Source organism: Mesorhizobium sp. Root552 (genome assembly GCF_001427285.1).
GTDB lineage: Bacteria > Pseudomonadota > Alphaproteobacteria > Rhizobiales > Rhizobiaceae > Mesorhizobium.
Window position 1 is genome coordinate 213073 of sequence record NZ_LMFV01000056.1, and the last position, 57408, is coordinate 270480.

Here is a 57408-nt window from a genome sequence, read left to right on the forward strand (position 1 = left end):
GTCAGTTCTATAGCCAGGTGGACACGGAAGCGGGATTTGGGCTTGTTGATCGAAAGGTGACGGATTCCAGTATTATCCTGTCCTATGAAAACCCCGCCTCCGACAATCCCTGGCTCGATCTCAAAGCTCAGTTCTCATACAGCGACACTATAAGCGATCAATACAATGCGGGGATTGGTTCACTGAACCGGTCGTTCAGCTACTCGACCTATCAATACAACATCCAGAACACATTTGAGCATGTCGGCGAGAATTTCACGAACTACCTGACTATCGGCTCGCAGACCGCAGATCAGACCCGCCTGACCGAACGCACATTTTCGGGAACCCACCCAAGGGGCCGTGACATCCAGACTGGTCTGTTTGCGCAGAACGAATTCGTCTGGGATGAGCGTCTCACCCTCATCGCCGGTGCGCGCGTCGACTGGCAGTGGCTCACATCCATTGGCCTTACGCCCGAGCGCACGCAGAATGATACGGCGTTCTCGCCGAAGCTGGCGGCACATTACAAGTTCAACGACAACTTCGCGGTGTTCGGTTCCTACGCCCATACCGAGCGCACGCCATCGATCGATGAAGTGTTCGACAGCGGAGCGCTTACCTCACGACTGAACAAGGAAAAATCCGACAACTACGAACTCGGCTTTTCCGTATCGGCCTACGATCTTGCCACAGCCGGAGACGCGCTCAGCTTCAAGACGACGGGCTTCTACAACGATGTCAGCGACATGATTGTCGACAACGGCACGGGCGTCAGCCCGCGTTACACGAACACCGGCCTCTCCGAGATCTATGGCACCGAACTCGAAGTGGCATATGACTCGGACTTCGTGTTTGCCAACGCCGGCTACTCGATGGTCCGTGGCACCAGCAAGATTACCGGACGGCCGCTGAACACGGTTGCTCCAGATGAACTTTCCCTGACTGTCGGCAGCCGCGTGCCGGACCGTGACGTATCCTTCGGTTGGACCGGAAGGTTCGTTGCCGCCCAGAACCGGGTCACCGGAACGCCCAATACGCGCGTTGCCACGCCGGGCTTTGCAACGCACGACATCTTCGTAACCTGGAAGCCGCAGGAAGGGATGTTCAAAAATCTCGAAGCAGATTTCCGCATCGAGAACATCTTCAACAAGCAATACAGGGAATTCCTGGAAGGCACGCCCGCACAGGGGCGCACTTTCAAGATCTCGCTCGCACGCAAGTTCGACTACTGAGGCAATGGAAATGAGACGCTATCAAATAGCTTTGTCCATGATGGCGTCCTTGCTTCTACCGTGCACAGTTCTTGCCCAAGAAGCTGCGCCCGGACCTGCCCTGTCGCTTGAACTCAACGGCGCGCAGCCTTCCGACAAGGGCTGCCGCCTCACCTTCGTGGTCAACAACAGCCTCGGGTCCGATCTTTCCAAGGCGGCCTACGAGATCGCGCTGTTCAACGAGACGGGCGTCGTCGACCGCCTGACCGTTCTTGATTTCAAGGAGCTTCCGGCTGGAAAGACAAAGGTGGTCCGTTTCGATCTTGCCGGCACGGACTGCGCCAAGGTTTCCCGGGCGCTGGTCAACAACTCCACCGAATGCGCGGGCTCCGGCATTGAACCGGCGACGTGCATGCAGCGGTTGAAGACCAGCACGAAGACGGGCATAGCCTTCGGCATATGATCTTGGGGTGTTGTGGCGTTGGGTCTGGAACCGGCATTTTCGCGTAGCACGACGGCGGTCTGGCCACTGGCCGGGCTTTCCGTCTTGCAACCCGAGCCAGACGATCCCGATTTCGCCATTCCGCGCGGCTCGCTCCAGATCGGCATGCGCGACAAATCCGAACAGGCGACGCTTTCAGGAACCAGCGCGGAGCTGGCGCCAGCTGCATTGGAGCCGCTTGATCCTGTCCGCGCCAAGCCGACTGCGCGCAGCCGCAAGTGGAAAGCTTCACTGATCGCATCGTGCGTGTTCCACGCAGCGGTTGCCTTTGCCTTCATCACCACCGGCTCCGACGAAATCCTCATCGAGGGCGGCGAGGAAGCCGGTCTGGTGCTGCTGGGCAACGCACCCGAAGACCAGAGCGCCGCCGGCGATACAGCGACGGAGGCCGACGTCACCAAGGTGACGATCATTCCCTTGCTCGATGCCAAGCCGGTCGAGACTGTCGAGGCCAAGCCGGTGGAGACCGCCGAGGCAGTGGAGCCGGTCGAAGAGGTCACGCCCGAGGTAGCTGTCCAGGAGACTGTCCAGCCGGTGGCTGAGGATGTCCCCGAAGCGGCAGCCGTTCCCGACAAGGTCGAACCGGTTCCCGACGAGCCGACGCAGGTTGCCGTGGCAAGCCCGATGCCCGAGGTGCTGACGTCGACAACCGTGACGCCCGAGAACACCGAAAATGTCGTTGCGCCGGTGGTTGAGGCCATAGAGCCTGAGACCCCCGAGGTCGTGGAGGCAGTGCCGGAGCCGAAGCCCGAGCGCGTGACCGCCGAGCCCGAGCCGGAACCCAAGCCGGTTGAAAAGCCAAAGCCTGCCGAGGCCAAGAAACCGGAGCCGGTGAAGAAGGCCGCGAAAAAGCCGCAAGAGAAAAAAGCTCCCGCCAAACCGCCAGCGAAGGAAAAGGCTGCGGCCGGCTCCGGCGGCAAGAACCAGGCCGACACCAAACGCGGCGTCGTGGACGGCGATGCGCAGGGTAAGACAGCGAGCGCTGCCAAAAAAGGTGCAAGTTCGAGCGCAGGTAACGCGGCGGTTTCCAATTACCCCGGCAAGGTCGCGGCCAAGCTGCGCCGCGCCGTTCGCTCCATCTCGCGTGCGGCGCGCTCCAAGGCGCGAAGCGACGTCCACGTGACATTCGTCGTCAACGCCGGCGGCGGTGTCGGCGGCGTCAGCGTCGTTCGCAGTTCCGGCTCACCGGAACTCGACCAGGCAGCAATTGCCATGGTGCGCCGCGCGGCACCCTTCCCGCCAATCCCGCCCGAGGCTGGACGATCCAGCTGGGCGTTTACCCTGCCACTCGGCGTTCGCTGAGGAGCCAAGTTTCCAACAGCCATCCGGCATTAATCAGAGAGGATAGCCACAATGTATGTTGCCATGAACCGCTTCAAGGTCATCAAGGGCATGGAAGAGGAGTTCGAAAACGTCTGGAAGAACCGAAACTCGACGCTGAACGAGATGAACGGTTTCGAACAGTTCCACCTGCTCCGCGGCGCTTTCAACGAAGCCGAGAACTACACGCTGTTCGCATCCCACACCGTGTGGCAGAGCGAAGCCGATTTCGTCGCCTGGACCAAATCGCAGAACTTCCGCGATTCGCACAAGAATGCCGGCACCAGCAAGCTGACTGTCTTCGGTCACCCGCAGTTCGAAGGCTTTGCTTCCGTAGAGGGCGCATGACCACAAAGGCACCTGCCGACCCGGCGCGAACAATTCCGATACTGCCTTCGCTCGATATCGGGGTCACGCAGGCGTTCTATCGGGACCAGCTCGGCTTCGATGTCGAACTTTACGAAGCCGAGCAATACCTGATCGTTCGCCGCAATGAGATGGAAATCCATTTCTGGAAGACCGACGACCGCAAGCTGCCTGAAGTTTCGGCTTGCTACATTCGCGGCGGCGAGGTGCCATTCCTACATGCCGAGTTCTCGGCGCGTGGCGTCGAGAAGCTCAGCGCATTTGCCGTGCGTCCCTGGAACATGAAGGAATTCTACGTCTGGGATCCGCACGGCAATCTGCTGAAGTTCGGATGCGCTCCCGAGGAAATCTGAGCGCTGCCGCGCTGTAACGGCATGAATCCCAAGGCCTCCGCAACGGCCTTCGGCCTGCTCCGCCCTGGGATGACGTAGAGATGGATATGTTTCATCATCGCCACGCCCGGCTAATGCCGTCTGGCCATTGTCAAAGAACTGACCTCATCTGAGAGGTCGGGAGGACGGGCGGCCGTTCGGTCGCTCGTTTAGGTAAGTAGTGCGGCCTTGCGGCCGCCCGTCCGGTGGCGGGGCTCATCACCCAGCCGCACACCGTCATGCGACCAATCCGGCACCGACACCCTTCCCTGATACCCGGTGCGCACCAGGTCTCCCGCAAGGGCGATGGCAGCGAGTATGCGGGAGGTGCCGAAGGTGGGGATAAGTGGGGCGCAAGATTTTGTGGGGAGGCGCGATTTGTCCACTACGCGATCAGAAGCCTCACAAGAACAACACCCCCCTCTGGCCTGCCGGCCATCTCCCCCTCAAGGGGGGAGATCACTCGATTGCCATGCTTTCATCCGGCCCTGAGGTCACAGAGGCGGCTGTAAGCTTGAAGCTGCCGATCTCCCCCCTTGAGGGGGAGATGGCCGGCAGGCCAGAGGGGGGTGCCTGACGAGGCACTCGATCGGCAACCGGTCCCCCCTTGAGGGGGAGATGGCCGGCAGGCCAGAGGGGGGTGCCTGACGAGGCACTCGATCGGCAACCGGATCGAGCCTTTTCCTCCAAAGGGAGAGTAAGCGCGCTGGTGCCCAGAGTAGTGCCGCGATGTCACGGAATGGATCCCGGATAGTCCTTCCTCGCTCCGCTCGAAAGAAAATTCCGGGATGACGACGCATAGGGATGCGCGCCCTGCCAGATGGCAGGGCTGGCAACAAGGGTGAGACGCTACGCTCTCAAGCCGCCGCGAGCAGGCTGGCGTTGCCGCCGGCGGCGGTGGTGTCAACGCAAACGGCGCGCTCATGCGCATAGGCAGCCGGGTAAAGGACCTCGCTGACCAACGGCACGATCGGCCCCTCGCGATGGGCGACAGCGGCACGGAGGGCCTTCATGTCGTCAGATGTGCCGGAGAACGCAACCACATCGATGTTCAACGCGGCAATATCTGCGGGGTCCAGCTGGCCATCGAGAGCAGCCAGCGGCATGCCCTTGCCGGTGAGCGGCGAAAGCGCTGACGGTGCGCCGGGAGCAACCGCAAGTACAGCGTTCCCCGCAGCGAGCGCCTGGATGACCTGCGCAAGCAAGGTCTCGGCATCCGGGCCAAGCGCCAAAACGCGCCCGCGCGGCACCAGCGATAGCGAATTGGCCTCGCCGGTCGGTCCCGGCAGATCGACCTGCCCGAAATCGAGCGACGCAGCGGCAGCGATTGCCGCAGCGCCCTTGCCGCGCAAATGTTTGCGCAGGATGCCGACGCGATCCGCCCGCGTTGACCATTCGCCAAGTGCCGGATCGGGCAGGTTGTCCTTCAACTCGGTGGCAGGGACAGCACGACCTTCGGCCTGGGCCGAACCGGCTTCCGGCCCCTTGCGGAAACGACGCAGATAGTGGGGCCCGCCGGCCTTCGGACCGGTGCCGGACAGCCCTTCCCCACCGAACGGCTGCGAACCGACGACTGCGCCGATCTGGTTGCGGTTGACGTAGATGTTGCCGGCATGGATGCCATCGACAAAGTGCTGGGCGCGGCCTTCGATGCGGGTGTGCAGGCCGAAAGTCAGGCCATAACCCTTGCGGTTGATGGCCGCGATAACGCTGTCGATCTTCTCCGCGTCGAAGGTGGCGACGTGCAGGACCGGACCGAAGACCTCGCGCTGCATATCCTCGATGCCCCTGACCGACAGGACATGCGGAGCGACGAAGCGGCCATCATGGGGCACATCGAGCTTGGCGATGAGCTTGCCCTTGTCTTCCATGTCCTTGCAGTAGGCGGCGATGGAGCCTTTCGCCTCGTCATCGATGACGGGGCCGACATCGGTTGAAAGCTGCCACGGATCGCCGACTGTCAGCGCCTTCATTGCACCGGTCAGCATCTCCATGACCTTCTTTTCCACGTCCTTCTGGACATAGAGCACGCGCAGCGCCGAGCAGCGCTGGCCGGCGCTCTGGAACGACGACGCGAGAATGTCGCGCACCGCCTGTTCCGGCAGCGCAGTGGAATCGACGATCATGGCGTTGAGGCCGCCGGTCTCGGCGATGAGCATGGCATCGGGCGCGGCAGTGGCCGCCAGTTGCTTTTCGATCAGCTTGGCGACTTCGGTGGAGCCGGTGAAGCAGACGCCGGCAATGCGCGGGTCTGCCGTGAGCGGCGCGCCGACGCTGGGGCCATCTCCCGGCAGAAGCTGGATCACATCTTCCGGCACGCCGGCTTCGCGCAGCAACTCGACGGCACGGAAAGCGATCAGCGGGGTCTGCTCGGCCGGCTTGGCGAGAACGGCATTGCCGGTGGCCAACGCAGCAGCGACCTGGCCGGTGAAGATGGCGAGCGGAAAGTTCCACGGCGAAATGCAGACGACGGCTCCGCGCGCCTGCGTGCCAAGCTCGGCATTGGCAGCTTCGGCGGCGTAGTAGCGCAGGAAATCGACCGCTTCACGCACTTCGGCAACGCCGTCGGCCAGCGTCTTGCCCGCCTCGCGCGTCGCCAGCGCGAAGAACTCGACAGAATTCTTTTCGTAGAGATCGGCCGCACGGCGCAAGATGGCCGCGCGCTCGGCAACGGAGCGCGACGCCCAGGCGGGCTGCGCCTCGACGGCGATCTTGACGGCTGCCGTTACCTGTTTCTGGCTCGATTCCGTCACCGTACCGACGGTGTCAGCGGGATTGGCGGGGTTGGTGACAGGCCGCGCCTTGCCCGGTGCGGGGGCACGGGTGAGCGGCTTGGCCTGCCAGCGGTTCGGACCCATGAAGGGCGCCCTGCCCTTTTCGATCTCGGCCAGCGTGACGACATCGGTGATGTCCCAGCCCTTCGAATTGGGGCGGTCCTTGCCGAAAATATCGAGCGGGCGGGCAATGTTGGGATTGGCGGCTGACCCCTGATGTTCGACCGCTTCGAGAGGGTCGCGGGCGATCTCCTCAGGCGGCACGTCCTCGTCGGTCAACTGATGGACGAAGGAGGAATTGGCGCCGTTTTCCAGCAAGCGGCGGACCAGATAGGCAAGCAGGTCGGAATGCGCGCCGACCGGGGCATAGATGCGGCAGCGCGTGCCCTCGGCCTTGCGCACGGCCTCGTGCAACTGCTCGCCCATGCCGTGCAGGCGCTGGAATTCGAAGCTGTCGCGATCCGCAGCCATCGACAGGATGGCTGCGACGGTATGCGCATTGTGGGTGGCGAACTGCGGGTAGATGCGGTCGGTCATCGACAAAAGCTTGCGGGCGCAGGCGATGTAGGACACATCCGTGTTCACCTTGCGGGTGAAGACCGGGTAGCCGGACAGGCCCATGGTCTGGGCGCGCTTGATTTCGGTATCCCAATACGCGCCCTTGACCAGACGCACCATGATGTTGCGGTTGTACTTCTTCGCCAGCGCATACAGCCAGTCGATGGCGAAGGCACAGCGCGGGCCGTAGGCCTGGACGACAACGCCGAAGCCATTCCAGTCGGCCAGCCGGTCGTCGGCAAGGACGCGCTCGATGACATCGAGGGAGAGATCGAGGCGGTCGGCTTCCTCGGCATCGATGTTGAGGCCCATGCGGGCGTTGCGGGCGGCGAGCGCAAGCGACAGCAGCCGATCCGCCATGACCGGCAGCATGGCTTCCTTCTGGGCGATTTCATAACGCGGGTGCAGCGCCGAGAGTTTTACCGAAATGCCGTGGTTCTTGCGGATGTCGGGGCCGTTGGTGCCCGAATTGAGCGAGGAAATGGCGTCGGCATAGGCGCGGTGATAGCGCAGCGCGTCGGCCTCGGTGCGGGCCGCCTCGCCCAGCATGTCGAAGGAATAGAGGTAGCCCTTGGTGGTCATGGGGCGGCCGCGCTTGATGGCTTCGGCGATGCTGCGGCCAAGCACGAACTGCTCGCCCATTTCGCGCATGGCGGCGGCGACGGCCTTGCGGATGACCGGCTCGCCAAGGCGGCGCACCATGGAGCGCAGCATGCCTTCGATGCCGCCTTCGTCTTCGTCGAGAACGCGGCCGGTGAGCATGAGCGCCCAGGTGGAGGCGTTGACGAAAATGGAGGACGAGCCGCCCGAATGCGCCGACCAGTCGTGCGGGGCGATCTTGTCGGCGATGAGGTCATCCATGGTCTCGGCATCGGGCACGCGCAGCAGCGCCTCGGCCAGACACATCAGCGCCACGCCCTCCTTGGTGGAGAGGCCGTATGCGGAGAGGAACACCTCCATCAACCGGGGATCGGACGAGCCGCGCACGGCGCGCACCAGATCGGCGGCGCGCTGCGAGACGGCCTTGCGCTCGGCAGCCGAGAGGTTCGCGGTTTCGACAAGCCGCTTCACGGCGGCGTCTTCGTCTGGAAGATAGTTGGCGCGGATCTGCTGGCGGATGGCGTCGAGGGTGGCCATGATGGTCCTGTCGGAACGAGTGCGATGCGAAGCGGACCGGCGCGGGCCGGACCGATGACAAAAGCTAGCACAAGGCCGCATTTTTGGCCGGTCCAAAGAAATCGACAAGGCAGGATGTTTGGACTATCCTAGCCGGCCATGACAGTTCAGACGCCTGTGAAATCCGCATCAGAAGACCATTTGGACCGCATCGACAGGAACATCCTGACGGCGCTGGCCGCCGACGGACGGCTTTCGATGGCGGAGCTGGCAAGCAAGGTGGGGCTATCCAAGACGCCGGTGCAGGCACGGGTGAAGCGGCTGGAGAAGGACGGCTACATTCGTGGCTATGCGGCGATCATCGACCGCGAGCGGATGGGCGAAGGCCATGTCGCCTTCGTGCAGGTGAAGCTGTCGGACACGCGCTCAGCGGCGCTGGATGCGTTCAACCGCGCGGTTCAGAGCGTGGCGGAGATTGAACAGTGCCACATGATGGCGTCGAGCTTCGACTACCTGCTCAAGGTGCGCACGCGCGACATCGCCGCCTATCGCCGCGTGCTGGGCGAGCGCATCTCGGCGCTGCCGCATGTGGCGCAGACCTCGACCTTTGTGGCGATGGAGACGGTCAAGGACCGGTAGGCCTATTCGCCGAGCGTCTTCAGGAAGGCGACGAGCGCGGCGCGTTCGCGTTCGGATAGCTGGACGGGATGCTGCTCAGTCGTGCTTTCGACACTGGCCGGGGCGTCGAGGTAGTTGGCCACGACCTGTTCAAGCGTGGCGAACTGGCCGGCATGCATGTAAGGCGGACGGGTAGCAGCGCCGCGCAGCGACGGCGTCTTGAAGGCGCGCACCAGTTCCTCGCCGGTCTTGCGGATGAAGCGCAACTCGCCGCAGGCATCGGGTCCGCCGTCGCGATATGGGCCAAGGCAGTTGAACGGGTCGGCCTCGACCTCGGCAACCGCATCGATGCGGCCACGGTCGGGCGGCAGGTTCGCGGCGGGCGGGACGCCGACATTGTGGAAGCTGCCGTCGGTGAACAGCGGACCGTTGTGGCAGGTGACGCAGTTCGCGCGGCCGATGAACAGCTTGAGGCCCTGCACTTCCTCGTCCGATAAAATGGCGTCGCCTTGCGGTTCGGTGCCGGAAGCGAGCGCTTCGGCAAAGCGGTCGAAGCGGGTCGGCGGCGGCATCAGAGAGCGCTCGAAAGCGGCGATGGCCTTGCCGATGTTGACGAAGATGCGGTTGACGCCATCGCGCTGGCTATCGGTCATGGATGCCCATGCCGCTTTTTCAACGTCGGCGCCGAGCGGGGTCGCGTTGGCGGGAACGGCGGAAAGATCGGGCAGCGGACCGAAGATGCGCTCGTAGCGTTCGCCGAAGCGCGCCTCGATGTAGTGGGCGTAGGCGGCGCGGTTGCCGGCATGTTCGAGCGGATTTTCCAGGGGGGTCAGCGCCTGCGACCACAGGCTGTCGCGCCGCCCGTCCCAGAAGAACCATGCGTTATAGGCAACGCCGGCGAGCGGCATGGTGCGCCGGTTGGTGCGGCCAACGCCGACGGCGAGCGGCAGATCATCCTGAAACTGTCGCTCGATCTTGTGGCAGGTGGAACAGGAAACCGTGCCGTCGCGACTAAGCTTCTGGTCGAAGAACAAGGTCGAGCCGAGAGCCGCAGCGCCGGGATCATCGGCAAAGCGATTGGTGGTGTCCGGTTCGAGCAGCGGCAAGGCCGAAAGCGCGAGCGAGGCGATTGTCGCCTTCTCGGCGTCGGAGAATTGCGGCTTGCCGCAAGCGGCCAGCGTCGCCATCAATGCGAAGGCAAGGCAAACCGCAGCGATGCGCGTCATGGTCCGCTCATAGCGCCAGGTTGAAGATCGCGGTGTCGGAGCCGGCCGCCGCCGATATCGACAGGCGCAATTGCCACCAGCCGCGCATGGTGAATTTCATGCCCTCGATGCGGTAGTGGCCATTGCCGAGGTAGTCGGTCACCTGCGGGCTGGTCGGCAGACCGTGATTGTGCTCCGGCATGCCGCCGGACACATCGATTGCGGCATACTCAACCGGCTGGCCGGCAGCCGTGGTGACGGTGACCAGCCACGTATGAAGCTCGCCTTGCCGCACGGCTCCTTTTTCCGGCTCGATTGAGACCATGAAAAGTCCGTTTGCCGTCTTGCGGGAGCGGGAAATATCCGAGGCGGCGTCGTGGCGGCCGAATCCGCTTACATAGACGGCAGCCAGAACGCCGAGCAGCACCGCAGCGAGTCCAAAAGCGGCCAGAAGATAACGCCCCAACGATGCCAAAACCGCTCCCTTTGCAATAGTAACGCCGGCAGATGCCGGCCTAATCCCGCCTTGGCCGGAAAAAAGCCGATCGCTGCACAAGCATGCGGGCATCAAGGCCAAAAAGCCACCAGAGAGGCATGCGTAAAATGAAAAACGGGCGCGGTTTGAAGCGCGCCCGTTCGTCAAAATCGATCGGCTGCGATCAGAGGCCGAGGCCGCCGATGCAGACGTATTTTGTGTCGAGATAATCATCCATGCCCTGATGGCCGCCCTCACGGCCAAGACCGGACTCCTTGACGCCGCCGAACGGCGCTTCCGGCGTGGTGATGATGCCTTCATTGACGCCAACCATGCCGTACTTCAGGCCTTCCATGACACGGAAGGCGCGGCCGAGGTCGCCAGTATAGAAGTAGCACGCAAGACCGAATTCGGTGTCGTTGGCCTGCTCGATAGCCTCTGCCTCGGTCTTGAACTTGAAGACAGGTGCGATCGGCCCGAAGATCTCGTCCTTCATGAACTTCATGTTGGACTTGGCGCCGGAAATGACCGTCGGCTCGAAGAAGGAACCGCCAAGCGCATGACGCTTGCCGCCGGAGACGATCTTGCCACCCTTGGCGACGGCGTCTTCGATGAACTCTTCAACCTTCTCGACCGCCTTGACGTCGATCAGCGGACCCTGCTGCACGCCATCATCGAGACCGGAGCCGACCTTGAGCTTCTTCGAGGCTTCGGCCAGCTTCTCGACGAACTTGTCGTGGATGCCTTCCTGAACGAAGAAGCGGTTGGTGCAGACGCAGGTCTGGCCGGAATTGCGATACTTGGCGGCAATGGCGCCCTGCACCGCACGATCAAGATCGGCGTCGTCAAAGACGAGGAACGGCGCGTTGCCACCCAGTTCCATCGAGACCTTCTTGACGGTCGTCGCGGACTTCTGGATCAGCATCTTGCCGATCTCGGTCGAGCCCGTGAAGGTGATCTTCTTGACCAGAGGATTGGTGCAAAGCTCGTCGCCGATCTCGCCAGCCGACCCGGTGACGATGTTGACGACGCCCTTGGGGAAGCCGACTTCCTCGCACAGCGCACCCCAGGCAAGACCGGAGTAAGGGGTCTGCGACGCCGGCTTGACCACAGCCGTGCAGCCGGCAGCAAGCGCCGGGCCGAGCTTGCGCGACAGCATCGAGGACGGGAAGTTCCACGGCGTGATGGCGGCGATGACGCCGATCGGCTCCTTGGTGACAAGGATACGGCGATCCGCCCACGGGGACGGCACGACATCGCCATAGGTGCGGCGCGCCTCTTCGGCGAACCATAGGACGTAGGCTGCCGATGAACCAACCTCACCCTTGGATTCGGTCAGCGACTTGCCCTGCTCCAAGGTGAGCAGTTCGGCCAGAACGTCCTGATTGTCCATGATGGCGTCGTGCAGCTTGCGCAGCAGCTTGGAACGCTCAAGGGCCGAAGTCTTGCGGAACGACTTGAAAGCTTCCTGCGCGGCTTCGATGGCGCGACGGGTTTCGGCACCACCGGCCTTCGGCACCGTGCCGATCTTGAGGCCGGTGGCCGGGTTGATGACGTCGATGGTCTTGCCGGAATCGGCCTGAACCCACTCGCCATTGATGAGATTGGCCTGCCGCATGAAATGGCTGGTCTTCTGGAGCATGATATTGCCTCCGTTTGGCGCTGCTGGCGCCGAAATGGTGATTTCGCGGTAGGACGCATTGTGATGGAGCACGCGTCCGATCAGCGCTCATACCCCAGGGCAAGCGCGCCGATCAATCTCTGGACCTAATATAAGCTATAGGCCAGCGCGAATCTAACCAAAGACGGAAGTCGCGATCATCAACCATATGCCGGTGGTGAAGGCGGCCAAAACCGTGGACAAGGTCATCTGGCTCGATGCCAGAGCCTGCCCTGTGCCGAACTGCGTGGCGATCAGATAGGAATTGACGCCAGCTGGCATCGAGGCTGCGACCACGGCTACCTTTGCGGTGAGCGGCGGCAAGCCGAATGCGAGTGCAAACAGGAGCACCACGGCGGGCATGAGCATGAGCTTGGCCACCGAGAGCGACAGGGCGGCGCGCAGATTGCCGGAAATTCCGAAGCCGCTCAGTTCCGCACCCATCGCAAACAGGGCTACGGGGCCGGCAATATTTGCCAGCACGTCCACGAGCCGTGTGCCGAGCCCCGGCAATTCCAGTCCCGTCATGCGCCACACGAGCCCAGCCAGAATGCCGATGATGAGCGGGTTGACGAAAACCTTGCGCAGAAAGGCGCGCAAGACCTTCACCACATCCATGGGCTGACCCTCGACGCGGCTGAAACTCTCAAAGAGGATGACCGACGCCATCATCATGACGGGCAGGTGAACGGAGACCAGCAGCGACAGGATATCCACGCCGTGCTGGCCGAATATGCCGGACATGAACGGAATGCCGAGCAGGACAAGGTTCGAGAAGGAAGAGGAAACGCCGCCCACTACCCCTGCCCGTGCGTCGCGCCCGAACAGGCGAGTGGTGACCAGATGGCCGACGGTCCAGGCTATTGCAATGGTGCTGAAATAGGCTCCCCACAGCGACCAGGGCGCCGCGCCGTGAAAGTCGACCTTGGCCATCGTGCGGAACAGCAGCACCGGCATGGCAATGCCGACCGCAAACTGGGCAAGAACTTCGCCGCTGCCCGCCTTCAGATAGCCGCTCAATGCCGCAACGTATCCCAGCGCAACGAGGTCGAAGACGAAAAGGACCGTTTCAGTGAGCGGAGACATGGACTTCCCGGAATAAAATCTGCAGTGCGAGAAAAATCACCAATCCCAAGGAATCACACCGGGCGCAACCACGGATGGCACCCGTCCCACGGACAATTGACGCCGGGAGAGCAGCGGCGCTGCTTGTCTTTCAGGCAGCTTTGCGGTCCCTATATGAGTTGAACCGGCAATGCTGCCGTAAACGGGACTGCTTGTGGTGCGATTTTTTATTGCCTTTCTGCTTTTCATGCTGCCTTTTTCCGCACACGCTACCGATGCTGGCTGGGCCGCCTTGCGCGACGGCGGCCATGTCGTGCTGCTGCGCCATGCGATGACCAGCGGCACCAGCGAACCGGCCAATTTCGATATCGAAAAATGCAACACGCAGCGCAATTTGTCGGAACGCGGCAAGCAGCAGGCGCGCAAGATCGGCGCCCTGTTCGGCGCGCGCGCAGCACCGATCGAACGCGTGCAATCGAGCCGGTACTGCCGTTGCCTCGACACCGCGCGCATCGCATTCGAAGCTGAGCCCGAAGCGTTTGCCGCACTCGACCCGATGACCGGAGACGAAGCCGCGAAGACCAAGCAGAAGGCCGCGATCATGGACGAGATCCGCGCTTATTCCGGTTCCGACCTGCTGGTCATGGTGACCCATCTGGAAAACATCATGGAACTCACCGGCGTATCGCCACGCGAAGGCGAAGCCGTGATCGTGGAGCCGCAGGGGGACGGATTAAGGGTGCTGGGGCGGGTCGTTTTCTAGGGGGTGTGGGGATTTGGATGATGGTGGCCTGCAAACGGCAGCCTTCTGCGCTTCCGATGCTCATGTAGCCTGATGTGCTGGGACGAGTCGTTTTCCAGAGCCTGTCCCTAGCTATCGAACGCTTTGAAACCTGAGCACGCCGAAAATTCCATCGCCCTCCTGCCCGTTGCCAACGGATGGGTGGTTGACCCCGTCCGTGACGGGTACCTCTTCAAAGTCGAACGGGCTGACAGCCTCGAGACAGGCCACGTTGACGCCGTACTGGCTGGGGTCCGAGCGCCGCTGGTGATGGGTATAGATGCCGCACCGGGAGCAGAAATAGTGCTTCGCCGTACCAGTGTTGAACTGGTAGAGCGTCAGCATCTCCTGCCCTTCCAGTATTTCGAGATCGTCAAGCCTCGCGCTAACGGCCACCGCGCCGCGCATGCGGCAAAGCGAACAGGTGCAGCGCCGGGCAGAGTGCAACCCTTCCGACAGTCGAACGTGGAAGCGCACTGCCCGGCAATGGCAGGCCCCGTCGAACTCGGTCGCATCCTTGTCGAGCATCGCGTTCTCCCGTTCTTAACCTTGCGTCACCATAACATGGCGATGCCAACTGCCAGCATTTGAGCCGGCCGTTGGCTATAGTAACGCCACATTCGGCCTTTTCCTGCCCGGAAAAACCGATTAGACAGCGCCCAACGCCTGAAAGCAGGTTTCGCAAGCAAACCGAAGGAACAGCCCTTGTCCACCACGTTCGAAAAAGTCGCCAAGATCATTGCCGACACCAGCGAGATCGACATCGACACGATCACCCCCGTGAGCCACACCATCGACGATCTGGGCATCGACAGCCTCGACTTCCTCGACATCGTTTTCGCCATCGACAAGGAATTCGGCATCAAGGTTCCGCTGGAAAAGTGGACCCAGGAAGTGAACGACGGCAAGGCTTCGACCGACGAGTATTTCGTCATGAAGAACCTGTGCGCCAAGATCGACGGACTGGTTGCCGCCAAGGGCGCCTGATCCATCGCCTCACAGGCGGCAACCCCTTGACGCCTCACGCCGCCTGATCCACCAAGAGCCACATGAACGCCCACGACGTCGTCATCACCGGCCTCGGCCTTGTCTCTTCCCTGGGAGAAGGCCCTGACGCCCACTGGCAAAAGCTGACAACGCCAGGTGTAAAGCCTGTGCTGGATGCGGAGCGGTTCGCGCCCTATACGGTGCACCCCCTGCCCGAGATCGACTGGAATTTGCAGATCGCCAAGCGTGGCGACCAGCGCCAGATGGAGACGTGGCAGCGGCTGGGCACCTATGCGGCGGGCCTTGCGCTGGACGATGCCGGCATCAAGGACAATGAAGAGCTTTGCACCACCATGGACATGGTGGTTGCGGCCGGCGGCGGCGAGCGCGACATGGCGGTCGATTCCGACATATTGGCGGCTTCGGAAAAGCGAAGCGACCGCGACGTGCTGCTGAACGAGAAGCTGACCACCGAACTGCGCCCGACGCTGTTCCTGGCGCAACTGTCGAATCTCCTCGCCGGCAATATCTCGATCGTCCACAAGGTGACGGGGTCTTCGCGCACGTTCATGGGCGAGGAAGGCGCCGGCGTCTCGGCAATCGAAACGGCGGCGGCGCGCATCCGCTCCGGCCAATCGACGCATATGCTGGTGGGCGGCGCGTTCCAGACTGAACATGCCGACATGCTTCTGGGCTATGAACTGGCCGGCTACCTGCATCGCGGCGACTGGAAGCCGGTTTGGCAGCGGCAGGGAGCGGAAGGCGGCGGCGTGGTGACGGGATCGGGCGGCGCGTTCCTCGTCCTGGAAAGCCGCGAACATGCCGAAAAGCGCGGCCACCGCATCTACGCCACGCTAGGCCCGGTGCTTTCGGGGCGTGCGCGGCGCGGACTCGGCGAATTGCAGGCCGGGATCGCTGCGCTGCTTTCCCAGGCGCAACTGCCCGGCGGCGAGGTGCTGACGATTTCCGGCGCTTCCGGCAGCCACAAGGCGACCGCCGCCGAGAAGGCTGCGCTCGACGCGGCGCCCGGGCTTGCGGCGCGCGGTTTCTCGACGCTGACCGGCCACATGAAGGAAGCGCAATTTCCATTCGCCGTGGCGCTGGCCGCACTCGCCATCCATCACAATGCCGCCTATCCGCCGTTCGCTGCCGAGGAGCCGGTTTTTGCCGGCGCGCCGACCACCGTACTGGCAACGGCGATCGGCTATCACCATTTCGAGGGCATGGCGCTGGTCGGCAAGGCCGGCTAGCCATGGGGACCGTTGGGGTCTGGAGCCTGATATGACGAAGTTCAAGGATCACCTGGGCAGGCCGGTCGTTGCCGTCACCGGCATCGGCGTCGTCACCTCGCTCGGCAAGGGCAAGGCCGAAAACTGGGCTGCTCTGACGGCCGGCAAATCCGGCATCCATCCAATCACGCGCTTTCCCGTCGATCATCTCAGCACCCGGATCTCGGGCATGGTCGATTTCCTGGAGTCGAGTACGAAGGGCGCGAGCGCGCTGACCTACGACCTTGCCGAAACGGCGGCGGAGGAAGCGGTGGCGGAAGCCGGCCTCGACGTGCAGGATTTCGGCGGACCGCTGTTCCTCGCCTCGCCGCCGATGGAACTGGACTGGCACGACCGCTTCGCGCTCTACAACAACGGCAAGGACAAGCCCGCGCCCGAGCGCCTGCTCGAAGTGGCGCGCGGACTGAACTCGCTCGACATGTTCGAAACCGCCCAGTTCGGCTGCATCGCCGACCGGCTGGCGGACCGCTTCGGCACCACCGGCCTGCCGATCACGCTTTCCACCGCATGCGCGTCCGGCGCGACCGCGATCCAGCTCGGTGTCGAGGCGATACGGCGCGGCGAATGCGAACGCGCGCTGTCCATCGGGGCGGACGGTTCGGCAACGGCCGAGGCGCTGATTCGGTTCTCGCTGCTTTCCGCGCTTTCGACCAGCAACGATGCGCCGGAAAAGGCATCGAAGCCGTTCTCGAAGGATCGCGACGGGTTCGTGCTGGCGGAAGGCTCGGCGGCGCTTGTGCTGGAATCGCTGGAAGCAGCGACGGCGCGCGGCGCGACCGTTCTGGGCATCCTGCGCGGTTGCGGCGAAAAGGCCGACGACTTCCACCGCACCCGCTCCAAGCCCGACGCCTCGCCGGCGATCGCGGCGGTGCGCGCGGCGCTGGCCGATGCCGGCTTGAGCGACAACGAGATCGACTACATCAACGCACACGGCACCTCGACGCCGGAAAACGACAAGATGGAGCACCTGTCGCTGTCGACGGTGTTCGGCGAGCGCATCAGCAGCATTCCGGTTTCGTCGAACAAGTCGATGATCGGCCACACGCTGTCCGCCGCTGGCGCGATCGAGGCCGCGTTCTCGCTGATGACGATGCGCGAGGGCGTCATTCCGCCGACCATCAACTACGACCATCCCGATCCGGCGATCGGCCTGGACGTGGTGCCCAACGTGAAGCGGGAATCCAGCGTACGCACCGTTCTGTCCAACTCGTTCGGCTTCGGTGGCCAGAACACCTGCCTTGTCATGGCGCGGGAACCCGTTTAAGCGCAGGCAACCTGTTGGCCGCCGGGCGGACGGCCCTTACAGATCGAAGGATTGCCTGATGCGCGCATTGCAACTCATCGCCGACCGCCGACTGGAGGCCGTCGAGGTCCCTGAGCCGCCTCAGCCCGCGCTCGGCGAAGTCACCCTCAGAATCAAGGCGGTGGCGCTCAACCATATCGATGTGTGGGGCTGGCGTGGCATGGCATTTGCCAAGCGCAAGCTGCCGCTGACCGTCGGCGCGGAAGCTTCCGGCGAAGTCGAGGCCATTGGTCCCGGCGTTTCCAATCTCGTGCCGGGCCAACTGGTGTCGATCTACGGCGCACGCACCTGCGGCCTGTGCCGCGCCTGCCGCGAAGGCCGGGACAATCTGTGCGAGCACGTTTCCGGCGTGCACGGCTTTCACCTCGACGGCTTTGCGCAGGAGAAGATCAACCTGCCGGCGCGCCTTCTGGTGCCGGCACCGCCCGGCGTCGATGCGATCGGCGCGGCGGTCACACCGGTGACCTTCGGCACGGTCGAGCACATGCTGTTCGACAACGCCAAGCTGGAGCCCGGCGAAACCATTCTCGTCCATGCAGGCGGATCGGGCATCGGCTCGGCGGCGATCCAGCTTGCCAAGAAGATGGGTTGCACGGTGATCACCACCGTCGGCTCCAACGACAAGATCGAAAAGGCCAAGGCGCTTGGGGCGGACCACGTCATCAACTACCGCGAGGACCGCTTCGAGGGCGTCGTGCGCAAGCTGACGAAGAAGAAGGGCGTGGACGTCGTGTTCGAGCATGTCGGCGCGGATACCTGGGCAGGCTCCATGCTGTCGCTGAAACGCGGTGGGCGGCTGGTCACCTGCGGTTCGACTTCCGGCGTCTCGACGCAGATGAATTTGATGCAGCTTTTCCAGCAGCAGCTGAAGCTGCTCGGCTCCTTCGGCTGCCGCATGGAGAACATGGCGAACGCCATGCAGAAGATGGCAGCCGGGCTGGTGCATCCCGTCATCGACACGCAGGTCGATTTCGACGGGATCGACGCGGCGCTGAAGCGCATGGAAGGCCGCGACGTGTTCGGCAAGATCATCCTGACCGTCGGCTGAGGTAAAGGTGGCCCCCGGCCCTCTCGTCAAACTGCGCCGCGACCTCAAGTTCGGTCTCGGCCTGCGCATTCGCAACGCAAGGCACTGGCTGACCGCGAGGCTGGCGATTGCGGTGATCGGGGCGCTGCGCATCCTGCCGCCGGACAGCGCCCTGAATTTCGCCGACAGCGCGGCGCGGCGCATTGGCCGTCTTGTCGGCCGCCACCGGGTCGCGCTCGACAATCTGCGGCAAGCCTATCCTGAAAAGAGCGAAGCCGAGGTCGAGAAAATCGCGCTCGAAATGTGGGGCAACATGGCGCGCCTGGGCGCCGAATATGTATTTCTCGACAAATTGTTCGACTTCGATCCGAAGGCTGCGACGGCGGGACGGGTCGAGGTTTCGGCCGCGAGCATGGAAAATTTCGAGACGATTGCCCGAGAAGACAGGCCGCACATCATCTTCACCGGCCATCTTGGCAACTTCGAACTGTTGCCGGTCGCCGCAGCGACTTTCGGCATGAAGATAACGGCGCTGTTTCGGCCGCCCAACAATCCGTACATGGCCGAATATATCCAGTCGATGCGACGCACGAACATGGGCGCGCTTCTGCCATCATCGACGGGCGCGTCCTTTGCGCTGGCGGCGATCCTCGAACGAGGCGGCAACATCGGCGTTCTGGTCGACCAGAAGTTCACCAGCGGGCTGGAGACGACATTCTTCGGCCGGATATGCCAGACCAACCCAATGCTCGGGATGCTGGCGCGCCACTATGAATGCGACGTCTACCCGGCACGCTGCGTGCGGCTGCCCAACAACCGTTTCCGGCTCGAGGTCGAGGACAAGCTCGACCTGCCGCGCAACGCTCAAGGCGCCATCGACGTGCAGGCGACCACGCAGTTGTTCACCGACGTGGTTGAACGGTGGGTGCGCGAGGACCCCGGGCAGTGGATGTGGTTTCACAAAAGATGGCAGTTGAGTGGCCGCCGCCGCACGTTGCGCGGGCGCAACTGAGCCATTTCGAGACGTCTTGCCCTATTTCACGGATTTCTGAAGTGAGACAGTTGAAAAACAGTTGCACTATAGTGAAATTTCGCGCCTACTACGCTGTATGACGTAGGGTAACTATGCTTGTGGAGGACAGGCAATGACGACCGGTATCGAAAAGCCGCAGCCGGCGATGCTTTGGACCCCCTGGGGTGGTCAAAGGATTTTGCAGCCGGGTGAGAAATTCGCGGCTTTGCGCATCATTGCCAAGAAACTGCGCACCGGGCGCAACACCAAGATATTGCGCAAGCTGCCGGCGAACTGAGCCTTCCCAATCCGATTTGGCGAAAAGCGACTTCCTGGGGATCAGGTGGCTGCTTTGGAGATGTTTTCCCAATCGCTGCGCAGTAACAGCGTCACATGTTCGGTCGTATGCCTGCCGTCTGCCATGCAACGGCTTGCGACTTCAGCTACCCGTCGATATCCCAGTTTGCGCTGCATCGCCCAGGATCTTTCGTTGCCGTCGAAGTAACCGTTCACCAATTTCGACAGGCCCAATTCGCAAAAAGCGAACCTAATCTTCGCCTCGAAAGCCTCGAAACCGTATCCTTGCCCCTGAAATGGATTAGCTATCCAAATTCCCCCACCGCCAGTTCGAGCATTCCAATCAATCTTGTTGAGGCTTACCCCTCCGATTACTTTCGGCCGAGGTTTGATTTCAATTGCAAATTCATAGGCAGGCGGCCGCATGCTTGCGTTCGAAATTTCCCGACATCTCTCGATCCAGCCTCTGGCGTGCGATGTCGAATAGGGATGAGGGACAAAGGCCAGCCACCTTGCGAGACTAAGGTCGTTCAAGCCTAGCGCCAGTTGCTCGACGTCCTCCTCACGCCAAGGCCGCAGAGTGAGGCGTGAAGTTTCGATGCTAACGCCCACGACTTTAAAGCCTCATTCGTCCCGAAATCATCAATCGAAGTCCTGACATCAGCCGTTGTAGTAGTTCATGACGGCATGGCGCGCTTCGGCAAAGAACAGCCAGCGCTCGGTCAGCATGCCAATGATGTGTGAAAGCAGGGCGACGCAGGCAAACATCGCCGCGATGGCGCTCGATACCTGCCCGACGATTGCCAAGACAAGCAGAGCCACCACAGGCACCGCCCCGCCTAGAACCACGGCGATACCCCACAGCTTCGCCGCATGCTTGCGCGCAATCTTGAAGCCCATTTCATGCGTGAGGTAGTTTTCCATGACGTGCGGCCGTTCGAACAGCCGCACCTTGCCAATCGCCCCGAGGCCGGTCGCTGTTTCGGGCGTCGATATCGGCACAAGCGTCAGCATGTTCCGTCGCCATGCGGTCTTGGCAATCCATGCCGCCATAAGTGCAACGGCGGCCAGAACGGCCAGAAGGGAGGCGTTTCCGCCTCCGGCAAAGGCAAACAGGCTTGCAACGACAAGGCCGCCCGCCGCCGCGAAAAGCAGGTAGCACGCAGGCGTCAAAGGGGTGTGCCATGCCTGCACCGACTTGAGCGACGTATAGATCATCGCCGTGCAGAAAACGGTGGCGAGACTGAGAACTGACCCTGCAAGGCCCGGCAGCGCCAAGTAACGGCTTTCGATCACGCACACCCAAGCCGACCACAACAGCGGCACGAAGGTAACGATCGACATCACCCCTTCCCGCGACAGCCAACTCGAGCGCCATTGCGACAGCGCCCGCCATGCGCGCTGCGGATTGCCTAGGTGAAGGGTGGAGGACATCAGCCCCGCGCCGATCATGGCGATGGCAAGGACATGGGCGATTTTCGTGGCGAGGGTGGCAGGGTCCAGCAGGCCAAGGCCAAGCACCACCGCCAGCCCGTAACCGAGGCCCGAAAGCGTGGTGAAAATGATGATAGAGGGTGCAGGATGCATCTATTTTCCGGCGCCAGCAAGAAAATAGCGGATGACGACACCCCCCTCTGGCCTGCCGGCCATCTCCCCCTCAAGGGGGGAGATCGGTGGTTTTGATATTACCGCCCATTCACCAGCGTTAAAGCCAAGGCAAGGCATAGATGAAGGCGTGATCTCTCCCCGTGAGGGGGAGATGGCCGGCAGGCCAGAGGGGGGTCTATAGCAAGCGATGAGAGCCACCGTCATATCCTGTCCAGCATGTCGTCGAGCCAGGCAAAGAAGCCGGTGGCGCCGGTCGTGTCTTCCTTTGGCAGCGGCGTGGATGAAGCTAGCGGCTTGCGGGCGCGTGGCGGCAAGTATTTGTTGACCGGCCGCGTGCCCTGCTCCGGCATGAGGTCCATGCCGCCGCGCTCCGCAACCATGATCGACACGGCGGAAGACGGATCGGCAAGATCACCGAAATGGCGGGCGTTGGCCGGACATGTCCGCACGCAAGCCGGCTGGCGATCGATCTCGGCAATTGTCTCGTTGTAGATGCGGTCGATGCAAAGCGTGCATTTCTTCATCACGCCAGCGGCCAGATCCATTTCGCGCGCGCCATAGGGGCAAGCCCATGCGCACAGGCCGCAGCCGATGCACATATCCTCGTCCACCAGAACGATACCGTCGTCGGCGCGCTTGTAGGACGCACCCGTAGGGCAGACGGTGACGCAAGGCGCGTCCTCGCAATGCAGGCAGGATTTCGGGAAATGAACGATGCGCGCTTCGCCCGCCTCTCCGACGATTTCACCGCCTTGCGGCACCACCTCGAAAGTATGGATTCGGTTCAGCCACGCGCCCGAAACATCGGCACCGTATGGGTCCTGGTCAGACAGGGCCGCACCATAACCGCCGGTGTTCCATTCCTTGCAGTTGACCACGCAGGCATGACAACCGACGCAAACGTCGAGATCGATGACGAGGCCAAGTTTCTTCGGTGTCGGGAGTGCGGGAAGGCTGGTCACTACGCCCACTCCTGCCCGTAGCGCAGTTCCGAGGGATGAGGCTCGGGGCCGGGCTGCGCAAGCGCCGGGAAATGCGGCTCGCTGCGTTCGGCAGGGTCAGCTTTTTCGATGCGCACGCGCAGATCGTACCAAGCGGCCTGGCCGGTAACGGGATCGGAATTCGACCAGCGCATCCCATCTTCCCTCGGTGGAAGAAGTTCATTGATCAAATGATTGAGAAGGAAACCTTTTCTTGCCTCCGGCGCGTCCCGACCGAGGCCCCATGCCCCTTCCCGCTTGCCAATGGCGTTCCATGTCCACAGTGTCGAGGAATTGACCGCCTCCATGCGCGCTACCTCGACCTTGATGCGGTTGTGATGGGAAATGACCCAAACCCAGTCGCCATCGGCGAGGTTGAGTTGGTCGCAGAGGGACCCCGGCACGTAGAGCGGGTTCCTGGTGTGGATCTGGCGCAGCCAGGCATTCATCGAGCCCCAGGAATGATACATGGCCGCCGGGCGCTGGGTGATCGCGTGCAGGGGAAATTCGGCCCGGTCGAGCAGCGCTTCGCCCAACGGGCGATACCAATGGGGCAGAGGGTCGAATGCCTCAAGGATGCGCTGGCGGTGGGTATGCGGCGCGTGCGGCTCGCGCACCCCTTCGGCAGACAGCCGGAACTTCTGCAGCGTTTCCTGATAAAGCTGGAAGATGACGGGCTTGGGCGCATCGAAGAAGCCCATGCGAACGCCAAATTCCTGATAGGCCTGATTGGCGTGCTTGAAGAACTGCGCTTCCATGGGAATGTGCGCGGAGAAGAACGAGCCGTTTTCGATGTAGCGCTTGATCTGGTCGCGGTTGACCGCGCCGCGCCCTGCCCGGTCGCCGTTCGAGCCACGGAAGCCCGCCAGCGGGCCGATGCCGGGGCGGCGCTCGTGGCGCACGATGTAGTCCGGGTAGTCAGCATATATCGGCTTGCCGCGATTGTCGACGAAGCCGGGCAGTTTCAGGCGCGCACCGAGATCGATGAGCACGCTCTGGAACGGGCGCACGTCGCGGTCGGGTTGAAGCACCGGCCAGCGGATGGCGTCCTGCACGGCATCGGGTTCGGAAATCGGGCGGTCGAGCAGCGAGATGCAGTCGTAGCGCTCGAGGTAAGTGGTGTCCGGCAGCACAAGGTCGGCATAGGCGACCATTTCCGAGGCGTAGGCGTCTGAATAGATGATCTTGGGAATGCGGTATTCGCCGGTTTTCTCGTCCTTGTCCTCCAGCATCCTGATGACGCCGGCGGTGTTCATGGACGAGTTCCAGGCCATGTTGGCCATGTAGAGGAACAGGACATCGACCGGATAGGGATCGCCGGCATGGGCGTTGGCGATGACCATGTGCATGGCGCCGTGGACGGCCAGCGGTGCATCCCAGGAAAACGCCTTGTCGATGCGCGTCGGATTGCCGTCAGGGTCGATCAGCAGATCCTCCGGGCCACGTGGGAAACCGAGATGCGGCCCGGACATCGGCTTGTTGGAGCCGAAATGCTCTGCGCGCCCGTGTGGGGTGGGATGCGCCTCGACCGGCTTCGGATACGGCGGCTCGAAGCGGAAGCCGCCGGGGCAATCGATGGCGCCGATCAGCACCTGAAGCATGTGGAGCGCGCGCGTCGTCTGGAAGCCGTTGGAATGGGCGGAAAGCCCGCGCATGGCGTGGAAGGAAACGGGACGACCGGTGTAGGCGTGATGGCGCTCGCCGTTTGTGTCCGGCCACGGCTGGTCGATGCTGATTGCCTCATCGAAGGCGACGCGGGCGATTTCCGAGGCAAGGCCGCGGATGGTGTCGGCGGAGACGCCGGTTTCGGCGGCGACGTTTTCCGGGGCGTATTGCTTGTCCAGGTACTTTTCGGCGAGCAACTGGAAAGACGGCACGGCAAAGCGGCCATCGTCAAGCTGCACGCGCCCGGAGAGCGCGGCGCGCGCGCCCTTGCTGCCGAAGGGCACGACACGCTCGGTGACCGTTTCATGGACGAGCGCCTTGCCCTCGCCGTCGCGGGCGAACAGTCCGTGGTCGGCGGTTCCGGGGGCGTCGATGACCAGCCAGGTGGCATTGGAGTAGCGGACCAGATAATCGACGTCGATCTTGCGGGCTTTCAGCAATTCATGGACGACCGACAGGATCAGCAGACCGTCGGTGCCCGGACGGATGCCGATCCAGTTGTCGGCCACGGCGGAATAGCCGGTGCGCACGGGATTGACCGAGACAAAGCGCGCGCCGCGCTTCTTCAGCTTGGCGATGCCCATCTTGATCGGGTTGGAATCGTGGTCTTCGGCCACGCCGAACATGACGAACAGTTTTGTCCTGTCCCAGTCAGGCGCGCCGAATTCCCAGAACGCGCCGCCGATGGTCATGATGCCGGCAGCGGCCATGTTGACCGAGCAGAAGCCGCCGTGGGCGGCGTAGTTCGGCGTGCCGTATTGCTGCGCCCAGAAACCGGTTAGCGATTGCGACTGGTCGCGCCCGGTGAAGAAGGCGAGCTTCTTGGGATCGGTGTTGCGCACTTCTTCCAGCCAACCGGTGGCGATGGCAAGCGCCTCGTCCCAGGAGATTTCCTGGAATTTTCCGGAACCGCGCGGGCCGACACGCTTCAATGGGGCGCGCAGGCGGGCCGGCGCATAGTGCTGCATGATGCCGGCGGAACCCTTGGCGCACAGCACGCCCTTGTTGACGGGATGATCGCGGTTGCCTTCGATGTAGCGGATCTTGCCGTCCTTAATGTGGACGTTGATGCCGCAACGGCAAGCGCACATATAGCATGTGGTCTTGCGCACTTCGTCGGCTACCGGCCTTGAAAGCGCAACACGCTCCCTGGGTGTCATAGGCAATGCTCCTCAAGGCGAGTCGTAGCGAGGAGCAACGGCAAGGGGAAGCCTACAGACCGCAAACTTTCATCATGACAGTTGCAATGCCCGGATTCACAACGGATTTCCGTTGGTTAAGACCGGAACCAGCGGTGCGACGGCTGCCATATCGGCGACCGCGAAGCCGGTGCGACGCGGAGCGCTGCCTCAGTTGGTGACGACGATTCGCGTGTTGCCCATGCCGACTTCGCGCACCAACGAATAAAAGGTAGCAGCGTTGGCCGTTTGCAGGCGCACGCAGCCATGCGAGGCCGGCCGGCCCAACTGCTTGACGGCACCGGTGCCGTGGACGGCGTAGCCACCGTGGTAGAAGACGGAATACGGCATCGGCGACATCTCGTATTTGCGCGAATACCACATCTTGTGCATGCGCTTGGGCCTCCACGTGCCACGCGGCGTGACGTAGCCGCGGCGGGCTGTCGAAACCTTCCACTTGTAGAGGACGCGTCCCTGCCTTGTGACAGTCATCGTCTGCTTCGAGATGCTGACGCGGGCCTCGACACTTCCAGCCCAGGATGAAACAGGCACTGCAAACATCATCGCCGCGCATACGGCTGCCATGAGTATGATCTTTTTCATCAGGTCATGCCCCCTTCCGGTCTCGTTGCCTGCAAACGGTCTTTTGCTCCTGTGATCTTCAAGCAGGGCAATGCTAGTCGCGAGTCGTTGCGAAATTGCTGACATGCCGATTGAAAATTTGAACAACTGCGCGCTGCAGTTGAGGATGCCGGCGCTTTGGCGTCTTGCAAACAGACCCCGATAGCTGCTCAATTCGGATTATGACCGATGCACTTTTCAAGGCCGTCGAGGCTCGCCGCGACGAAGTCACTGCGCTGACCGCCGAACTGATCCGATTCCCGACCGTCAATCCGCCCGGCGAGGCTTATACGCCATGCGCCGAATATGTCGGGGCTTACCTGCGGAAACTTGGATTCGAAACCGAGTTCATCCGTGGCGAGGGTGCACCGGGCGACACCGACCGCTATCCGCGTACCAACGTGGTAGCGCGCTTTGACGGGCGCGTACCGGGTCCATGCGTGCACTTCAACTCGCATATCGACGTAGTCGAGGCCGGCGAAGGCTGGAGCGTCGATCCATTCGCTGGACTTGTGAAGGACGGCAAGGTCTATGGACGCGGCGCCTGCGACATGAAGGGCGGTCTGGCCGCCTCGATCATCGCGGCGCAGGCGTTCATGCAGGTCTATCCGGACTTTCCAGGCGCAATCGAGATTTCAGGGACGGTGGACGAGGAATCCGGCGGATTCGGCGGCGTCGCGCATCTGGCCACGCTCGGCTACTTCTCCAAGCCCAAGGTAGACCACGTCATCATCCCCGAGCCGTTGAACAAGGACCGCATCTGCCTTGGCCATCGGGGGGTGTGGTGGGCCGAGATCGCGACCAAGGGCGCGATTGCGCACGGTTCGATGCCGTTCCTCGGCGACAATGCAGTGCGCCATATGGGAGCCGTGCTACAGGCATTCGAAGACGAGCTTTTTCCGGCGCTGGACCGTAAGACCACCAAAATGCCGGTGGTGCCGGAAGGGGCGCGGCGCTCGACCATGAACATCAATTCCATCCACGGCGGCCAGACGGAAGATTTCCGGCCCGGCCTGCCCTCGCCCAACGTGCCGGATTCCTGCCGGCTGACAATCGACCGTCGTTTTCTGCTGGAAGAAGACATCGGCACGGTGAAGAAGGAAGTGACGTCCATCCTCGAACGGCTGAAACGCGAGCGACCGAAGTTCGACTACGACATCCGCGACATCATGGAGGTGCAGCCGACCATGACCGAACGCGATGCGCCGGTGGTCAAGGCGGTGGCGCAAGGCATAATGGACGTGTTCGACAAGGAGCCGGACTACGTGATTTCGCCCGGCACCTACGACCAGAAACACGTCGCGCGCCTCGGCCATCTCTACGACTGCATTGCCTACGGGCCGGGTATCCTCGATCTTGCCCATCGCCCCGACGAGTGGGTCGGCATCGACGACATGGTGCAATCGGCCAAGGTGATGGCGGTCGGGCTGAACATCCTGCTGCGTGGCGGTGCGCAATGACGCGTGCCGCCTCGCCCTATCCATTTGCAAACCAATACGAATACGCGAAACGAGATTTACTCCGCCGCCGTTCCGCGCTTTGATCCGCCCACTTCGGGAACTTGGGAGTCGACCGATGAAGTCATTCAAATCATTCCTCGCCGCCAGCGCCCTGACACTGGCCTTCGGCACGGCTGCATTCGCCGCGCGCACCGACCTGGTGATCGGCATTCCGCTTGAGCCTCCGCATCTCGATCCGACTGCGGGCGCCGCCGCGGCAATCGACGAAGTGCTTTACGCCAACGTGTTCGAGGGACTGACGAGGATCGGCCCGAGTGGCGAAGTGCTGCCCGATCTTGCCGAGAGCTGGACGATTTCCGACGACGGCAAGGTCTATACGTTCAAGCTGCACACCGGCGTCAAATTCCATGACGGCAGCGATTTCAATGCCGACGACGTGAAATTCTCGCTCGACCGGGCGCGTGCGGACGATTCCGTCAATGCGCAAAAGGGCCTGTTCGCGGCCATCGACACGGTCGAGGCCGTTGACCCGGCTACCGTTAAGGTGACGCTGAAGAACCCGCAGGGCTCGTTCCTCTACAATATGGGCTGGGGCGATGCCGTGATCGTGGCCCCGGAATCGGCCGAGACCAACAAGGAAAAGCCGGTCGGCACCGGTCCGTTCAAGTTCGACAGCCGGGCCAAGGGCTCGTCTATCAAGCTCGTCAAGGCGGATGGGTATTGGGGCGACCCCGTTTCCCTGGACAAGGCTGAGTTCCGTATCGTGCCGGATGCTGCCGCAGCCGTGCCGGCGCTGCTTTCGGGTGATGTGCAGGCATTCCCCTTCTTCCAGCCAGATGGCGTTTCCCAGATCGAAGGCGATCCGCGCTTCAAGGTCGTGGTCGGCTCGACCGAAGGTGAAACGCTGCTTTCCATCAACAACAAGAAACCGCCTTTCGACCAGCTGAAAGTGAGGCAGGCGATCTCCTACGCGCTCGACCGCAAGGCCATCATCGACGGCGCGTCAGCCGGGCTTGGCACGCCGATCGGCTCCCACCAGTCACCGGCTTCGAAAGCCTATGTCGACCTGACGGGCATCTATCCGCACGACATTGCCAAGGCGAAGGAACTGCTGAAGGAAGCCGGCCTCGAAAACGGCTTCAAGGCAACGTTGAAGCTGCCGCCCCCGTCCTATGCCCGCCTGGGCGGCGAAATCATCGCTTCGCAATTGCGCGAGGTTGGCATCAACCTCGAGATCATCCCGGTGGAGTGGGCGCAGTGGCTGGACCAAGTGTTCAAGCAGAAGGACTACGATCTCACCATCGTCTCGCACACCGAACCGAACGATATCGATATCTATTCGCGCAAGGACTACTATTTCAACTATGACAATCCGGCCTTCGACAAGGTAATTGCGGACCTGAACCTCACTTCCGACGAAGCCAAGCGCAACGAACTTCTGGGCGAAGCGCAGAAGATTCTGGCCAATGACGCGGTCGTCGGCTTCCTGTTCGAACTGCCCAAGGTGGGCGTTTGGGACGCCAAGCTGGAAGGCATGTGGGAAAACGCACCCATTCAGGCCAATGACCTGACCAAGGTGAAGTGGGCAGAGTAGGATCAAGCGGACGGCAAGGTTGCATTCCTTCCCACCCCCCTCTGTCCTGCCGGACATCTCCCCCTCAAGGGGGGAGATCAGGCTGGCCTTCGGGCATTCGTCAATCACCGATCTTGCAGACAGAGAAAGCCACGTATCTGAAAATTTAGAGCAGTTGGAAAAACTGCTGATCTCCCCCCATGAGGGGGAGATGTCCGGCAGGACAAAGGGGGGTATTTCTCCTCTACCTGCGGTCCCCTTGTATCGCCTATGATCGCCTACCTCGCCAAGCGTCTTGGCATTGCCACTGTTACGCTGGTGCTGGCATCGCTGGTGGTGTTCGCGGTGCTGGAGATCGTGCCGGGCGACCCGGCCCGCCTGATGCTCGGCATGAATGCCAGCGAGGCGCAGGTCGAGCAACTGCGCGACCAGATGGGGCTGAATGCGCCGCTCATCGAACGTTACCTGCACTGGGTCAGCGGACTGCTGTCACTCGATTTCGGTCGCTCCTACACCTACTCGGTTCCGGTGATCGACCTCGTGCTGGAACGCGTCGTGGTGTCCCTGCCACTGGCGCTGATCGCGCTTGCGCTCTCGACCGCCATTGCCATTCCGGTCGGGCTTTATTCGGCGAGCCGGCGCGGCGCGGCGGGAGACGCGGTGGCGATGGGCGCTGCACAGCTTGGCGTGGCCGTGCCGAATTTCTGGTTCGCCCTTATGCTGGTCTACCTGTTTGCAGTGTGGCTGCGCTGGGTTCCTGCCGGCGGCTTTCCCGGCTGGAGCGCAGGTGTGTGGCCCGCGCTGAAATCGCTGCTGTTGCCGGCAATCGCGCTGGCGCTGCCACAAGCGGCGATCCTTGCCCGTGTGACCCGCTCGGCGCTGATCGAGGTGCTGAACGAAGACTATATCCGTACGGCGCGCGCCAAGGGCATGCCTTACCGGGCCGTTTTGTGGCGACACGCGCTGCGCAATGCGCTGATCCCGGTCGTCACAATAATGGGCCTGCAGTTCGCCTTCCTGCTCGCCGGCACCATCATCATCGAAAATGTGTTCTATTTGCCCGGTCTTGGGCGGCTGGTGTTCCAAGCAATCACCCAGCGTGACCTGATCGTGGTGGAAAGCGTGGTGATGCTGTTGGTCGCCACGGTCATTGCCGTCAATCTCCTTGTCGACTTCACTTATGCGATCGTCGATCCGCGCCTGCGGGGCCGGTCATGAGCGCGCGGGCACAAACACCGAACGACGGCATGGCAAGCTGGATCGGCAAAGCCTTTGCCAACCGCTCGTTCCTGACCGGCTTCCTCATCACGCTTCTGGTGGCGGTGGTGGCGCTCACATCGTTCCTTTGGACGCCCTACGACGTGACCAAGCTGATCATCGCAGACAAGACGCAGGCGCCGTCGCTCACGCACTGGTTCGGCACCGACCATTTCGGGCGCGACATCCTGTCGATGATCATGGTCGGCGCGCGCAACTCGATTGCTGTTGCGCCGGTGGCCGTCGGCATCGGCATGGGCATCGGCGTGCCGCTCGGCATGTTCGCGGCGGCACGCGGCGGCATGGTGGATGAAGCGCTCATGCGGCTGAACGATCTCGTTTTCGCGTTCCCTGCCCTGTTGTCGGCCATTATGATCACCGCCATCTTCGGCCCGGGCGCGGTAAATGCCATCATCGCCATCGGCATTTTCAACATTCCGGTATTCGCGCGCGTTGGGCGCGCCGGCGCGCTGTCGATCTGGCCGCGCGAATACATACTTGCCGCCCGTGCGGCGGGAAAAAGCAAGACGCAGATCACGGTCGAACACATATTGCCAAACATCGCCAACCAGCTCCTGGTGCAGGGCACGATCCAGTTCGCGCTCGGTATCCTGGCCGAGGCCGGCCTTTCCTATCTCGGGCTTGGCGCGCAGCCGCCGATGCCAAGCTGGGGGCGGATGCTGTTCGATGCGCAGACGCGCATGGTGGTGGCGCCGTGGATGGCGCTGTTTCCCGGCATGGCCATTGTCGTCACCGTGCTGGGGCTGAACCTCCTGGGCGACGGGATTGCCGATATTCTCGACCCGAAATCGAGGCGGCAGCGATGAGCCTGCTGGAGGTCGAAAACCTGTCGCTGTCGATCGATGAAACGCCGATCCTGAAAAGCGTCGAGCTTTCGGTCGCGCCGGGCGAAGTAATCGGACTGGTCGGCGAATCCGGTTCGGGCAAGTCGATGACGGCGCTGACCGTGATGCGGCTGTTGCCGCATCTTTCGCGCACATCCGGCCGGGTGACCTTCGACGGCATCGATATCCTCGCCGCCACCGAAGACCAGATGTGCGCGCTGCGCGGCGACGACATCGGCATGGTGTTCCAGGAGCCGATGACGGCGCTCAATCCGGTCAAGACCATCGGCGAACAGGTGGCGGAAGGCATTCGCTGGCATACGCGCGCCGGCCGCGCCGAGGCCGAGGAACGGGCGCGCAGGATACTGGATCGGGTCGGCCTGCCGGAAGCGAAATTTCCGCTGTCGCGCTACCCGCATGAACTCTCGGGCGGCCAGCGCCAGCGGGTCGTCATCGCCATTGCCTGCGCGCTGAAGCCGAAGCTTTTGATTGCGGATGAGCCGACGACCGCGCTGGACGTGGTGCTGCAGGCGCAGGTGCTCGACCTGCTGCGCGACCTCGTGGCGGAAAACCACATGGGCTTGCTGTTGATTTCGCACGATCTCGCCGTCGTGACCGAAATGGCCGACCGCATCACCATCCTGCGCCACGGCCAAGTGATGGAAGCCGGTGACACGGCAAGGGTTCTATCGGAACAGGTGCACCCCTATACGCGTCAGTTGACCCAAGCCTCGATGCATGTGCCTGAAAGGCGGCCTAACGCCGCTGCACACCATGCGTCCAGCACCGGCGCGGACAAGCAAGGCGCGCTGCTTCAGGTCGAAAAGCTGACCCGGCTTTATCCGGGTCGACGGTTGTCGCTTCTGCGGCGCGGTGAGCCGACACGAGCGGTGGACGACGTTTCGTTTTCGATGATGCCGGGCCAGTCTGTGGCGCTGGTTGGCCGTTCGGGGTGCGGCAAGTCCACGCTGGCGCGCATGGTGCTGGCGCTCGACAAGCCAAGTTCGGGCAGCATCCATTTCCGCGGCGAGGACCTGACGGGCAAGAGCGAGGCGGACCTCAAGCCGGCGCGACGCAACATGCAAGTGGTTTTCCAGGACCCGTACGGCTCGTTCGACCCGCGCCAGAAGGTCGAGCGACTGGTGGCCGAGCCGCTGCATGTGCTGGACAAGGTGCCGACACGCAGGGAACGGCGTGAAATGGTGGCGCATGCGCTGCATGAAGTCGGCCTTGCAGAGCCCGACATGGACAAGTATCCGCACGAATTTTCGGGCGGGCAGCGGCAAAGGCTGTCGATTGCGCGCGCGATCATAACGCGGCCAAAGCTGGTGGTGGCGGATGAGCCGGTTTCGGCGCTGGACGTGTCGATCCGGGCGCAAATCCTCGACCTGTTTGCCGAACTGAACGGCAAGCTTGGCGTGGCTTACCTGTTCATCACCCACGATCTGACGGTAGCGCGCGCCATCACCGACGAGGTGATGGTGATGCACGAAGGACGCATCGTGGAGCGCGGAAAGACCGGCGAAGTGCTGGACCATCCGCAGTCGGAGGCGGCTCAAGCGCTTGTAGCGGCTGCGCCCGACCTGCACCGTGCGATTGCGCGGCGCATGCAGGAGCAGGGTTGAGGCCGATGCCTCAACCTTCCGGCTTCACCGCATCGACCGGGCTGATGCCGAGGATGTCGAGCGTGCGACGCAGCAGCTTGACCTCGTTTTCAGCCAGATGCCGGTCGGCCTTGGCGATCTCCGCCATGTGGCGCGCGAGGAGCTTGCGCCTTTCCAGATCGAGATCCTGAAACAGGGCCATCGCCTGAGAGCCGGAAGTCTCGTAGCCGGAATCGTTCAGGTAATCGACAACCTTATCCATGCTTTCCTCTGGAATGCTGAAGGATTCCCGGCAGATACGGCGAAACGTTTCCATTTCGCTTTCGCTGATCGAACCGTCGGCAAGGATCATGCGAAACAGCATCAGCAGTTCGGCTGACAATACCGGATCGTCAGCGACCTTGCGCACGCCCGGATCGCCATCGAAGATCGAACGTATCTGGTCCAGCAATGCAAATGCCATCGGCGCTCCCTTCCTGAAGGTGGCTCAATAGTTAGCGCACAATCGGCGTTGCGCAATCCGCCCTGCTGTGATCGAACACATTATCTTTTCCCTCCCTTGGACTGCCCTTTCCCACATGCTCGAATTTGCTTCCGAAACCATCGCCATGCTGATGCTGGCTGCGTTCGTGGCCGGATTCATCGATTCGATTGCCGGCGGCGGCGGGCTGATCGCGATCCCGGCCTTGCTGTTGACCGGCATGTCGCCCGTCCACGCGCTCGGCACGAACAAATTGCAGGCGCTTTTCGGCTCAGGCTCCGCGACGCTTGCCTACGCCTCCAAAGGCCACGTCAACGTCCGCAAGCAACTGCCGTCGGCAATTGTCGCCGCAATCGGCAGTGCCATAGGCGCGCTGGCCGCAACGGTCGTGCCGGCCGATATTCTTGAAGCGGCGCTTCCGGTGGTGCTGATCGCGATTGCGCTGTTCTTCGCCTTCAAGCCGAGAATGAACGACATCGACCGCGCCCGGCGCATGACGCCGTTCCTGTTCGGACTGACCGTGGTGCCGATCCTTGGCTTCTACGACGGAATTTTCGGGCCGGGCACGGGGTCCTTCTACATGCTGGCCTTCGTGACGCTTGCGGGATACGGGGTGCTGAAGGCGACCGCGCACACCAAGATGCTCAATTTCGCGACCAATATCGGCGCAGTCATTGTCTTTGCGCTTGCAGGCGCAGTCTACCTGAAGATCGGACTCTTGATGGGCGTTGCGCAATTCATCGGTGCACGGCTTGGCGCGTCGCTTGCGATCAAGATCGGGGCCAGGCTGATCAAGCCGCTGCTCGTCATCATCTGCGTGGCTTTGGCGGTCAAGCTCTTGTCCGATCCTGCCAATCCGCTCCGCGCCGCGCTCGGCTGGTAGAAACCGCGCGCGCTTCCCGCATCACCGCGCCAGCGCGAAGATCGCATCGCAGTCGAGATGGGCTTCGAGTTCAGCGGCGATTTCGTCCAGCGCATTGTCGACCTGAGCGCGGTAATCGATCCCGGCGCCGCGGACACCCAGGCTTTCGAGGAACTTCGAGCGGAATGCGTCCGCGCCAAACAGGCCGTGCAGATAGGTGCCGAAGACTTTGCCGTCGGCCGAGGTCGCACCGTCGGCTTCGCCGTCTATGGTCACCGCCGGACGCTGGCCATCGGGCCCAGAGGTGCGGCCAAGGTGAATCTCATAGCCTTGCAGGGGAAGGTCGAAGACAACCGAACGCGCAGCGACGTTGCGCACCGTCTTTTCCGGCTCCATCACCGTTTCGACGTCGAGCAGGCCCAGCCCTTCGGTCTCGGTAACATTGCCCTCGATGCCGTCCGGATCGCGCACCACGCGACCGAGCATCTGGAAACCGCCGCAGATGCCGACGACATGGCCGCCGCGCCGGCGATGGGCCGCAAGATCGCGATCCCAGCCGTTCTCGCGGAAACGCAGCAGATCGCCGATGGTCGACTTCGAGCCGGGGATAACCACCAGCCCGGCGTCAACCGGCAGGCTTTGCCCCGGCGGCACGAAGACGACCTCGACTTGAGGCTCGGCCTTCAATGGATCGAGGTCGTCGAAATTGGCGATGCGCGAAAGCATCGGCACCGCGACCTTGAGCGCGCGCTTCTCGCCGGACGCCAGCCGTTCCAGCACAACCGAGTCTTCCGAAGGCAGGCGCGCGGCTGCCTTCAGCCACGGAACGACCCCGAAGCAGGGCCAGCCGGTAAAGCCTTCGATGGCCGCAATACCATCTTCGAACAGGGTCACGTCACCGCGGAACTTGTTGATGAGGTAGCCGACGATCATGCGCCGGTCTTCTTCCGGCAAGATGAGATGCGTGCCGGCGACCGAGGCGATGACCCCGCCCCTGTCGATGTCCCCGACCAGAATGACAGGCACATCGGCGCGAGTGGCAAAGCCCATATTGGCGATGTCGCGGTCGCGCAGGTTTATCTCGGCGGGCGAGCCGGCACCCTCGACAATGACCAGATCGGCGCCTTCGCCGACCTTGGTCCACGAGTCCATCACGGCGGCCATCAACTGGCCCTTGAGGGTCTGGTAGTCGCGGGCGCGGGCCTGGCCGAACACCTTGCCCTGCACGACGACCTGCGCGCCGACATCGGTCTGCGGCTTGAGCAGGACAGGGTTCATGTGAACGGTCGGCTCGGTTCCACAGGCGATCGCCTGCAGCCACTGGGCGCGGCCGATCTCGCCGCCTCCGGGTTCGCCCGGCAGATCGGCCACGGCGGCGTTGTTCGACATATTCTGAGGCTTGAACGGCCTGACTTTCAGGCCGCGTTTCCTGGCCGCGCGGCAAAGGCCGGCGACCAGCACCGTCTTGCCGACATCTGAGCCGGTGCCCTGAAGCATGATCGCCTTTGCCATGCTCAGCGTGCCCCGCCGCCGGTTATGGTCGAGCGCTGGGCGAGCGGTCCGCCGCGCCACAAATAGAAGGCCGCAAGAGGCTCGGATGCGGTACGCATGGCATGGCTGACGTTAGACGCGTGATGGATGAGTTCGCCGCCTGCACGCAACCGGAATGGCGCTTCGGCCATGCGCCACTCGGCGGTGCCAGTGAGCGGAATGTAGATTTCTTCTGCAATGTGATGGTGGTCGGGATAGACGATGCCAGGTCCAAGTATGAGAAAGCCGCCCGCCATACTGTCGTTTTCGAAATGACCGCGCGTGCCGAACAATTCCACCCAGCCATAATTGTCGAGAAAGTGCTGGCCGAAATCCGCTGCGGTATAGGTCTGACCCCAGCGTAGTGCAGGCGCCGCCGCAGATAGCTCGGCAATAAGACCCCGTTCGCGTGCATCAGCAATATCGGCCAGCCGTTCAAGACAGGCAACGCAGGGCAAAGTGTTCGGCGCGAGAGGTCGCGACGGCATTTGCCAATCGAAACCGGCGAGAAAATCGGCGGCGGGGCCAGAAGTGGCAACGTTTGAAAGATAGTTGCGCAATGCGCCCATCAGACTATCGATTTTTGTCGGCACGCGTTTTCTCGTACTTTAATTTTCGCACAGCCGCTCCGCTTAAGGTCGGGTTTGCGTGCTGGCATCATTGGTCTAGATTGCTCGCCACGCATAGCCAAAAACGACATTTGCCGGGAGGGCGCCATGGATAGCGTTGCTTCAACGACGGGCGGCCAGTTCGAACTCACCGAGGACCAGCGCGCCATCCAGGAAATGGCAGAGGCTTTCGCTAACGACCGCGTTGCGCCAAATGCACTGGACTGGGACAAGAACCGGCATTTTCCATCCGATGTGATCCGCGAAACCGGGCCGCTTGGCCTCGGCGGCATTTACGTACGGGACGATGTCGGCGGTTCGGCGCTTGGACGGCTCGACGCAGTGCTGATTTTCGAGGCGCTGGCAAAGGCCTGCCCGGCGTTTTCCTCGTTCATATCGATCCACAACATGGCGTCTTCGATGATCGACCGCTTCGGCAGCGAAGAGCAGCGCCAGCGCCTGCTGCCGAAACTGACCTCGATGGAATGGCTGGCAAGCTACTGCCTGACGGAGCCGGGTTCGGGCTCGGATGCGGCGGCGCTGAAGACGCGGGCCTCGCGTTCAGGCGGCAACGGCTCCGACTATGTTTTGAACGGCACCAAGCAATTCATTTCCGGCGCGGGGGACTCCGATGTGTATGTCGCTATGGTTCGTACCGGAGCCGATGGCCCCAAGGGTGTTTCGACCATCGTGGTGCCGAAAGACGCGCCCGGCCTTTCGTTCGGCGCGGTCGAGAACAAGATGGGCTGGCATATGCAATCCACCCGTCAGGTGATCTTCGAAGACTGCAAAGTGCCGGCGGAGAACCTGCTTTCACAGGAAGGCGACGGTTTCGGCATTGCAATGGCAGGGTTGGATGGCGGGCGGCTCAACATTGCGGCGTGTTCGCTGGGCGGCGCGCAGTCGGCGCTCGACAAGGCAATCACCTACACTGCCGAACGCAAGGCATTCGGCAAGGCGATCAACCAGTTCCAGGCGCTGCAATTCCGGCTGGCGGACATGGAAACGGAATTGCAAGCGGGCCGCATTTTCCTCTACTCCGCCGCTTCCAAGCTGGACGCCAAGGCGCATGACGCCTCGAAATGGTCGGCGATGGCCAAGCGATTCGTTACCGACACCGGATTTGCCGTCGCCAACGACGCGCTGCAACTGCTTGGCGGCTACGGCTATCTGCATGACTACGGCATCGAAAAACTGGTGCGCGACCTGCGCGTGCACCAGATCCTCGAGGGCACCAACGAGATCATGCGCGTCATCATCGCAAGACATCTGATCGGAAAGCAGTAGGGCCGCCCTACTCCATTCATTGCCCACACGGAGGACATCAATGACAACCATCGCCTTCATCGGCCTCGGTAACATGGGCAATCCCATGGCCGCCAACCTCGTCAAGGCGGGCCATACTGTGCTGGGTTTCGACCTGATGCCGGAAAACCTGACCGTGGCGCGCGAGCACGGCGTGACGGTGATGGCAAGCGCGGTTGCGGCGGTGAAGGACGCCGATGTGGTGATAACCATGCTGCCGGCCGGCAAGCATGTGCTTTCGGTGTATGAGGATATCGCGCCCAAGGCCAAGCAAGGCGCGCTGTTCATCGATTCCTCCACCATCGACGTGGACTCGGCGCGCAAGGCACATGCGATCGCAGCCAAGAGCGGCGTCGCCTCAGTCGATGCGCCGGTTTCCGGCGGCACGGGCGGGGCTGCGGCCGGAACGCTGACCTTCATGGCCGGCGGCAGCGACGAAGCTTTTGCAAAGGCCGAACCGATCCTGAAGCCGATGGCCGGCCGCATCGTACATTGCGGCGGCGATGGCGCAGGCCAGGCTGCGAAAATCTGCAACAACATGATCCTCGGCATCTCGATGATCGGCGTCGCCGAAGCCTTCGTGCTGGGCGAAAAGCTCGGTCTTTCCCATCAGGCATTGTTCGACGTGGCCTCGACCTCATCCGGCCAATGCTGGTCGCTGACCTCCTATTGCCCGGTGCCCGGCCCTGTACCCGCCTCGCCCGCCAACCGCGACTACAAGCCGGGCTTTGCCGCGGCGCTGATGCTGAAGGACCTCAAGCTTTCGCAGGAAGCGGCGCAAGGCGCGGGCGCGGTGACGCCGCTGGGCGCGGAAGCGGCGCAGCTTTACGCACTGTTCAACGCGCAAGGCGGCGCCGGCACCGACTTTTCCGGCATCATCAACTTCCTGCGCGGCAAGTGATGTAAAGCCGCGACAGCGGGCTCCTACGCGCTGAGCGTGCGGCGGACCGCCTCGCGCCAGCCCTTGAGCTTGCCGGTGCGCGTGGCTGCATCCATTTCCGGCTTGAAGCGCCGGTCGAGCGCCCATGACTTGGCGAATTCCGCCGCCTTCGGCCACACGCCCGCTTTCGAGCCGGCCAGCCATGCCGCGCCGAGCGCCGTTGTTTCCAGAATGGTCGGCCGATCTACAGGCGCATCGAGAATGTCGGCCAGCCGCTGCATGGTCCAGTCGGAGGCGACCATGCCGCCGTCCACGCGCAGGACCGTCTTGGCATTGCCGCCTTTCCAATCCTTGCGCATAGCATCCAGCAGGTCGCGGGTCTGGAACGCGACGGACTCCAGCGTGGCGCGGGCGAACTCGGCCGGACCGGAATTGCGCGTGAGGCCATAGATCGCGCCGCGTGCCTCGGCATCCCAGTGCGGCGCGCCAAGACCGACAAAGGCGGGCACGAGATAGACCGACTGGGTCGGGTCGGCTTCCGCAGCCATCCGGCCGGTCTCGCTGGCCTTGCCGATGATCTTCAAGCCATCGCGCAGCCATTGCACCGCGGCACCGGCGATGAAGATCGATCCTTCGAGCGCGTAAGTCGTCTTGCCGTTCAGCCGGTAAGCGATGGTGGTGAGCAGGCGGTTTTTCGAACGCACCATGTCGCTGCCAGTGTTGAGCAGGGCAAAGCAGCCGGTGCCGTAAGTGGATTTCATCATGCCTGGCTGGAAACAGGCCTGGCCAATGGTCGCGGCCTGCTGGTCGCCGGCGACACCGAGAATTCTAATGCCAGCCCCAAACAGCTTTTCGTCCGTTACGCCAAAATCATCGGCGCAGTCCTTGACCTGCGGCAGCATGGCGGCCGGGATGTTGAGGATGCGCAGAAGCTCGGCGTCCCATTCATTCTTCTCGATGTTGTAGACGAGCGTGCGCGACGCATTGGTGGCATCGGTTGCATGGACCTTGCCGCCGGTAAGACGCCAGATCAGGAAGCAATCGATGGTGCCGGCCAGCAACTCGCCCTTCTCGGCACGCTTGCGGGCACCCTTCACCTTGTCCAGCATCCAGGCGATCTTGGTGCCTGAGAAATAGGGGTCGAGCAGAAGGCCAGTCTTCTTGCTGAACTTCGGCTCGAGCCCCTGCTTCTTGAGCCGCGCGCATAGGGGTGCGGTGCGACGATCCTGCCACACGATGGCATTGTGGATCGGCTTGCCGGTCGCCTTGTCCCAGATGACCACGGTTTCGCGCTGGTTGGTGATACCGATGGCGGCGATGTCGGCGGCGCTGCAATCGGCCTTCTTCAGGGCGGCCTTCACCGTTGACACGACGCTGGCCCAAATCTCCTCCGGATCATGCTCGACCCAACCGGAGGCCGGGTAGTGCTGCGTGAACTCCTTCTGGCCGACACCGGCGACTTTCATGGCCGCATCGAACACGATAGCACGGCTGGATGTGGTGCCCTGGTCGATGGCAAGGATATGGCCGCTCATTCTTCCTCCGCGAAAACCGCTCTTTTCTCAGACGGCATGGTCGGCCAAGATGGCTTTCTGCCGATCAACCGGAATATCGACCAATCGGTAGTTGCCAAAGTCCGCCATGCCAAGCCGCCGCCATCCTCTATTGTGGTCAAGGCCGAGGATGAGCCTGTATTTGCTGCCGTCGATGCCCGTCAGATCGTAAAGACACTCGTAGTGGATTGTCGGTTGCCGCCGCTTCGAATGACTTTGGCAACTGATTTCGTCGACCTGCGCGACCGAATTCTGCGTCAATGTCTTTTGATTGTCGTCGTCGCCCCACGCGTCGAGCGACATGTTCACCGCAAAGGAAACGTGCAGCAAGCCGTCGAGATCGGAACGCGACGGCTTATCCCACCCGAACAGCCAGATGGCGCCGAGGAAGCCGACAGCAGCCACAAAGGCGACAATCGACCACGGGCCGCCACGGAAAACCTTTCGGATCGCCGCGCCCGGCATCCCGCCTCCCAAGGAACTGGTAAATCAAAAACGCACGAGAGCCGGCGGAAACCCGCCGGCTCTCTTGTTTCAGATGCCGCTTACTTCTGCCAGCTCTTCACCAGCTCGTCGTAATTGACGGTAATCGGCTTTTCCTTCTCGTTCTCGATCTTCAACTGCGGAGCGAGGTTGCCTTTCGAGACGGCATCCTTGTTCCAATATTCAAGATCGTGCTCCTCGGCCATTTTCGGGCCAATGTCGCCCTGCACGCCCGCCCTTTCGAGGCGTTCCATGACCTTCTCCTGCTCTGCGCAGAGCGAGTCCATGGCTTCCTGCGCGGTCTTGGCGCCGGAAGAAGCGTCACCGATTGCCTGCCACCAAAGCTGTGCCAGCTTCGGATAGTCAGGGATGTTCGTGCCCGTCGGCGACCACTGAATACGAGCCGGCGAACGATAGAACTCGACCAGACCGCCGAGCTTCGGTGCCCGCTCGGTGAAGCTCTTGTCGTCGATCGTCGACTGACGAATGAACGTCAGTCCCATGTGGCTCTTCTTCACGTCGACGGTTTTCGAGGTCACGAACTGTGCGTAGAGCCAGGCGGCCTTAGCGCGGTCTTCGGGGGTGGACTTCATCAGTGTCCACGAACCCACGTCCTGGTAGCCCAACTTCATGCCGTCCTTCCAGTAGACGCCATGCGGCGATGGGGCAAAGCGCCACTTCGGCGTGCCGTCGGCGTTGACCACCGGCAGGCCATCCTTGACGAAACTGGCGGTGAAGGCGGTGTAGGTGAACATCTGCTGAGCGATGTCGCCTTGCGCCGGCACGGGACCGGATTCGGAGAAGGTCATGCCCTGAGCTTCGGCCGGCGCGTAGGCCTTCAGCCAGTCGAGATATTTCTGGATTGAGTACACCGCAGCCGGGCCGTTGGTATCACCGCCGCGTGCGACGCATGAGCCGACGGGGCGCGAGTTTTCATCGACCTTGACACCCCATTCGTCGACCGGCAGGCCGTTCGGAATGCCCTTGTCGCCGTTGCCGGCCATCGAAAGCCAGGCATCGGTGAACCGCCAGCCAAGCGACGGATCCTTCTTGCCGTAGTCCATGTGGCCATAGACCTTTTTGCCGTCTATCTCGCGGCCGGTGAAGAATTCGGCGATGTCCTCATATGCCGACCAGTTGACCGGAACGCCAAGATCGTAGCCGTACTTGGCCTTGAAATCGGCCTTGTTCTTCTCGTCGTTGAACCAGTCGTAACGGAACCAGTAGAGGTTCGCGAACTGCTGGTCGGGAAGCTGGTAAAGCTTCTTGTCCGGTGCGGTGGTGAAGGATGTTCCGATAAAGTCGGCAAGGTCGAGGTTCGGATTGGTGACGTCCTTACCTTCGTTGGCCATCCAGTCGGTCAGGTTGCGTACCTGCTGGTAGCGCCAATGCGTACCGATCAGGTCCGAGTCGTTGACCCATCCGTCATACAGATTTTCGCCGGTTTGCATCTGGGTCTGGATTTTCTCGACGACGTCGCCTTCCTGGATCAGGTCGTGCGTCAGCTTGATGCCGGTGATGGCGCTGAAGGCCGGCGCCAGAACCTTCGATTCATAGCTATGCGTGTCGATGGTTTCGGAGACGACCTTGATTTCCATGCCGGCAAACGGCTTGGCGGCGTCGATGAACCACTGCATTTCAGCTTCCTGGCCCGCCCTATCAAGAGTAGAAACGTCTCCTATCTCCTTGTCCAAAAAGGCTTTTGCCTCGTCCATCCCAGCGAAGGCATTGCCTACGCCAAACAAGAGGACAAGGGTGGTCGTCGATGTTAAAAGCTGCCGTCGCATAAGTTTCCTCCTCAATAAGGTTGCAGTTGCGATCGGAGCGGTCGCCGGCACGCGGCCGCTCCAACAATTTCTCCCTCTATACGTAGCGAAACACCGCAATGGCGTAGACCACGGAGAGAGCGAGAGCCCACCACAGGCCAGGCCCAACAAGGCCAAGCCAAGCGAGATGGATAAAGGCGCTGCCTAGCAGCGAAACAAAAAGACGGTCGCCGCGCGTCGTTTCGAAACGCAATATTCCGACGCGGGGATGGCCACCGGGAGAAGCGTATTCCCAAACGGCCATCAGCGACAGCAATGCGAGGATGGTCAGGAAGAAGGCGGCCGTCGGGAACGTCCACGCCATCCACCCCCCTGCCGCAAGCGGTGCAAACCAGTCGCGCGCGCCATCCTTGAGCGGAACGGCGGACACCAGCAGGCCGGTGGCAATCAGAAAGACGACCACAACGACGGCAAGCGCAGTCTGCCAGCGATGCGTTCCAGCCATCATACCCTCCCCAGGGCAAAGCCCTTGGCAATGTAGTTGCGCACAAACCAGATCACGAGCGCGCCGGGGATCAGGGTGAGCACGCCGGCAGCAGCCAGCAAGCCCCAGTCCATGCCGGCAGCGGAAACAGTCCTGGTCATGACGGCGGCGATCGGCTTGGCGTCGGTCGTAGTCAAGGTGCGGGCGATCAGGAGTTCAACCCACGAGAACATGAAGCAGAAGAAGCAGGCGACGCCGATGCCGCTTGCGATGAGCGGCATGAAGATCTTCACGAAGAAGCGCGGGAACGAGTAGCCGTCGATATAGGCCGTTTCGTCGATCTCCTTCGGCACGCCCGACATGAAGCCTTCGAGAATCCAGACCGCCAGCGGCACGTTGAAAAGGCAATGCGCCAGCGCCACCGCGATGTGCGTATCAATGAGACCGAAGGCCGAATAGAGTTGGAAGAACGGAAGCGCGAACACCGCCGGCGGCGCCATGCGGTTGGTCAGCAGCCAGAAAAACAGGTGCTTGTCACCGAGGAAACGGTACCGCGAAAAGGCATAGGCCGCCGGCAACGCCACTGCGACCGAAATCACCATGTTCATAACGACATAGGTGATCGAATTGATGTAGCTCGAGTACCAGGACGCATCGGTGAAAATGACCACATAATTGTTCAGCGTCGGCCGATGAGGATACAGCGTCAGTGACGAAACGATCTCACTGTTGGTCTTGAAACTCATGTTGATGAGCCAGTAGATCGGCAGCATCAGGAACACGATGTAAACGGTCGGGACGACCCACCACCATTTCGACTCGATGCCGCGCTTGCGCATGAGCCGGGCGACTGCCTCCTGCGAAGCTTCGCTGCCGGCTTTGCTGCCGACAGCAGCCCCGCTCATGGCGCCCCGCTCCGTTCTCTCGTTTGCGCCCGTCATGTCAGCGCTCCGCGTCGTAGTTGGTCATCACGGTGTAGAACACCCACGACAACAGGAGGATGATGAGGAAGTAGACCAGCGACATCGCCGCAGCAGGCCCGAGGTCGAACTGGCCAAGCGCCATCTTGACGAGATCGATAGACAGGAAGGTTGTCGAATTGCCTGGCCCGCCGCCGGTGACGACGAAGGGCTCGGTGTAGATCATGAAGCTGTCCATGAAGCGCAGCAGCACGGCGATGAGCAAGACACGCTGCATCTTCGGCAACTGGATGTAGCGGAACACCGACCAGCGCGATGCGCCGTCGATCTTTGCGGCCTGATAGAAGGCGTCGGGGATCGACACCAAGCCAGCGTAGCAGAGCAGGACGACGAGGCTTGTCCAATGCCAGACATCCATGACGATAACCGTCACCCAGGCATCGAACGGGTCCTTGACGTAATTGTAGTCGATGCCGAGCGCATTGACGGTGTAGCCGAGCAGGCCGATGTCGTTGCGACCGAACACTTGCCAGATGGTGCCGACGACGTTCCATGGAATGAGCAAGGGCAGTGCCATCAGAACCAGACAGACCGGCACGCCCCAGCCCTTCTTGGGCATGTTGAGCGCGATAAAGATGCCGAGCGGCACTTCGATTGCCAGGATGATGAAGGAAAAGATCAGGTTGCGGCCCATCGCCTGCCAGAAGCGGTCTGAGGCAAGCAGTTCCTCGAACCACTCGGTGCCGGCCCAGAAGAACTGGTTGTTGCCGAAGGTATCCTGCACCGAATAATTGACGACGGTCATCAACGGGATGACTGCCGAGAATGCCACCAGCACCAGCACGGGCAGCACGAGGAACCAGGCCTTGTTGTTCCAGGTCTTGTCCATGTCAGGCCCCCATCTCGACACGCCAGGAGTCGGCATAGATGTTGATGCCCGCAGGCTCGAAACTCACCTTGGCGTCGGCAGGTATCTCGTCATCCTCACCGATAATGGCCGCGATATCGCGCCCCTCAAGCTTTGCACGGATGACCTTATGCCGGCCAACATCCTCGACCTTGGTGATGGATACAGGCATGCCTTTTGAGCCGATGCGGACATATTCAGGGCGCACGCCGAGTTCGATTGCGCCTTCCGCCGACTTCAAGGCGCCGGGCAACTGGATCGACTGCGAACCCAGCCTGGCGACCTTGCCTTCCACCTTCACGGGCATGACGTTCATGCCCGGCGATCCGATGAAATAGCCGACAAAGGTGTGGCGCGGGCGCTCGAACAATTCAGTCGGCGTGCCGATCTGCACGATCTCGCCGTCATACATGACCACGACGCGCTCTGCGAAAGTCAGCGCCTCGGTCTGGTCGTGGGTGACGTAGACCATGGTGTAGCCAAAGCGCCGGTGAAGTTGCTTCAACTGCGAGCGCAAGACCCACTTCATATGCGGGTCAATAACGGTGAGCGGTTCATCGAACAAAATGGCGTTGACGTCGGAACGAACAAGACCGCGGCCGAGCGAAATCTTCTGCTTCTGGTCCGCGGTAAGGCCCCTCGCCTTGCGCCCGGCCCAACTGACCAGATCGGTCATCTCCAACGTCTCGCGCACCTTGCGGTCGACGTCGGCTTCCGGAACGCCACGGTTTCGCAGCGGAAAGGCCAGATTATCGTACACCGTCATGGTGTCGTAGATGACCGGGAACTGGAAAACCTGGGCAATGTTGCGTTCCTGAGTGGACAGGTTGGTCACATCCTTGCCGTTGAACAGCAACTGGCCGTGCGAGGGCCGCAGCAGGCCGGATATGATGTTGAGCAGGGTGGTCTTGCCGCAACCGGAAGGGCCGAGCAGAGCGTAGGCGCCGCCGTCTTCAAAGGTGTGATGCACCTCCTTCAACGCAAAGTCGGAATCCTTGCGCGGATCGGCCAGGTAGGAATGGCGGATGTGGTTGACGTCGATGCGTGCCATCTCCAGCCCTCCTATGCTGCCATGCTCGGTGCGGAGACCGCACGGCCGTTGCCATCGAACACCATGATGTGGCGCGGGTCGATGAAGACCTCGACCTCGTCGTCTGTTTCGTAATGGCGAATGCCGTGGGTGAGCATGACCCAGCGAACATCGGCGAAATCGAGATGGATGAAGCTTTCCGAGCCGGTGATTTCGGTGATGGAAACCTTGGCGCGGACCGGAACCGAACCCGCATTCGAGCGATCAAGAGAAAGATGGTGGGGTTGAAAGCCGATCGTGTAATTGCCGTCGGCTATACCAACGAGGTCGGTTGGCACTGGGAGGTTAACCCCACCATCAAGGAGAAGGTGCTTGCCCTTCTTGGCGAGCACGATTGTGTTCAGCGGAGGATCGGCGAAGGTTTTCGCCGTGACCAGATCGACCGGCCTGCGGAAGACTTCGACGGTTGGACCGAATTGGGTCACCCTGCCCTGCGACAGCGTTGCCGTGTTGCCGCCAAGCAGGAGCGCTTCATGCGGCTCGGTGGTCGCATAGACGAAGATGGTTCCGGCTTCGGCGAAGATCTTCGGCAGTTCTTCCCGCAATTCCTCGCGCAGCTTGTAGTCCAGATTGGCAAGCGGCTCGTCGAGCAGAACGAGGCTGGCGTTCTTGACGATGGCGCGCGCCAGCGCAGTGCGCTGTTGCTGGCCGCCGGAAAGATTTAGCGGCGTGCGGTCGAGATAGGGCGTGAGCTTGAGCAGGTCGGCAGCCTTGCGGACCTCGCGGTCGATACTGGCCTTGTCGATGCCGGCAACGCGCAGAGGCGATGCGATGTTCTCGTATACAGTCATTGCCGGATAGTTGATGAACTGCTGGTAGACCATGGCAACGTTGCGCTTCTGGACGCGAACGCCGGTCACGTCCTTGCCGTCGAACCAGATGGAACCGGAAGTCGGGACATCGAGCCCGGCCATGAGGCGCATGAGGCTGGTCTTGCCCGACAGCGTGGGTCCGAGCAGGACGTTCAACGAGCCATGATTAAGCGTCAACGAGATGTCGGCAATGTGGGTGTCTGCCCCCACAACCTTCGAGACATTCCTCAGTTCCAGCATATGCCCTCTCGTGCCTCCCTTATTCCGCCGCCGCCGAATGTCTCCTGGTAAGGCCCTGTATGAATGTATCGAGCACGTCGACCTGCTCAGGGGTAAGATGCAGGCCACGCTTGGTTCTGCGCCACAGCACGTCTTCCGCCGTCATCGCCCACTCGTTGGCCACAAGGTAACGGACTTCAGCCTCGTAGAGGTCCGCACCGAAATAGCGGCCAAGATCGGCGATGGATTTGGCCTGACCGAGCAAGATGACTGCCCGCGTTCCATAAAGGCGCATCAGCCGCTTGGCGTGGTGTGGCGTCAGGAACGGGTAGGCATAGCTCAGCTTCGCGACTTCGGCGTCGAAGTTCGTCGCCGGAAAATCGCCGCCCGGCAGTGGTGCGGCCGCCGTCCATGGCTTGCCGCGCTTGCCGAGAAACCCTTCGATCTTTTCCAGCATCGCCTCGGAAAGCCGGCGATAGGTGGTGATCTTGCCGCCAAACGCATTGAGAAGCGGCGCACCCGCCTCGCCTTCCTCGGCCTTCAACACGTAGTCGCGGGTTGCCTCCTGTGCCTTGGACGCGCCGTCATCATAGAGCGGACGCACCGCCGAATAGGTCCAGACAATGTCTTCGCGCTTGACCGGCTCGGCGAAATACTCGCTCGCCGCGGCGCACAGATAGTCGATCTCGGCATCGCTTATCTTCACGTCGTGCGGATCGCCCGGATAATCCTGGTCGGTGGTGCCGATCAGCGTGAAATCTTCCTCATAGGGTATGGCGAAGATGATGCGACCATCCTTGTTCTGGAAGAAATAGGCGCGCGGATCATCGAATTTCCTCGGCACGACGATGTGGCTGCCCTGGACGAGGCGCACGTTGTGGACATCGTTGCGGCCGAACGCTTCGGTGAGGACGTGATCGACCCAAGGACCGGCCGCGTTGACCAGCAAGCGGGCGGTTACGTCCTCGCGGGCGCCGGTGTGAGTATCCTCGATCGTCACGGTCCAGGATTTTTCGTCGCGGCGCGCCGAGACGACCTTGGTCCGCACGCGGATATCGGCACCCTTGTCGGCGGCATCGCGAGCATTCAAGGCAACCAGCCGGGCATCGTTGACCCAGCCGTCCGAATATTCGAATGCCTTTGAAAACAAGCGCTTCAACGGCTTGCCTGACGGGTCGGTATGCATGTCGAGCGTTTTCGTGGCCGGCAAGAGCTTGCGGCCGCCAATGTGATCGTAGAGGAACAGGCCGAGCCTGAGCAGCCATGCCGGCCGCAATCCCTCGGCGTAGGGCAGAACGAAACGCATCGGCCAGATGATGTGTGGCGCATTGCGCCACAACACTTCGCGCTCCATCAGCGCCTCGCGAACCAGCCGGAACTCGTAGAACTCGAGGTAGCGTAGGCCGCCGTGGATGAGCTTGGTCGAACCGGACGAGGTTCCGCTGGCGAGGTCGTTCATTTCGGCAAGAAGAACGGAAAAGCCGCGCCCGACAGCGTCGCGGGCTATGCCGCATCCATTGATACCGCCGCCGATGATGACAATGTCATGGATCGCTGCTTCGCCCACGAAAATCTCCGAGATTTCGTCACCCGGTACAAATCATCATTTCGAAATCAAATCGATATTATTTCGAAACAATAACGAATGTCAAACGACGTCTCAGAGATAATTTTGAACGTCCACACTCAGGTGCGGCTCGTCGTCTCGATCAGTTGAACTTCCGTTTCCTCGCAGATGCGACGCACGGCGGCGATATCGCAGCGATCGGTGATGAAGGTGTTGACCTGCGACAGGTGGCCGATACGCACCGGGGCGGTGCGTTCGAACTTGGTGCTGTCGGAGACGAGGATGACGTGCCGGGCATTGGCGATGATGGCCTGGGCCACCTTGACCTCACGAAAATCGAAGTCGAGAAGCGCGCCGTCATGGTCGATGGCAGAGGCCCCGATCACCGCGTAATCGACCTTGAACTGCTTGATGAAATCGACTGCCGCTTCGCCGACGACACCGCCATCCGAGCCGCGGACCACGCCGCCCGCGATGACAACTTCTATTGAAGGATAGACACGCATCCTGTTGGCAACATTGATGTTATTGGTGATTACCATAAGGCCGGAATGATCGAGAAGCGCGTTGCTGACGGCCTCGGTGGTGGTACCTATGTTGATGAACAGCGAAGCGCTGTCCGGGATCAGGCGCGCGGCTGCCTTGCCGATCGCTTCCTTTTCATCGGCGGCAATCTTGCGCCGCGCCTCGTATTCCATGTTCTCGATGCCGGAAGGAAACAGCGCCCCGCCATGGATACGGCTCAACAGGCGTTGGTCGCACAGATCATTGAGGTCCTTGCGGATGGTCTGGGGCGTAACCGAGAAATGCGCGGCCAGATCATCGACCAGTACCCTGCCCTTGTCCTTGGCCATCTGGATGATTTCGGCATGGCGAGGCGGGAGATACATGGCTCGTCCTTTTTCGTTTTTTGGACCCATAGCCTAAAACGAAAGCAATGAACAGGCTTCGGCGACTCAAAAGAACCTCGCCAATTTCGATGACGACAAGGGAAACGCGCGGGAGGATCAGCCCAAATCGCAGGCGATTTCCTTGATGACCGCGAACGCCATCTCCACGTCCTGAGCCGTGGAATCGAACTGGCCAGCCTGGAAGCGGATGGCAAAATGACCATCCACTTTGGTTTGCGTCAGGTAGATGCGGCCGTCATTGTTGATTGCGTTGAGCAGGCGCAGATTGTGTTCATCCGCGTCTGCGCCCGCCGGTGCGCGATGGCGAAACGAAAACAGGGACAGCATCGGCTCGGTGACGAGTTCAAAATCTGGCTCGGCAGCCAATCGGCTGGCAAGTTTCTCGCTCCATGCAACATGGTTGCGGATCATCGTGCGCAGCGCCTGAAGCCCATGCGCGCGCAACAGGAACCACAATTTCAGCGCCCGGAAGCGACGGCCGAGCGGCACCGACCATTCGGAATAGTTGACGATGCCGTCGTGGCCGTGGGTTTTCAGATATTCCGGCTTGATGGCCAGCGTTCGCACATGACTTTCGGAGTCACGTATGAACTGGACCGAGCAATCGAACTGGGCGCCCAGCCATTTGTGCGGATTGAGCACGATGGAATCCGCGCCTTCCACGCCAGCCCAGAAATGCCGGTATTCCGGGCAGATCATGGCAGAGCCCGCCCAGGCGGCATCGACATGGAGGTAGAGGCCGTGGCGACCGGCGATATCGGCGACGGAGGCAATATCGTCTGTTGCGCCGACGCTGGTGCCGCCGACGCAAGCGATGATGCCCGCGGGAAGGAAGCCATTGGCCCGGTCATCTATGATGGCGGCCTCAAGCGCCGCGACATCCATCGCTCGCAACGGGCCCTTGACCGGGATGCGGACCAGATTTTCCTCACCTATGCCGGAAACCCAGATGGCGCGGTCGATCGATGTATGCACCTGATCGGAAGAATAGATGCGCACCGCCCGCTGGCCGGCGAGCCCCTTCCTGTTGCCTTCCCAGGCCAGCGCCCGTTCGCGCATGGTGAGTACGGCGGCGAGGGTGGCTGACGAGGCTGAATCCTGAATGACGCCGGAAAAGCCTTCGGGCAGGCCAAGCGCCTGGCGCATCCAGTCGATGATGCGCATTTCGAGTTCCGTCGCCGCTGGCGAGGTCTGCCAGAGCATGCATTGCGCAGCCATCGCGGATACAAGATATTCAGCGACCACCGAAGCCGGGGCGGCATTGGCAGGGAAATATGCGAAGAAACGCGGATGCTGCCAGTGGGTCATGCCCGGCATTATCGTCGCTTCGAAATCCGCGAAAATCTTCTCCATGGACTCGGCGTCTTCAGGCGGCGATGGCTCAATAGCACGAAAGATTTCACCGGGTTCCGTGCGCGGCCTCACAGGACGGTCACGCAAGGTTTCGCGATAGTCGGCGCCCCATTCGGCAGCGCGAATGGACCAATCACGAAACTCGTTGCCGTCCATTTGGCCCTTCTCCGGTTACTTGGGTTGCACGTCCGACGGCTACTCGGGAAAATCCGGCAATTGCTGGAAGGCGGCTTTCAGTGCATCCGACCAGCCATTCGAGATCGTACGGTAGTAGGGGTCGTCCTGGCCGATGCGCTTTTTGACGCCAACCTTGAAGCTGTCCTTCTCGTAAAAAAGCAGATCGAGCGGCAGTCCGACTGACAGATTGGATTTAAGTGTCGAATCGAACGACACCAGCATCAGTTTCACCGTTTCGGCAAAACTCATCGTGCGTTCATAGGCGCGCACGATAATTGGCTTGCCGTACTTGGTCTCGCCGATCTGGAAGAAGGGCGTGTCGTCGGTCGCCTCGATGAAATTGCCTTCCGGATAGATCATGAACAGACGCGGCAGCGAACCCCGTATCTGGCCGCCCAGAATGAAGGAGGCATTGAAGTAGGCATCCGCCCGTTCGCCTTCCGGCGCGGAACTGGCGATCACTTCCTTGACGGTATCGCCGACCAGACGCGCGGTCTGGTACATTGACGGCGTTTCGAGAACGGTAGCATGGCGATCCGCAACCGCCTTGCTGCGCTCATCGAGCAGGCTGACAACTGCTTGCGTGGTGGCCAGGTTGCCGGCAGTCATCAGGACGATGACGCGCTCTCCCGGCTGTTCCCAGACATGCATCTTGCGATAGGTGGAGATGGAATCCATACCGGCATTGGTGCGCGTGTCCGACATGAACACGAGCCCGCGGTCGATCTGCAATCCTACGCAATAGGTCATGGGTACTCTTCCGACATGATCTTGGCGCGGATTACTGCTCTACCGTGATCTGAACCGCAAGCCGTTCTTCGGCCTTTCCCAAACGGATTCCCGAGACTGGCATGGCATCCTGGTAGTCGCGACCGATGGCGATGCGTACATAGCGCTCGTCCGGCGAGATGCCATTGGAAGCGTCAAACCCGACCCAGCCGAGCTTTGGCACATGCACTTCCGCCCATGCGTGGCTGGCAGTCTGCTCGATGGCTGCATTCATCATCAGATAGCCGCTGATATAGCGAGCGGGGAAACCCATGGCACGTGCCGCCGCGGCGAAGATGTGACTGTGATCCTGGCAGACGCCCGCGCCGAGCGCCAAGGCGTCTTCCGCCGTCGTCCCGGTCGTCGTGCTGCCTATGGTGTATTTCACGCGGTCGCGAACCATCATCATGAGGCGATGGAGTTTCTCGATATCGGTACCGTCACCGGTCGAGGCAACCAGGTCCCTTATGCCCTGCCCTGCCTTGGTCAGGCGCGTCTCATGGCAAAACAGCCACAACGGCGCAAAGCCGTACTGTGTGCCGTAGACGCCGGCGGTGTCCCTGGTTTCCACCTCTCCGGCAACCTCGACGACAATGCGGTGAGGCTCTCCCTCGACGCTTATGAGGCGGGTGTCGTTGTCGAAATGATCCTTGAAGCGGACCTCTTCGCGCGCACCTTCGACGTTCAAATTCCACGAGTGCACATGCTGCGTCGGCCCGTTGACGGGCATCAGCCGCAGACGCTGCAAGGCGTAGTGTACCGGTGCGTCGTAGTTGTATTCGGTCCGGTGGGTGATCTTCAGCCGCATCCAGAGACCTCAATAGAACCGGTAATCCTGTGCGATCTCGTTTCCGAGCCGCGTGTTGTCGCGGATGAAATCGCTGAGGAACTCATGCAGGCCGGCGTCGAAAATATCCTTGATCGAGCCAACCTTGAGCAGGGACCGCGTTTTTGTGGAAGTTTCGTGGCAGGCGTGGCGCGCGCCGTAGTCGTCGGCAAGCAGGTTCAGGTGCTCGGATATGAAGCGGTAGCAGAAGGCCAGCGAACGCGGCATTCGCCCGTTCAGGATCAAATAGTCGGCGATATTGGAGGGTTTATAGGTCGCATCGTAGTTCCAACGGTAGGATCGGTGCGCGGAAACGGAGCGCAGGATGGATTCCCACTGGTAGTTGTCCAGCGTCGAGCCAACCCATGAAATCGACGGCAGGAGCACATAGTATTTGACGTCGAGAATGCGAGCCGTGTTGTCGGCGCGCTCGACGTAAGTGCCGAGTTGCGAGAAATCGAAAATCTCGTTGCGCAGCATGGTGCCGTAGAATGCACCCCGGATCAGCGCGGTTTCGCGCTTGATCGCGTCGAGCACCGCCGGCAGTTCGCGTTCGTCGATAGGCTTGGCCAGCATACGCTTCAACGCCATCCAGGCCTCGTTGATGCTTTCCCAGGTCTCGCGCGTCAGCGCGGTGCGCACCATGCGGGCGTTGGTGCGGGCGGTCTCGATAGACGACATCACGGATGACGGGTTGGAAATGTCGCGCAACAGGAAATCGGTGACATTGGCAGCCGTGTATTCACTGTATTTGTTGGCGAAGGCCACGTCAGAGACGGAACTGATGATGACGGAAGTCCATTCCTCGGACGCATCCTGCGTACGCGTGAGCGCCATGCGCAGTCCGGCATCGACAAGGCGTGCCATATTCTCGGCGCGCTCGATGTAGCGATTCATCCAGTAGAGGCCGTTGGCAGTACGCCCGAGCAGCATCAGATGGTCCTTTCGCCCGGCTCAATCATCCAGCACCCACGTATCCTTGGTGCCGCCGCCCTGCGATGAATTGACGACCAGCGAGCCTTCCTTGAGCGCGACCCGGGTCAAGCCGCCGGGAACGAGCTGGATGCGATCGGACACCAGCACATAGGGGCGCAGATCGACATGGCGGGGCGCGAGGCCCTTTTCCGTCATGATCGGTACGGTCGAAAGCGCAAGCGTAGGTTGGGCAATGTAGTTCGAGGGGTTCGACGCCAGCTTGGCGGAGAAGTCCGCGCATTCCTTTTTCGTGGCGGCCGGACCGACCAGCATGCCGTAGCCGCCGGAGCCGTGAACTTCCTTGATGACCAGCTCATGGATGTGCTCGAGCACATATTTCAGGCTGTCAGGCTCCGAGCAGCGCCATGTCGGGACATTGCCGAGGATTGCCTTGCGCCCGGTATAGAACTCGACGATTTCGGGCATGTAGGAGTAGATCGCCTTGTCGTCGGCGATACCGGTGCCGGGCGCGTTGGCAATGGTGATATTGCCGGCGCGATAGACATCCATGATGCCGGCGACGCCCAATGCCGAATCGGGATTGAAGGTCAGCGGGTCGAGGAAAGCATCATCGACGCGGCGATAAAGCACATCGATCTGCTTGTAGCCCTCTGTCGTGCGCATGGCGACGTGACCGTCGACGACACGCAAGTCCTGCCCCTCGACAAGTTGCACCCCCATCTGGTCGGCGAGGAAGGCATGTTCGAAATAGGCGGAATTAAAGCTTCCCGGCGTCAGCACCGCGATTGTCGGAGCGTCCTTCGTTCCTTCCGGCCTGACTGCGGCCAGCGACTGGCGCAGCAACTGGGCATAGTTCTCAACCGGGCGAACCTTGATCTGCTGGAACAGCTCCGGGAAGAGTTGCATCATCGTTTCGCGGTTCTCCAGCATGTAGGAGACGCCGGACGGCGTACGGGCATTGTCCTCCAGCACGTAAAATTCGTTCTCGCTGGTGCGGACAATGTCGATGCCGATAATATGGGTGTAGACACCCGCCGGAGGCCGCACACCGATCATTTCGGGCAGGAATGCTTCGTTGCGGGCGACGAGGTCTTTCGGCACCCGACCGGCGCGCAGGATTTCCTGCCGATGGTAAATGTCATCGAGGAAGGCATTCAACGCCTGGACGCGCTGTTCAATGCCTTGGGTAAGACGACGCCATTCCTGGCCGGAAATGATGCGCGGAACGATGTCGAACGGGATCAGGCGTTCTGAAGCTTCCTGCTCGCCATAGACGGCGAAGGTGATACCGGTCTTGCGAAAAACCCGCTCGGCATCTTCCATCTTCTGGGTAAGTCGGGCGGGGTCCTGCTCTTTGAGCCAACGATCATAAGCCCTGTAAGGCTTCCTGAGCCCGGATGTTTCCGGAAGCATCTCGTCGAATGCCGCCAAGCGCGTACTCCCCTGTAGCGCTATTTGAAATGGCGTCGCGGCAGAAAAGCAAGTGCAATCGCAGGTTTATCGCCTCAGAACCGGTCTGAACCGCACGATTGCCCGAATTTGAGGCGGCAAAACAGATTTTCAGGCAGGCGATGCCACCTCACAAGGCAGCAAGAGCGGTCAGAATGCCCGGAACGTGACGGTCGTGAAGGTGTCCTTGATACCGGGAATGATCTGTACCTTCTGGTTGACGAAGTGGCCGACGTCTTCCTCGTCATCGACATAGAATTTCGCCAGCAGGTCGTACTGCCCCGCGGTGGAATAGATTTCGGAGGCGATTTCGGCGTCGGCAAGCTCACTGGCAACCTCATAGGCTTTGCCGAGGTCGCACTTGATCTGCACAAAAAACGTCTTCATCGCTCGTTCCGTTCGAAACCGCAGTTTGGTTCCGGCCCTTGTCGCAGACTGTCCATCGCCTTTCAAGCTCCACAACTTTTCGTGCTGGGCTGAAACCTGCCGCTGTCCTCGTTCGTATTGTATGATGTTGCGACCGGACGGGCTGCGGGAGGGCCAGACATGCATCGCATTCTCATTGCGCTCACAGCGGTGTTTCTAGTGGTCGCCTCGCCGTGCTTTTCGGGAGAGGCACAGGTAAAAGCGGCGCAAGACGTAATCGACAGCCAACTCAAGGCCTTCATCGCCAACGACGGAGTGCGCGCCTACAGTTTCGCCGCGCCAAACATCAAGCAGCTGTTCCCCACAGCCGACGTTTTCATGGACATGGTGGGCAAGGGATATGCGCCGGTGCGGCAGCCGAAGGGCTATTCATTCGGCAAGGTGCAGGAAATGAGCCCGACGTCGATCGTGCAGCAAGTGCTCGTTACCGGCCCGGACGGCAAGGATTACGAGGCGGTGTATACGCTCGAACTACAGCCCGATGGCACCTACCGCATCACCGGATGCAGCCTGCGGGCGTCCAACTCGCTCAGCACTTAGTCAACAGAATCAAAGCGGCGGGATATCGCCCCGCGCCCATCCTTCGGAAATCTCGGCGGCACGTGCCTCGAAGGCCTGCACTTCGATGGCGTCGCGGATATCGCGCATGAGCTTCTGGTAGTAGGCGAGATTGTTCCAAGTAAGCAGCATGGCACCCAAGGCCTCTTGCGAGCGCACGAGATGGTGCAGATAGGCGCGCGAATAATCGCGGCAGGCAGGGCAATCGCTTTCTTCGTCCAGCGGACGATGGTCGTCGGCATGGCGGGCATTGCGCAGATTGACCTTGCCGCGCCGCGTGTAGGCAAGGCCGTGCCGCCCTGCCCTTGTCGGCATGACGCAATCGAACATGTCGATGCCGCGCGCCACCGACTTCAGGATATCGTCCGGCGTGCCGACGCCCATCAGGTAGCGCGGCTTGTCCGACGGCAGGATCGGACAGGTGACGTCCAGCATCTCCAGCATCATCGCCTGCGGCTCGCCGACGGCAAGGCCGCCGACAGCGTAGCCCTTGAGGTTCATCGCCTTTAGGGCCTCGGCGGACCTGGCCCGCAAGCGTGCGTTGTCACCACCCTGCACAATTCCGAACATCGCCTTGCCGGGCTGGTCGCCGAATGCGGCCTTGCAGCGCTCGGCCCAGCGCAGCGAAAGCTCCATCGCACGTTCGATTTCCTTTAGCTCGGCGGGCAACGCGGTGCATTCGTCAAGCTGCATCTGGATGTCGGAATTCAGCAGACCCTGGATTTCGATCGAGCGTTCCGGCGTCATCTCGTAAGCCGCGCCATCGATATGGGAGCGGAAGGTGACACCGTGCTCGGTCAGCTTTCTCAGCTTGGAGAGGGACATGACCTGGAAGCCGCCGCTGTCGGTGAGGATCGGGCGTGGCCAGCGGGCAAATTCATGCAGGCCGCCCAAGCGCGCCACCCGCTCCGCGCCCGGTCGCAGCATGAGATGATAGGTGTTGCCGAGGATGATGTCGGCACCGACGCCACGCACCTGATCCATATACATGGCCTTGACGGTGCCAGCCGTGCCGACCGGCATGAATGCGGGAGTGCGAACCGCCCCGAGCGGCATCGAGACTTCACCGCGGCGGGCCTTGCCGTCGGTTGCGATGAGCGTGAAGGAAAACTCTTCGGTCATTTCTGCTCCCTGAACAGGAGACTGGAGTCACCATAAGAATAGAAGCGATAGCCGTTTTCAATGGCGTGGTTGTAGGCGCCGCGCATCGTTTCCAGCCCGCTGAACGCCGACACAAGCATGAACAGGGTCGAGCGCGGCAGGTGGAAGTTGGTCATCAAGACATCGACCGCCTTGAAGCGGTAGCCGGGCGTGATGAAAATATCCGTCGGGCCGGACCATGCCTCTATCGTGCCGTCTTCCCGAGCGGCACTTTCGAGCAGCCTGAGCGACGTGGTGCCGACCGCCACGATGCGCCCGCCGCCGGCCCTTGCAGCGTTCAACGCGGACGCGGTGGCGGAAGACACGACGCCGATTTCGGCATGCATCTTGTGGTCGGCGGTGTCGTCGGCCTTGACCGGCAGGAATGTGCCTGCGCCGACATGGAGGGTCACAAAGCGGCGCTGGATGCCCTTGGCATCCAAAGCGGCGAAAAGCTCCGGCGTGAAATGGAGGCCTGCCGTCGGGGCAGCCACGGCTCCTTCTTCACGGGCGTAGATGGTCTGATAGTCGCGGCGGTCGCGCTCGTCATCGTCGCGTTTCGAGGCGATGTAGGGCGGCAGAGGAATATGCCCGACCGCATGCAGCGCCTCATCGAGGAACGCGCCTGAAACATCGAAGCCGAGCAGCACTTCGCCGCCGTCGCGCTTTTCGATGACGGTGGCGTCG

The 57408-nt window shown here is 61.7% G+C and carries 54 protein-coding genes (2 of these 54 cut by a window edge); 22 read left to right on the forward strand and 32 right to left on the reverse strand.

The genetic code is table 11. The annotated features are described in order from the left end of the window. The 5 genes in view from ASD50_RS18680 to ASD50_RS18700 are tightly spaced (at most 51 nt apart) and all read left to right on the forward strand, a layout consistent with a single transcriptional unit that may run on beyond the window. Window positions 1-1214, forward strand: partial view of a TonB-dependent receptor domain-containing protein gene (locus ASD50_RS18680; RefSeq protein WP_082549737.1) — the 3' portion only. It extends 826 nt beyond the left edge of the window; only the last 1214 of its 2040 coding nucleotides appear in the window; the start codon falls outside the window, past its left edge; its stop codon occupies window positions 1212-1214. Between the two features lie 37 nt (window positions 1215-1251). Next, window positions 1252-1656 carry a hypothetical protein gene (locus ASD50_RS18685; protein WP_413813907.1) on the forward strand — a complete coding sequence of 135 codons (405 nt, stop codon included), beginning with the start codon at window positions 1252-1254 and terminating at the stop codon, window positions 1654-1656. A gap of 18 nt (window positions 1657-1674) precedes the next feature. Next, window positions 1675-2997 carry a TonB family protein gene (locus ASD50_RS18690; protein WP_056244480.1) on the forward strand — a complete coding sequence of 441 codons (1323 nt, stop codon included), beginning with the start codon at window positions 1675-1677 and terminating at the stop codon, window positions 2995-2997. A gap of 51 nt (window positions 2998-3048) precedes the next feature. Next, the gene (locus tag ASD50_RS18695) at window positions 3049-3363 is read left to right on the forward strand and encodes an antibiotic biosynthesis monooxygenase family protein (protein WP_056244485.1); all 315 of its coding nucleotides are present in this window, start codon (window positions 3049-3051) and stop codon (window positions 3361-3363) included. Further along, window positions 3360-3734, forward strand: a complete 375-nt coding sequence (locus ASD50_RS18700) for a bleomycin resistance protein (RefSeq protein ID WP_056244488.1) — start codon at window positions 3360-3362, stop codon at window positions 3732-3734. The genes ASD50_RS18695 and ASD50_RS18700 overlap by 4 nt, the downstream gene beginning before the upstream one ends. 875 nt (window positions 3735-4609) lie before the next feature. Here the strand turns inward: ASD50_RS18700 and putA are convergent. Beyond that, window positions 4610-8221, reverse strand: coding sequence for a bifunctional proline dehydrogenase/L-glutamate gamma-semialdehyde dehydrogenase PutA (putA, locus tag ASD50_RS18705; protein ID WP_056244492.1), 3612 nt, complete (start codon window positions 8219-8221; stop codon window positions 4610-4612). Between the two features lie 138 nt (window positions 8222-8359). On the opposite strand from putA, the gene ASD50_RS18710 reads away from it, so the two are divergent. Further along, window positions 8360-8839, forward strand: coding sequence for an Lrp/AsnC ligand binding domain-containing protein (locus tag ASD50_RS18710; protein ID WP_056244495.1), 480 nt, complete (start codon window positions 8360-8362; stop codon window positions 8837-8839). Between the two features lie 2 nt (window positions 8840-8841). Here the strand turns inward: ASD50_RS18710 and ASD50_RS18715 are convergent, their stop codons facing one another. From ASD50_RS18715 to ASD50_RS18730, 4 genes are all read right to left on the reverse strand, one after another. After that, window positions 8842-10044, reverse strand: coding sequence for a cytochrome-c peroxidase (locus tag ASD50_RS18715; protein ID WP_056244498.1), 1203 nt, complete (start codon window positions 10042-10044; stop codon window positions 8842-8844). 7 nt (window positions 10045-10051) lie between these two features. Continuing rightward, the gene (locus ASD50_RS18720; RefSeq protein ID WP_056244826.1) at window positions 10052-10498 is read right to left on the reverse strand and encodes a FixH family protein; all 447 of its coding nucleotides are present in this window, start codon (window positions 10496-10498) and stop codon (window positions 10052-10054) included. A gap of 184 nt (window positions 10499-10682) precedes the next feature. Beyond that, window positions 10683-12140, reverse strand: a complete 1458-nt coding sequence (locus ASD50_RS18725; RefSeq protein WP_056244830.1) for an NAD-dependent succinate-semialdehyde dehydrogenase — start codon at window positions 12138-12140, stop codon at window positions 10683-10685. A 153-nt stretch (window positions 12141-12293) separates the two neighbouring features. Beyond that, window positions 12294-13244, reverse strand: a complete 951-nt coding sequence (locus tag ASD50_RS18730) for an AEC family transporter (RefSeq protein WP_056244503.1) — start codon at window positions 13242-13244, stop codon at window positions 12294-12296. Between the two features lie 193 nt (window positions 13245-13437). Between ASD50_RS18730 and ASD50_RS18735 the strand changes: the two genes are divergently transcribed. Further along, entirely contained in the window at window positions 13438-13986 is a 549-nt protein-coding gene (locus ASD50_RS18735; protein WP_056244506.1) for a histidine phosphatase family protein, read from the forward strand. A 111-nt stretch (window positions 13987-14097) separates the two neighbouring features. Here ASD50_RS18735 and ASD50_RS18740 read toward each other — a convergent pair whose 3' ends face one another. Further along, entirely contained in the window at window positions 14098-14532 is a 435-nt protein-coding gene (locus ASD50_RS18740) for a GFA family protein (RefSeq protein ID WP_056244509.1), read from the reverse strand. Between the two features lie 177 nt (window positions 14533-14709). Between ASD50_RS18740 and ASD50_RS18745 the strand changes: the two genes are divergently transcribed. The 6 genes from ASD50_RS18745 to ASD50_RS23290 all read left to right on the forward strand — a co-directional run bounded on the left by ASD50_RS18745 (window position 14710) and on the right by ASD50_RS23290 (window position 19920). Next, entirely contained in the window at window positions 14710-14991 is a 282-nt protein-coding gene (locus tag ASD50_RS18745; protein ID WP_056244511.1) for an acyl carrier protein, read from the forward strand. A gap of 62 nt (window positions 14992-15053) precedes the next feature. Next, window positions 15054-16241 carry a beta-ketoacyl-ACP synthase gene (locus tag ASD50_RS18750; RefSeq protein WP_056244514.1) on the forward strand — a complete coding sequence of 396 codons (1188 nt, stop codon included), beginning with the start codon at window positions 15054-15056 and terminating at the stop codon, window positions 16239-16241. 31 nt (window positions 16242-16272) lie between these two features. Continuing rightward, a complete protein-coding gene (locus ASD50_RS18755; RefSeq protein ID WP_056244516.1) occupies window positions 16273-17544 on the forward strand; it encodes a beta-ketoacyl-ACP synthase in 1272 nt (423 codons plus the stop codon). Window positions 17545-17602: 58 nt separating this feature from the next. Further along, a complete protein-coding gene (locus ASD50_RS18760) occupies window positions 17603-18631 on the forward strand; it encodes a zinc-binding dehydrogenase (RefSeq protein WP_056244518.1) in 1029 nt (342 codons plus the stop codon). 7 nt (window positions 18632-18638) lie between these two features. Continuing rightward, on the forward strand, window positions 18639-19622 hold the full coding sequence (locus ASD50_RS18765; protein ID WP_056244521.1) for a lipid A biosynthesis lauroyl acyltransferase: 984 nt from the start codon (window positions 18639-18641) through the stop codon (window positions 19620-19622). 133 nt (window positions 19623-19755) lie between these two features. Then, window positions 19756-19920, forward strand: coding sequence for a hypothetical protein (locus tag ASD50_RS23290; protein ID WP_156465170.1), 165 nt, complete (start codon window positions 19756-19758; stop codon window positions 19918-19920). Between the two features lie 41 nt (window positions 19921-19961). Here ASD50_RS23290 and ASD50_RS18770 read toward each other — a convergent pair whose 3' ends face one another. The 5 genes from ASD50_RS18770 to ASD50_RS18790 form a co-directional block, all read right to left on the reverse strand. Then, on the reverse strand, window positions 19962-20531 hold the full coding sequence (locus ASD50_RS18770; RefSeq protein ID WP_056244523.1) for a GNAT family N-acetyltransferase: 570 nt from the start codon (window positions 20529-20531) through the stop codon (window positions 19962-19964). A 48-nt stretch (window positions 20532-20579) separates the two neighbouring features. Next, window positions 20580-21506 carry a dimethyl sulfoxide reductase anchor subunit family protein gene (locus ASD50_RS18775; protein WP_056244525.1) on the reverse strand — a complete coding sequence of 309 codons (927 nt, stop codon included), beginning with the start codon at window positions 21504-21506 and terminating at the stop codon, window positions 20580-20582. 221 nt (window positions 21507-21727) lie between these two features. After that, complete coding sequence (locus tag ASD50_RS18780; protein WP_056244526.1) at window positions 21728-22489, reverse strand: 4Fe-4S dicluster domain-containing protein; 762 nt, start codon at window positions 22487-22489, stop codon at window positions 21728-21730. Then, on the reverse strand, window positions 22489-25332 hold the full coding sequence (locus ASD50_RS18785; protein WP_056244530.1) for a molybdopterin oxidoreductase family protein: 2844 nt from the start codon (window positions 25330-25332) through the stop codon (window positions 22489-22491). Before ASD50_RS18785 ends, ASD50_RS18780 begins: the two co-directional genes overlap by 1 nt. Before the next feature lie 189 nt (window positions 25333-25521). After that, the gene (locus ASD50_RS18790; RefSeq protein ID WP_056244832.1) at window positions 25522-25953 is read right to left on the reverse strand and encodes a L,D-transpeptidase; all 432 of its coding nucleotides are present in this window, start codon (window positions 25951-25953) and stop codon (window positions 25522-25524) included. Between the two features lie 200 nt (window positions 25954-26153). Between ASD50_RS18790 and ASD50_RS18795 the strand changes: the two genes are divergently transcribed. From ASD50_RS18795 to ASD50_RS18815, 5 genes are all read left to right on the forward strand, one after another. Further along, window positions 26154-27431, forward strand: a complete 1278-nt coding sequence (locus tag ASD50_RS18795; protein ID WP_056244534.1) for an acetylornithine deacetylase/succinyl-diaminopimelate desuccinylase family protein — start codon at window positions 26154-26156, stop codon at window positions 27429-27431. A gap of 115 nt (window positions 27432-27546) precedes the next feature. Beyond that, window positions 27547-29025, forward strand: a complete 1479-nt coding sequence (locus ASD50_RS18800; RefSeq protein ID WP_056244536.1) for an ABC transporter substrate-binding protein — start codon at window positions 27547-27549, stop codon at window positions 29023-29025. Window positions 29026-29274: 249 nt separating this feature from the next. Next, window positions 29275-30222 carry an ABC transporter permease gene (locus tag ASD50_RS18805; RefSeq protein WP_056244540.1) on the forward strand — a complete coding sequence of 316 codons (948 nt, stop codon included), beginning with the start codon at window positions 29275-29277 and terminating at the stop codon, window positions 30220-30222. Then, a complete protein-coding gene (locus ASD50_RS18810; RefSeq protein WP_056244543.1) occupies window positions 30219-31088 on the forward strand; it encodes an ABC transporter permease in 870 nt (289 codons plus the stop codon). Before ASD50_RS18805 ends, ASD50_RS18810 begins: the two co-directional genes overlap by 4 nt. Continuing rightward, on the forward strand, window positions 31085-32731 hold the full coding sequence (locus tag ASD50_RS18815) for an ABC transporter ATP-binding protein (RefSeq protein WP_056244547.1): 1647 nt from the start codon (window positions 31085-31087) through the stop codon (window positions 32729-32731). Before ASD50_RS18810 ends, ASD50_RS18815 begins: the two co-directional genes overlap by 4 nt. A gap of 10 nt (window positions 32732-32741) precedes the next feature. Here the strand turns inward: ASD50_RS18815 and ASD50_RS18820 are convergent, their stop codons facing one another. Further along, window positions 32742-33173 (reverse strand): TerB family tellurite resistance protein, encoded by a 432-nt coding sequence (locus tag ASD50_RS18820; RefSeq protein WP_056244549.1) that lies wholly within the window; start codon window positions 33171-33173, stop codon window positions 32742-32744. Window positions 33174-33288: 115 nt separating this feature from the next. On the opposite strand from ASD50_RS18820, the gene ASD50_RS18825 reads away from it, so the two are divergent. Then, the gene (locus ASD50_RS18825) at window positions 33289-34074 is read left to right on the forward strand and encodes a TSUP family transporter (protein WP_056244552.1); all 786 of its coding nucleotides are present in this window, start codon (window positions 33289-33291) and stop codon (window positions 34072-34074) included. Between the two features lie 21 nt (window positions 34075-34095). Here ASD50_RS18825 and ASD50_RS18830 read toward each other — a convergent pair whose 3' ends face one another. Further along, window positions 34096-35565 carry a cobyric acid synthase gene (locus ASD50_RS18830; RefSeq protein WP_056244555.1) on the reverse strand — a complete coding sequence of 490 codons (1470 nt, stop codon included), beginning with the start codon at window positions 35563-35565 and terminating at the stop codon, window positions 34096-34098. Window positions 35566-35567: 2 nt separating this feature from the next. Further along, on the reverse strand, window positions 35568-36176 hold the full coding sequence (locus ASD50_RS18835) for a dimethylsulfonioproprionate lyase family protein (protein WP_082549740.1): 609 nt from the start codon (window positions 36174-36176) through the stop codon (window positions 35568-35570). Between the two features lie 123 nt (window positions 36177-36299). Here ASD50_RS18835 and ASD50_RS18840 point away from each other — a divergent pair, with 123 nt between their 5' ends. Further along, window positions 36300-37478 (forward strand): isobutyryl-CoA dehydrogenase, encoded by a 1179-nt coding sequence (locus tag ASD50_RS18840; protein ID WP_056244561.1) that lies wholly within the window; start codon window positions 36300-36302, stop codon window positions 37476-37478. Between the two features lie 19 nt (window positions 37479-37497). Continuing rightward, on the forward strand, window positions 37498-38397 hold the full coding sequence (mmsB, locus tag ASD50_RS18845) for a 3-hydroxyisobutyrate dehydrogenase (protein WP_413813905.1): 900 nt from the start codon (window positions 37498-37500) through the stop codon (window positions 38395-38397). A 23-nt stretch (window positions 38398-38420) separates the two neighbouring features. Here the strand turns inward: mmsB and glpK are convergent, their stop codons facing one another. The 16 genes from glpK to ASD50_RS18925 all read right to left on the reverse strand — a co-directional run bounded on the left by glpK (window position 38421) and on the right by ASD50_RS18925 (window position 54984). Next, a complete protein-coding gene (gene glpK, locus ASD50_RS18850) occupies window positions 38421-39911 on the reverse strand; it encodes a glycerol kinase GlpK (RefSeq protein ID WP_056244566.1) in 1491 nt (496 codons plus the stop codon). A gap of 27 nt (window positions 39912-39938) precedes the next feature. Next, on the reverse strand, window positions 39939-40394 hold the full coding sequence (locus ASD50_RS18855) for a hypothetical protein (RefSeq protein ID WP_056244569.1): 456 nt from the start codon (window positions 40392-40394) through the stop codon (window positions 39939-39941). An 80-nt stretch (window positions 40395-40474) separates the two neighbouring features. Then, window positions 40475-42199: an ABC transporter substrate-binding protein gene (locus tag ASD50_RS18860; protein ID WP_056244571.1), complete on the reverse strand. Its 1725-nt coding sequence runs from the start codon at window positions 42197-42199 to the stop codon at window positions 40475-40477. A 76-nt stretch (window positions 42200-42275) separates the two neighbouring features. Continuing rightward, the gene (locus tag ASD50_RS18865) at window positions 42276-42683 is read right to left on the reverse strand and encodes a DUF2160 domain-containing protein (RefSeq protein WP_082549749.1); all 408 of its coding nucleotides are present in this window, start codon (window positions 42681-42683) and stop codon (window positions 42276-42278) included. Then, window positions 42683-43603 (reverse strand): carbohydrate ABC transporter permease, encoded by a 921-nt coding sequence (locus tag ASD50_RS18870; RefSeq protein WP_056244576.1) that lies wholly within the window; start codon window positions 43601-43603, stop codon window positions 42683-42685. The genes ASD50_RS18865 and ASD50_RS18870 overlap by 1 nt, the downstream gene beginning before the upstream one ends. Before the next feature lies 1 nt (window position 43604). Further along, the gene (locus ASD50_RS18875; protein WP_056244580.1) at window positions 43605-44471 is read right to left on the reverse strand and encodes a carbohydrate ABC transporter permease; all 867 of its coding nucleotides are present in this window, start codon (window positions 44469-44471) and stop codon (window positions 43605-43607) included. A gap of 1 nt (window position 44472) precedes the next feature. Further along, window positions 44473-45540 carry an ABC transporter ATP-binding protein gene (locus ASD50_RS18880; protein WP_056244583.1) on the reverse strand — a complete coding sequence of 356 codons (1068 nt, stop codon included), beginning with the start codon at window positions 45538-45540 and terminating at the stop codon, window positions 44473-44475. 11 nt (window positions 45541-45551) lie between these two features. Continuing rightward, window positions 45552-46631: an ABC transporter ATP-binding protein gene (locus ASD50_RS18885; RefSeq protein ID WP_056244586.1), complete on the reverse strand. Its 1080-nt coding sequence runs from the start codon at window positions 46629-46631 to the stop codon at window positions 45552-45554. Window positions 46632-46650: 19 nt separating this feature from the next. After that, the gene (gene glpD / locus ASD50_RS18890) at window positions 46651-48177 is read right to left on the reverse strand and encodes a glycerol-3-phosphate dehydrogenase (RefSeq protein ID WP_056244589.1); all 1527 of its coding nucleotides are present in this window, start codon (window positions 48175-48177) and stop codon (window positions 46651-46653) included. Between the two features lie 119 nt (window positions 48178-48296). Further along, window positions 48297-49067 carry a DeoR/GlpR family DNA-binding transcription regulator gene (locus ASD50_RS18895; protein WP_056244592.1) on the reverse strand — a complete coding sequence of 257 codons (771 nt, stop codon included), beginning with the start codon at window positions 49065-49067 and terminating at the stop codon, window positions 48297-48299. Between the two features lie 117 nt (window positions 49068-49184). Further along, window positions 49185-50597: a pyridoxal phosphate-dependent decarboxylase family protein gene (locus ASD50_RS18900; protein WP_056244594.1), complete on the reverse strand. Its 1413-nt coding sequence runs from the start codon at window positions 50595-50597 to the stop codon at window positions 49185-49187. 39 nt (window positions 50598-50636) lie between these two features. Next, a complete protein-coding gene (locus tag ASD50_RS18905; protein WP_056244597.1) occupies window positions 50637-51368 on the reverse strand; it encodes a peptidase in 732 nt (243 codons plus the stop codon). A 31-nt stretch (window positions 51369-51399) separates the two neighbouring features. Beyond that, the gene (locus ASD50_RS18910; RefSeq protein ID WP_056244600.1) at window positions 51400-52194 is read right to left on the reverse strand and encodes a transglutaminase family protein; all 795 of its coding nucleotides are present in this window, start codon (window positions 52192-52194) and stop codon (window positions 51400-51402) included. A gap of 9 nt (window positions 52195-52203) precedes the next feature. Further along, window positions 52204-53145, reverse strand: coding sequence for an alpha-E domain-containing protein (locus tag ASD50_RS18915; RefSeq protein WP_056244603.1), 942 nt, complete (start codon window positions 53143-53145; stop codon window positions 52204-52206). 21 nt (window positions 53146-53166) lie between these two features. Then, on the reverse strand, window positions 53167-54579 hold the full coding sequence (locus ASD50_RS18920) for a circularly permuted type 2 ATP-grasp protein (protein WP_056244605.1): 1413 nt from the start codon (window positions 54577-54579) through the stop codon (window positions 53167-53169). 168 nt (window positions 54580-54747) lie between these two features. Continuing rightward, window positions 54748-54984, reverse strand: coding sequence for an Lrp/AsnC family transcriptional regulator (locus tag ASD50_RS18925; RefSeq protein ID WP_056244608.1), 237 nt, complete (start codon window positions 54982-54984; stop codon window positions 54748-54750). Window positions 54985-55143: 159 nt separating this feature from the next. Here ASD50_RS18925 and ASD50_RS18930 point away from each other — a divergent pair, with 159 nt between their 5' ends. Beyond that, window positions 55144-55563 (forward strand): DUF4864 domain-containing protein, encoded by a 420-nt coding sequence (locus ASD50_RS18930; RefSeq protein WP_056244610.1) that lies wholly within the window; start codon window positions 55144-55146, stop codon window positions 55561-55563. Window positions 55564-55572: 9 nt separating this feature from the next. On the opposite strand, the gene tgt is transcribed toward ASD50_RS18930, so the two are convergent. After that, complete coding sequence (gene tgt / locus ASD50_RS18935; RefSeq protein ID WP_056244612.1) at window positions 55573-56703, reverse strand: tRNA guanosine(34) transglycosylase Tgt; 1131 nt, start codon at window positions 56701-56703, stop codon at window positions 55573-55575. Next, window positions 56700-57408: the 3' portion of a tRNA preQ1(34) S-adenosylmethionine ribosyltransferase-isomerase QueA gene (gene queA / locus ASD50_RS18940; protein ID WP_056244616.1), read on the reverse strand. It continues 368 nt past the right edge of the window; the window shows 709 of its 1077 coding nt (coding positions 369-1077); its start codon lies off the right edge, out of view; its stop codon occupies window positions 56700-56702. Before queA ends, tgt begins: the two co-directional genes overlap by 4 nt.

Excerpts from the sequence above, each read along its gene's own strand:
- ASD50_RS18685 (WP_413813907.1), top strand. The coding sequence starts at position 1,252 with ATGATGGCGTCCTTGCTTCTACCGTGCACAGTTCTTGCCCAAGAAGCT.
- ASD50_RS18695 (WP_056244485.1), top strand. The coding sequence starts at position 3,049 with ATGTATGTTGCCATGAACCGCTTCAAGGTCATCAAGGGCATGGAAGAG.
- ASD50_RS18700 (WP_056244488.1), top strand. The coding sequence starts at position 3,360 with ATGACCACAAAGGCACCTGCCGACCCGGCGCGAACAATTCCGATACTG.
- putA (WP_056244492.1), bottom strand. The coding sequence starts at position 8,221 with ATGGCCACCCTCGACGCCATCCGCCAGCAGATCCGCGCCAACTATCTT.
- ASD50_RS18710 (WP_056244495.1), top strand. The coding sequence starts at position 8,360 with ATGACAGTTCAGACGCCTGTGAAATCCGCATCAGAAGACCATTTGGAC.
- ASD50_RS18715 (WP_056244498.1), bottom strand. The coding sequence starts at position 10,044 with ATGACGCGCATCGCTGCGGTTTGCCTTGCCTTCGCATTGATGGCGACG.
- ASD50_RS18725 (WP_056244830.1), bottom strand. The coding sequence starts at position 12,140 with ATGCTCCAGAAGACCAGCCATTTCATGCGGCAGGCCAATCTCATCAAT.
- ASD50_RS18730 (WP_056244503.1), bottom strand. The coding sequence starts at position 13,244 with ATGTCTCCGCTCACTGAAACGGTCCTTTTCGTCTTCGACCTCGTTGCG.
- ASD50_RS18740 (WP_056244509.1), bottom strand. The coding sequence starts at position 14,532 with ATGCTCGACAAGGATGCGACCGAGTTCGACGGGGCCTGCCATTGCCGG.
- ASD50_RS18750 (WP_056244514.1), top strand. The coding sequence starts at position 15,054 with ATGAACGCCCACGACGTCGTCATCACCGGCCTCGGCCTTGTCTCTTCC.
- ASD50_RS18755 (WP_056244516.1), top strand. The coding sequence starts at position 16,273 with ATGACGAAGTTCAAGGATCACCTGGGCAGGCCGGTCGTTGCCGTCACC.
- ASD50_RS18760 (WP_056244518.1), top strand. The coding sequence starts at position 17,603 with ATGCGCGCATTGCAACTCATCGCCGACCGCCGACTGGAGGCCGTCGAG.
- ASD50_RS23290 (WP_156465170.1), top strand. The coding sequence starts at position 19,756 with ATGACGACCGGTATCGAAAAGCCGCAGCCGGCGATGCTTTGGACCCCC.
- ASD50_RS18775 (WP_056244525.1), bottom strand. The coding sequence starts at position 21,506 with ATGCATCCTGCACCCTCTATCATCATTTTCACCACGCTTTCGGGCCTC.
- ASD50_RS18785 (WP_056244530.1), bottom strand. The coding sequence starts at position 25,332 with ATGACACCCAGGGAGCGTGTTGCGCTTTCAAGGCCGGTAGCCGACGAA.
- ASD50_RS18790 (WP_056244832.1), bottom strand. The coding sequence starts at position 25,953 with ATGAAAAAGATCATACTCATGGCAGCCGTATGCGCGGCGATGATGTTT.
- ASD50_RS18795 (WP_056244534.1), top strand. The coding sequence starts at position 26,154 with ATGACCGATGCACTTTTCAAGGCCGTCGAGGCTCGCCGCGACGAAGTC.
- ASD50_RS18800 (WP_056244536.1), top strand. The coding sequence starts at position 27,547 with ATGAAGTCATTCAAATCATTCCTCGCCGCCAGCGCCCTGACACTGGCC.
- ASD50_RS18805 (WP_056244540.1), top strand. The coding sequence starts at position 29,275 with ATGATCGCCTACCTCGCCAAGCGTCTTGGCATTGCCACTGTTACGCTG.
- ASD50_RS18810 (WP_056244543.1), top strand. The coding sequence starts at position 30,219 with ATGAGCGCGCGGGCACAAACACCGAACGACGGCATGGCAAGCTGGATC.
- ASD50_RS18815 (WP_056244547.1), top strand. The coding sequence starts at position 31,085 with ATGAGCCTGCTGGAGGTCGAAAACCTGTCGCTGTCGATCGATGAAACG.
- ASD50_RS18820 (WP_056244549.1), bottom strand. The coding sequence starts at position 33,173 with ATGGCATTTGCATTGCTGGACCAGATACGTTCGATCTTCGATGGCGAT.
- ASD50_RS18825 (WP_056244552.1), top strand. The coding sequence starts at position 33,289 with ATGCTCGAATTTGCTTCCGAAACCATCGCCATGCTGATGCTGGCTGCG.
- ASD50_RS18830 (WP_056244555.1), bottom strand. The coding sequence starts at position 35,565 with ATGGCAAAGGCGATCATGCTTCAGGGCACCGGCTCAGATGTCGGCAAG.
- ASD50_RS18840 (WP_056244561.1), top strand. The coding sequence starts at position 36,300 with ATGGATAGCGTTGCTTCAACGACGGGCGGCCAGTTCGAACTCACCGAG.
- glpK (WP_056244566.1), bottom strand. The coding sequence starts at position 39,911 with ATGAGCGGCCATATCCTTGCCATCGACCAGGGCACCACATCCAGCCGT.
- ASD50_RS18855 (WP_056244569.1), bottom strand. The coding sequence starts at position 40,394 with ATGCCGGGCGCGGCGATCCGAAAGGTTTTCCGTGGCGGCCCGTGGTCG.
- ASD50_RS18860 (WP_056244571.1), bottom strand. The coding sequence starts at position 42,199 with ATGCGACGGCAGCTTTTAACATCGACGACCACCCTTGTCCTCTTGTTT.
- ASD50_RS18865 (WP_082549749.1), bottom strand. The coding sequence starts at position 42,683 with ATGGCTGGAACGCATCGCTGGCAGACTGCGCTTGCCGTCGTTGTGGTC.
- ASD50_RS18870 (WP_056244576.1), bottom strand. The coding sequence starts at position 43,603 with ATGACGGGCGCAAACGAGAGAACGGAGCGGGGCGCCATGAGCGGGGCT.
- ASD50_RS18875 (WP_056244580.1), bottom strand. The coding sequence starts at position 44,471 with ATGGACAAGACCTGGAACAACAAGGCCTGGTTCCTCGTGCTGCCCGTG.
- ASD50_RS18880 (WP_056244583.1), bottom strand. The coding sequence starts at position 45,540 with ATGGCACGCATCGACGTCAACCACATCCGCCATTCCTACCTGGCCGAT.
- ASD50_RS18885 (WP_056244586.1), bottom strand. The coding sequence starts at position 46,631 with ATGCTGGAACTGAGGAATGTCTCGAAGGTTGTGGGGGCAGACACCCAC.
- ASD50_RS18895 (WP_056244592.1), bottom strand. The coding sequence starts at position 49,067 with ATGTATCTCCCGCCTCGCCATGCCGAAATCATCCAGATGGCCAAGGAC.
- ASD50_RS18900 (WP_056244594.1), bottom strand. The coding sequence starts at position 50,597 with ATGGACGGCAACGAGTTTCGTGATTGGTCCATTCGCGCTGCCGAATGG.
- ASD50_RS18905 (WP_056244597.1), bottom strand. The coding sequence starts at position 51,368 with ATGACCTATTGCGTAGGATTGCAGATCGACCGCGGGCTCGTGTTCATG.
- ASD50_RS18910 (WP_056244600.1), bottom strand. The coding sequence starts at position 52,194 with ATGCGGCTGAAGATCACCCACCGGACCGAATACAACTACGACGCACCG.
- ASD50_RS18915 (WP_056244603.1), bottom strand. The coding sequence starts at position 53,145 with ATGCTGCTCGGGCGTACTGCCAACGGCCTCTACTGGATGAATCGCTAC.
- ASD50_RS18925 (WP_056244608.1), bottom strand. The coding sequence starts at position 54,984 with ATGAAGACGTTTTTTGTGCAGATCAAGTGCGACCTCGGCAAAGCCTAT.
- ASD50_RS18930 (WP_056244610.1), top strand. The coding sequence starts at position 55,144 with ATGCATCGCATTCTCATTGCGCTCACAGCGGTGTTTCTAGTGGTCGCC.
- tgt (WP_056244612.1), bottom strand. The coding sequence starts at position 56,703 with ATGACCGAAGAGTTTTCCTTCACGCTCATCGCAACCGACGGCAAGGCC.